Annotated in this window: 47 protein-coding genes (2 of these 47 running past the window's edge); 30 read left to right on the top strand and 17 right to left on the bottom strand. The window is 70.3% G+C overall.

Going from position 1 to position 57,671, the window contains the following annotated elements; all coding sequences use genetic code 11:
* Window positions 1–260, bottom strand: partial view of an IclR family transcriptional regulator gene (locus KFLA_RS24650; protein WP_012922543.1) — the 5' portion only. The gene continues 517 nt to the left of window position 1, outside the view; only the first 260 of its 777 coding nucleotides appear in the window; it begins with the start codon at window positions 258–260; its stop codon lies off the left edge, out of view.
* Window positions 257–1,045 carry an NAD-dependent epimerase/dehydratase family protein gene (locus tag KFLA_RS24645; protein WP_012922542.1) on the bottom strand — a complete coding sequence of 263 codons (789 nt, stop codon included), beginning with the start codon at window positions 1,043–1,045 and terminating at the stop codon, window positions 257–259. Before KFLA_RS24645 ends, KFLA_RS24650 begins: the two co-directional genes overlap by 4 nt.
* 153 nt (window positions 1,046–1,198) lie before the next feature.
* Here KFLA_RS24645 and KFLA_RS24640 point away from each other — a divergent pair, with 153 nt between their 5' ends.
* The 9 genes from KFLA_RS24640 (at window position 1,199) to KFLA_RS24600 (ending at window position 10,784) form a co-directional block, all read left to right on the top strand.
* On the top strand, window positions 1,199–2,515 hold the full coding sequence (locus tag KFLA_RS24640) for an ABC transporter substrate-binding protein (RefSeq protein WP_012922541.1): 1,317 nt from the start codon (window positions 1,199–1,201) through the stop codon (window positions 2,513–2,515).
* Entirely contained in the window at window positions 2,512–3,441 is a 930-nt protein-coding gene (locus KFLA_RS24635) for a carbohydrate ABC transporter permease (protein ID WP_012922540.1), read from the top strand. Before KFLA_RS24640 ends, KFLA_RS24635 begins: the two co-directional genes overlap by 4 nt.
* On the top strand, window positions 3,438–4,307 hold the full coding sequence (locus tag KFLA_RS24630; RefSeq protein WP_012922539.1) for a carbohydrate ABC transporter permease: 870 nt from the start codon (window positions 3,438–3,440) through the stop codon (window positions 4,305–4,307). Before KFLA_RS24635 ends, KFLA_RS24630 begins: the two co-directional genes overlap by 4 nt.
* A gap of 5 nt (window positions 4,308–4,312) precedes the next feature.
* Complete coding sequence (locus tag KFLA_RS24625) at window positions 4,313–5,533, top strand: enolase C-terminal domain-like protein (protein WP_012922538.1); 1,221 nt, start codon at window positions 4,313–4,315, stop codon at window positions 5,531–5,533.
* Window positions 5,533–6,642, top strand: a complete 1,110-nt coding sequence (locus KFLA_RS24620; RefSeq protein WP_012922537.1) for a hypothetical protein — start codon at window positions 5,533–5,535, stop codon at window positions 6,640–6,642. The genes KFLA_RS24625 and KFLA_RS24620 overlap by 1 nt, the downstream gene beginning before the upstream one ends.
* A 213-nt stretch (window positions 6,643–6,855) precedes the next feature.
* Entirely contained in the window at window positions 6,856–7,506 is a 651-nt protein-coding gene (locus KFLA_RS24615) for a bifunctional 4-hydroxy-2-oxoglutarate aldolase/2-dehydro-3-deoxy-phosphogluconate aldolase (protein WP_012922536.1), read from the top strand.
* Window positions 7,503–8,357 (top strand): 2-hydroxy-3-oxopropionate reductase, encoded by an 855-nt coding sequence (locus tag KFLA_RS24610; RefSeq protein WP_012922535.1) that lies wholly within the window; start codon window positions 7,503–7,505, stop codon window positions 8,355–8,357. The genes KFLA_RS24615 and KFLA_RS24610 overlap by 4 nt, the downstream gene beginning before the upstream one ends.
* Before the next feature lie 77 nt (window positions 8,358–8,434).
* Window positions 8,435–9,319, top strand: coding sequence for a MurR/RpiR family transcriptional regulator (locus KFLA_RS24605; RefSeq protein WP_012922534.1), 885 nt, complete (start codon window positions 8,435–8,437; stop codon window positions 9,317–9,319).
* A 49-nt stretch (window positions 9,320–9,368) separates the two neighbouring features.
* Window positions 9,369–10,784: a hypothetical protein gene (locus tag KFLA_RS24600; RefSeq protein WP_012922533.1), complete on the top strand. Its 1,416-nt coding sequence runs from the start codon at window positions 9,369–9,371 to the stop codon at window positions 10,782–10,784.
* An 82-nt stretch (window positions 10,785–10,866) separates the two neighbouring features.
* On the opposite strand, the gene KFLA_RS24595 is transcribed toward KFLA_RS24600, so the two are convergent.
* Window positions 10,867–12,162 carry a citrate/2-methylcitrate synthase gene (locus tag KFLA_RS24595; RefSeq protein WP_012922532.1) on the bottom strand — a complete coding sequence of 432 codons (1,296 nt, stop codon included), beginning with the start codon at window positions 12,160–12,162 and terminating at the stop codon, window positions 10,867–10,869.
* Window positions 12,163–12,236: 74 nt separating this feature from the next.
* Between KFLA_RS24595 and KFLA_RS24590 the strand changes: the two genes are divergently transcribed.
* A complete protein-coding gene (locus tag KFLA_RS24590) occupies window positions 12,237–13,394 on the top strand; it encodes a citrate/2-methylcitrate synthase (RefSeq protein ID WP_012922531.1) in 1,158 nt (385 codons plus the stop codon).
* 27 nt (window positions 13,395–13,421) lie between these two features.
* Here KFLA_RS24590 and KFLA_RS24585 read toward each other — a convergent pair whose 3' ends face one another.
* On the bottom strand, window positions 13,422–14,885 hold the full coding sequence (locus KFLA_RS24585) for a flavin-containing monooxygenase (protein ID WP_012922530.1): 1,464 nt from the start codon (window positions 14,883–14,885) through the stop codon (window positions 13,422–13,424).
* A gap of 188 nt (window positions 14,886–15,073) precedes the next feature.
* Between KFLA_RS24585 and KFLA_RS24580 the strand changes: the two genes are divergently transcribed.
* Window positions 15,074–15,445, top strand: a complete 372-nt coding sequence (locus KFLA_RS24580) for a YciI family protein (protein WP_012922529.1) — start codon at window positions 15,074–15,076, stop codon at window positions 15,443–15,445.
* Between the two features lie 76 nt (window positions 15,446–15,521).
* The gene (locus KFLA_RS24575) at window positions 15,522–16,772 is read left to right on the top strand and encodes an RNA polymerase sigma factor (protein WP_012922528.1); all 1,251 of its coding nucleotides are present in this window, start codon (window positions 15,522–15,524) and stop codon (window positions 16,770–16,772) included.
* A 12-nt stretch (window positions 16,773–16,784) separates the two neighbouring features.
* Here the strand turns inward: KFLA_RS24575 and KFLA_RS24570 are convergent, their stop codons facing one another.
* A complete protein-coding gene (locus KFLA_RS24570; RefSeq protein WP_148256727.1) occupies window positions 16,785–17,810 on the bottom strand; it encodes an NUDIX hydrolase in 1,026 nt (341 codons plus the stop codon).
* Between the two features lie 95 nt (window positions 17,811–17,905).
* Between KFLA_RS24570 and KFLA_RS24565 the strand changes: the two genes are divergently transcribed.
* From KFLA_RS24565 to KFLA_RS24555, 3 genes are all read left to right on the top strand, one after another.
* Window positions 17,906–19,246, top strand: a complete 1,341-nt coding sequence (locus KFLA_RS24565) for a hypothetical protein (RefSeq protein ID WP_012922526.1) — start codon at window positions 17,906–17,908, stop codon at window positions 19,244–19,246.
* A 94-nt stretch (window positions 19,247–19,340) separates the two neighbouring features.
* A complete protein-coding gene (locus tag KFLA_RS24560) occupies window positions 19,341–20,642 on the top strand; it encodes a hypothetical protein (protein WP_012922525.1) in 1,302 nt (433 codons plus the stop codon).
* A gap of 143 nt (window positions 20,643–20,785) precedes the next feature.
* On the top strand, window positions 20,786–22,096 hold the full coding sequence (locus KFLA_RS24555; protein WP_012922524.1) for a hypothetical protein: 1,311 nt from the start codon (window positions 20,786–20,788) through the stop codon (window positions 22,094–22,096).
* 67 nt (window positions 22,097–22,163) lie between these two features.
* Here KFLA_RS24555 and glgB read toward each other — a convergent pair whose 3' ends face one another.
* From glgB to arfA, 5 genes are all read right to left on the bottom strand, one after another.
* A complete protein-coding gene (gene glgB, locus KFLA_RS24550) occupies window positions 22,164–24,458 on the bottom strand; it encodes a 1,4-alpha-glucan branching protein GlgB (RefSeq protein ID WP_012922523.1) in 2,295 nt (764 codons plus the stop codon).
* Between the two features lie 104 nt (window positions 24,459–24,562).
* Window positions 24,563–25,978: a maltokinase N-terminal cap-like domain-containing protein gene (locus tag KFLA_RS24545; protein ID WP_012922522.1), complete on the bottom strand. Its 1,416-nt coding sequence runs from the start codon at window positions 25,976–25,978 to the stop codon at window positions 24,563–24,565.
* Window positions 25,975–27,699 (bottom strand): maltose alpha-D-glucosyltransferase, encoded by a 1,725-nt coding sequence (gene treS / locus KFLA_RS24540; protein WP_049797431.1) that lies wholly within the window; start codon window positions 27,697–27,699, stop codon window positions 25,975–25,977. The genes KFLA_RS24545 and treS overlap by 4 nt, the downstream gene beginning before the upstream one ends.
* A 307-nt stretch (window positions 27,700–28,006) precedes the next feature.
* Window positions 28,007–28,618, bottom strand: coding sequence for a sunset domain-containing protein (locus KFLA_RS24535; protein ID WP_012922520.1), 612 nt, complete (start codon window positions 28,616–28,618; stop codon window positions 28,007–28,009).
* A gap of 118 nt (window positions 28,619–28,736) precedes the next feature.
* Window positions 28,737–29,720, bottom strand: a complete 984-nt coding sequence (gene arfA / locus KFLA_RS24530; RefSeq protein ID WP_012922518.1) for a channel-forming protein ArfA/OmpATb — start codon at window positions 29,718–29,720, stop codon at window positions 28,737–28,739.
* A gap of 244 nt (window positions 29,721–29,964) precedes the next feature.
* On the opposite strand from arfA, the gene KFLA_RS24525 reads away from it, so the two are divergent.
* Both KFLA_RS24525 and KFLA_RS24520 read left to right on the top strand, forming a co-directional pair.
* On the top strand, window positions 29,965–31,239 hold the full coding sequence (locus KFLA_RS24525) for a glycoside hydrolase family 18 protein (RefSeq protein WP_012922517.1): 1,275 nt from the start codon (window positions 29,965–29,967) through the stop codon (window positions 31,237–31,239).
* Between the two features lie 206 nt (window positions 31,240–31,445).
* Complete coding sequence (locus tag KFLA_RS24520; RefSeq protein WP_012922516.1) at window positions 31,446–32,018, top strand: winged helix-turn-helix domain-containing protein; 573 nt, start codon at window positions 31,446–31,448, stop codon at window positions 32,016–32,018.
* A 40-nt stretch (window positions 32,019–32,058) separates the two neighbouring features.
* On the opposite strand, the gene KFLA_RS24515 is transcribed toward KFLA_RS24520, so the two are convergent.
* On the bottom strand, window positions 32,059–32,607 hold the full coding sequence (locus KFLA_RS24515; RefSeq protein WP_012922515.1) for a hypothetical protein: 549 nt from the start codon (window positions 32,605–32,607) through the stop codon (window positions 32,059–32,061).
* A gap of 162 nt (window positions 32,608–32,769) precedes the next feature.
* Between KFLA_RS24515 and KFLA_RS24510 the strand changes: the two genes are divergently transcribed.
* Entirely contained in the window at window positions 32,770–33,381 is a 612-nt protein-coding gene (locus KFLA_RS24510) for a hypothetical protein (protein WP_012922514.1), read from the top strand.
* 129 nt (window positions 33,382–33,510) lie between these two features.
* Here the strand turns inward: KFLA_RS24510 and KFLA_RS24505 are convergent, their stop codons facing one another.
* On the bottom strand, window positions 33,511–37,875 hold the full coding sequence (locus KFLA_RS24505; RefSeq protein WP_202797020.1) for a S8 family serine peptidase: 4,365 nt from the start codon (window positions 37,873–37,875) through the stop codon (window positions 33,511–33,513).
* 325 nt (window positions 37,876–38,200) lie between these two features.
* Here KFLA_RS24505 and KFLA_RS24500 point away from each other — a divergent pair, with 325 nt between their 5' ends.
* The gene (locus KFLA_RS24500; protein ID WP_012922512.1) at window positions 38,201–38,806 is read left to right on the top strand and encodes a winged helix-turn-helix transcriptional regulator; all 606 of its coding nucleotides are present in this window, start codon (window positions 38,201–38,203) and stop codon (window positions 38,804–38,806) included.
* A 75-nt stretch (window positions 38,807–38,881) separates the two neighbouring features.
* Here KFLA_RS24500 and KFLA_RS24495 read toward each other — a convergent pair whose 3' ends face one another.
* Window positions 38,882–40,870: an alpha-1,4-glucan--maltose-1-phosphate maltosyltransferase gene (locus KFLA_RS24495; RefSeq protein ID WP_012922511.1), complete on the bottom strand. Its 1,989-nt coding sequence runs from the start codon at window positions 40,868–40,870 to the stop codon at window positions 38,882–38,884.
* A 255-nt stretch (window positions 40,871–41,125) separates the two neighbouring features.
* Between KFLA_RS24495 and glgP the strand changes: the two genes are divergently transcribed.
* A complete protein-coding gene (glgP, locus tag KFLA_RS24490) occupies window positions 41,126–43,735 on the top strand; it encodes an alpha-glucan family phosphorylase (RefSeq protein WP_012922510.1) in 2,610 nt (869 codons plus the stop codon).
* 97 nt (window positions 43,736–43,832) lie between these two features.
* Here the strand turns inward: glgP and KFLA_RS24485 are convergent, their stop codons facing one another.
* The 3 genes from KFLA_RS24485 to KFLA_RS24475 form a co-directional block, all read right to left on the bottom strand.
* Complete coding sequence (locus tag KFLA_RS24485; RefSeq protein WP_012922509.1) at window positions 43,833–44,366, bottom strand: hypothetical protein; 534 nt, start codon at window positions 44,364–44,366, stop codon at window positions 43,833–43,835.
* Window positions 44,367–44,541: 175 nt separating this feature from the next.
* Entirely contained in the window at window positions 44,542–45,426 is an 885-nt protein-coding gene (locus tag KFLA_RS24480; RefSeq protein ID WP_012922508.1) for a transglutaminase-like domain-containing protein, read from the bottom strand.
* Window positions 45,423–46,289 carry a MerR family transcriptional regulator gene (locus KFLA_RS24475; protein WP_012922507.1) on the bottom strand — a complete coding sequence of 289 codons (867 nt, stop codon included), beginning with the start codon at window positions 46,287–46,289 and terminating at the stop codon, window positions 45,423–45,425. The genes KFLA_RS24480 and KFLA_RS24475 overlap by 4 nt, the downstream gene beginning before the upstream one ends.
* A 95-nt stretch (window positions 46,290–46,384) precedes the next feature.
* Here KFLA_RS24475 and KFLA_RS24470 point away from each other — a divergent pair, with 95 nt between their 5' ends.
* Window positions 46,385–47,455, top strand: a complete 1,071-nt coding sequence (locus KFLA_RS24470; protein WP_012922506.1) for a hypothetical protein — start codon at window positions 46,385–46,387, stop codon at window positions 47,453–47,455.
* Here KFLA_RS24470 and glgX read toward each other — a convergent pair.
* Window positions 47,347–49,446 carry a glycogen debranching protein GlgX gene (gene glgX / locus KFLA_RS24465; protein ID WP_148256725.1) on the bottom strand — a complete coding sequence of 700 codons (2,100 nt, stop codon included), beginning with the start codon at window positions 49,444–49,446 and terminating at the stop codon, window positions 47,347–47,349. The two genes, KFLA_RS24470 and glgX, sit on opposite strands and share 109 nt — an antisense overlap.
* Window positions 49,447–49,601: 155 nt before the next feature.
* On the opposite strand from glgX, the gene KFLA_RS24460 reads away from it, so the two are divergent.
* From KFLA_RS24460 to KFLA_RS24420, 9 genes are all read left to right on the top strand, one after another.
* On the top strand, window positions 49,602–50,891 hold the full coding sequence (locus KFLA_RS24460) for an ABC transporter substrate-binding protein (RefSeq protein WP_012922504.1): 1,290 nt from the start codon (window positions 49,602–49,604) through the stop codon (window positions 50,889–50,891).
* Window positions 50,888–51,772: a carbohydrate ABC transporter permease gene (locus KFLA_RS24455; protein WP_012922503.1), complete on the top strand. Its 885-nt coding sequence runs from the start codon at window positions 50,888–50,890 to the stop codon at window positions 51,770–51,772. Before KFLA_RS24460 ends, KFLA_RS24455 begins: the two co-directional genes overlap by 4 nt.
* Window positions 51,765–52,604 carry a carbohydrate ABC transporter permease gene (locus tag KFLA_RS24450; protein ID WP_012922502.1) on the top strand — a complete coding sequence of 280 codons (840 nt, stop codon included), beginning with the start codon at window positions 51,765–51,767 and terminating at the stop codon, window positions 52,602–52,604. Before KFLA_RS24455 ends, KFLA_RS24450 begins: the two co-directional genes overlap by 8 nt.
* Complete coding sequence (locus KFLA_RS24445; RefSeq protein WP_272941311.1) at window positions 52,601–53,653, top strand: Gfo/Idh/MocA family protein; 1,053 nt, start codon at window positions 52,601–52,603, stop codon at window positions 53,651–53,653. The genes KFLA_RS24450 and KFLA_RS24445 overlap by 4 nt, the downstream gene beginning before the upstream one ends.
* Window positions 53,650–54,693 (top strand): Gfo/Idh/MocA family protein, encoded by a 1,044-nt coding sequence (locus KFLA_RS24440; RefSeq protein WP_012922500.1) that lies wholly within the window; start codon window positions 53,650–53,652, stop codon window positions 54,691–54,693. Before KFLA_RS24445 ends, KFLA_RS24440 begins: the two co-directional genes overlap by 4 nt.
* Before the next feature lie 271 nt (window positions 54,694–54,964).
* Window positions 54,965–55,744 carry an enoyl-CoA hydratase/isomerase family protein gene (locus KFLA_RS24435; protein WP_012922499.1) on the top strand — a complete coding sequence of 260 codons (780 nt, stop codon included), beginning with the start codon at window positions 54,965–54,967 and terminating at the stop codon, window positions 55,742–55,744.
* Between the two features lie 14 nt (window positions 55,745–55,758).
* Window positions 55,759–56,718 carry a class I SAM-dependent methyltransferase gene (locus KFLA_RS24430; RefSeq protein WP_012922498.1) on the top strand — a complete coding sequence of 320 codons (960 nt, stop codon included), beginning with the start codon at window positions 55,759–55,761 and terminating at the stop codon, window positions 56,716–56,718.
* A gap of 20 nt (window positions 56,719–56,738) precedes the next feature.
* A complete protein-coding gene (locus KFLA_RS24425; RefSeq protein WP_012922497.1) occupies window positions 56,739–57,617 on the top strand; it encodes an acyltransferase in 879 nt (292 codons plus the stop codon).
* Window positions 57,610–57,671: the 5' end (the start) of a hypothetical protein gene (locus tag KFLA_RS24420; protein ID WP_012922496.1), read on the top strand. Its footprint extends 925 nt past the window's final position; 62 of the gene's 987 nt are visible here — the first part of the coding sequence; its start codon is at window positions 57,610–57,612; its stop codon lies beyond the right edge, outside the window. The genes KFLA_RS24425 and KFLA_RS24420 overlap by 8 nt, the downstream gene beginning before the upstream one ends.

The raw sequence follows: 57,671 nt of genomic DNA, 5'->3' as shown, positions 1-57,671 counted from the left end.
AGCGCCGGGTCGCGGTCCAGGTAAGCGGTGCCGACCAGGAGGGCGCGCGACCCTATCCCGACCAGGGCGCCCTCGCTGGTGCTCTCGATCCAGCCGGTCGCGATCATCGTGTGCAGCAGTTGGTGCAGGCTGGACCGCGGATAACCGGTGCGCTTGTGCAGCTCGGTCACCGAGATCGGGCCGCGCGCCTCGCCGAGCACCTCCAGGATGCGCAGCGTGCGCTCGGCCGACTTGACCAGCCGGACCTCCTCGGTGGTCACCAGGTGCCTCCCAGTGGATGGTCGTCGTCGACGAATGCCCCGGCCAGGACGGCGTGGGGGTCGTGCGTCTGGTCGGTGCCGGGACCGATGTGGTGCTCGGCGTCGTCCTCGGGGTGGAAGCCGATCGCCCGGCCTGCCGCCAGCGAGAACCAGCCGCGGGTGTTGTCGGAGACGGCCCAGACGAGGTGGTGGCCGGGCTTGTCCAGGATCGCCGTCGCCTCGACCAGCCGGGCCAGGTCGCCGGGGGACACCCAGGTGGACAGCGTCCGGCCGCCGGTACCGATGGTTTCACCGACGGTGCAGATCCGGGCCGACACCACGATCAGGCCGCAGCGGTCGGCGTACAGGCTGCCGAGGGCTTCGAGTGTGACCTTGCCGACGCCGTAGTAGGTGTCGGGGCACGGCTGGAGCACCGGCTCGGCGGCGGCCTCGTCGGCGCGGACGTAACCGGTGGCGTGCAGGGAGCTGCCGAGCAGGACGCGTGGAACGCCGGTGCGGTGCGCCGCCTCCAGCACGACGTACCCGCCCTGGATGTTGGTCTCCAGGATCTGCTGCCACGGCCGCTCGGAGGAGTGACCGCCGAGGTGGACGAGCAGGTCGGCGCCCGTGCACACCCGTTCCATGGCGTCGAGATCGGTCACCGACGCCTGGACGAACTGCTCGCCGTCCGACAGGTCGTCGATCGGCGCGACGTCGACCAGCCGCAGTGTGCGGCCCGGCCGGGCGAGCCGAGGCCGGAGCAGGCCGCCGACCAGCCCGGCGGCTCCGGTGACGACGATCAGCATGCGACCCCCTTCTGGCCGAACCAGCACCGGCCGGATCCGGACGGCCGTTGTTGCGGCACGTTGACAAGTACGTGAACAACCTAATACGTTTCAAACCGTTCCGCCAGTCTGAAGAGCATTCACATATGTAAAACCGAGGGATGGGGACTGACCATGAGGATTTCGCCGAGGCGAGCCGCCGCCGCGCTGTCCGCGATGGCCCTGGTCGGCTCGCTGAGCGCCTGCGGGGGCGACGATTCAGCAGGCGACGCGGGCGCACCGCTGGAGTTCTGGACCCGGAGCGGGCCCGAGGGTGCCACGACCTACAAGGCGATCCTGGCCGCCTTCACCGCGAAGACGGGCATCCAGGTGAACTACCAGGGCGTGCTCGAGTTCGACACCCAACTGCAAACCAAAGCGTCGTCGAAGAAGTTGCCGGACCTGTGGGTCAACGACGCCAGCCTGCTCGGAACGTACCAGGGCCAGGGCTACACGACCCCGGTCGAACCCGGCCAGATCGAGGGCGGCGACGCGATCGACGCCGCCACCTGGCAGCAGAACAAGGGCCTCGACGGTCAGCTGTACGGCGTGCCTTACAGCAGGCAGGCCTTCGGAACCCTGGTGAGGGTGGACTGGCGCAAGAAGCTTGGTCTGCCCCAGCCGAAGACGTGGGACGACCTGACCGCGCTGGCCACCGCGTTCGCGACCAAGGACCCGGACGGCAACGGCAAGAAGGACACCTACGGCATGGTCGTACCGGGCTCCAGCAAGAACGGTTACATCGGCTGGTGGGGGATCAGCTACATCTGGCAGGCCGGTGGCGACATTCTCGCGCCGGCCGGCGAGGGCAAGTACAAGTCGGTGATCAACTCGCCGCAGACCAGAACCGGGCTGGAGTTCATCCGCAGGCAGTTCTGCACCCCGGGCAACGTGGTGCCGGGCTCGCTCAACCTGACCACCAGCGAGGCCCCGTTCTTCCAGGAGGGCAAGGCCGGCATCTACCTGACCGGACCGTACGCCTTCGGCACGTACGACAAGATTCTCGGCAAGGACAAGTACGAGGTGGTCCCGATGCCGAAGGGGCCGGTCAGCACGACCACCCTCGGCGACGGCGAGAACATCTACTTCGGTGCCGGCTCGCAGAAGAGCGACGAGGCGAAGAAGCTGGCCGCGTTCCTGATCAGCCCGGAGGGGCAGGAGATCGGGATGAAGGCGGAGGAGTCGAAGTACCCGACCGTCCGGCTGCCGGTGAACAGAGGCGTCGACGTGCACAAGGTGCTCGGCGACCCGCGCTGGGACCTGATCCAGAAGCAGTACCTGGACGACACCAAGACCTTTGTCTGGTCGATCAAGTTCCAGCCCATCCGCCAGGCGCTCGGCGAGGGTGTGAACGCGATGATGTCCAGCTGCGACAGCGATCTGGACGCCGGCCTGAAGAAGCTCGACCAGGCGATCACCGCCGAGCTCAAGGCACAGGACGTCCTCGGGTGACCACTGTTCCGCTGACTCGTCGGGCCCGGCCTCTGGTCGCGGCCCGGCGGGGCATGCTGTCCGGGCCCGGATGGCTGCCGTGGGTGTTGCTGCTGCCGGCGCTGCTGTTCGCGCTGATGTTCAAGTTCATCCCGATGGTCGAAGGGCTGCGGATGAGCCTGTTCAAGGTGCAGCCGTTCCTGGGCGACCAGTGGGTCGGGCTGGAGAACTACCGGACCGTGCTGACCGACTCGCGGTTCCGCAGCGCGCTGGGGCACACCCTGCTGCTCGGGATCGGGCAGACCGTCGGCGCGCTGGTGCTCGGCTTCCTGCTGGCGTTGCTGCTGGAGGGGCAGACCAGGTCACTGTGGGTGCTGCGAACGGCGATCTTCCTGCCGGTGGTGACCGCGGTCGCGGTGATCGGCGAGGTCTGGCGGATCCTGTACTTCCCGACCGAGACCGGGTTCGTGAACTCGATCGCGGGCTGGTTCGGGCTGGGTCCGTTCGGGTTCCTGAACGATCCGGACCAGGCGTTGGTGTCGGTGATGGTGGTCGGGGTGTGGACCGCCGCGCCGTACAACATGGTGATCATCCTGGCCGGGCTGGCGGGCATCGACCGGACGCTGTACGAGGCGGCCGCTGTCGACGGCGTCAGCCGGTGGCAACGCATCCGGTACATCGTGCTGCCCGGCCTGCGGCCGGCGATCTCGGTGCTGCTCACACTGGCGGCGATCCGCAGCCTGCGGATCTTCACCGAGGTGTTCGTGCTGACCGGCGGTGGTCCCGCGGGCTCGACCGAGGTGTGGATGACGCGGGTCTTCTCGCTCGGCTTCCAGCGCAACGACCTCGGCGTCGCCTCGGCCGCCTCGACCTTGCTGCTGCTGGTCACGGTGGTGCTGACCCTCGGCATGCGCTTGCTCACCCGGCAAAAGGAGTCAGGTTCATGAGCATGTCCTCGCAGTTCGACACCGCCCTCGGGTGGTCGCCGCGCCTGGGCGTGGGCAAGGTGCTGCGGATCCTGCTGTGCGCGGTCGTGCTGTTCGTCTTCGCGGCGCCGTTCCTGACGATCTTCGCCGGTGCCTTCAACAAGACCACCGATTCGACCCAGGTCACGCTCTACCCGCAGGACCCGACGTTGCTCGGGTTCCAGATCGCGGGGGAGAAGGGGATCTGGGGCTACTTCCTCAACTCGCTGGTCATCGTCGGTGGCGGCTTGCTGTTGCAGCTGACCGTGTCGGTGCTGGCGGCGTACGCGCTGGCCCGCCGGAAGTTCCGCGGTCACACGGTCGTGATGCTGCTGTTCCTGCTCACGATGATGCTGCCCGAGGAGGTGATCGCGGTGCCGTTGTCGCAGGTGCTCGCGGAGCTGCCGTTCCTCGGGATCAGCCTGAAGGGGTCAGTGTTCGGCGTGATCCTGCCGGTCGCGCTGTGGGGGTTCACGATCCTGATCATGACCGAATTCATGAAGGAGATCCCGCGCGAGATCGAGGAGGCGGCCCGGCTGGACGGGGTCGGCGAGCTGCGGATGCTGTGGGTGATCGTGCTGCCCCTGTCCAAGCCCGTGCTCGGCGTGGCGACGATCTTCGGCTTCATGATGATCTGGGACCAGTACCTGCTGCCGCTGATCGCCGCCGACGACCCCTCGGACTACACGCTGACGGTCGCCCTGTCGGTACTGCGCTCCGACGGCACCGTCGGCCCGGGCGTGCTGCTCGCGGGCGCGCTGATCGCTCTCGTCCCCAGCCTTGTCGTCTACCTGCTCATGCAACGCTCCCTGATCCGCGGAATCACCGCCGGCGCGACGAAGGGCTGACCCCGTTGAAGATCACCGACCTCGCCATCACCCCGATCGCCTTCGCCGACCCGCCCTTGCTCAACGCCACCGGCGTGCACGAACCCCTCGCCCTCCGTACCGTCGTCCAGCTGCACGTCGCGGACGGCGTCGTCGGCCTGGGGGAGGGGTCCGGGGAGCTGGTGGTGCTGGAGCGGCTGGCCAGGGTGCGGCCGGCCCTGGTCGGACAAAGCGTGTTCGACACCAGCGCGATCGAGGCGATCGTGTTCGCCGAGCTGGGCAACGACGTACCGCCGATTCAGAAGCGCAGCGTGTTCTCGATCATCGAGGTCGCCTGTCTCGACGCCCAGGGCAAGCTGCTCGGCCTGCCGGTGGTCGACTTGCTCGGCGGTGCGGTGCGGCAGACGGTGACGTACAGCGGGTACCTGTTCTACAAGTGGGCCGGTCATCCCGGCCAGGCCGCCGACGAGTGGGGCGAAGCGCTCGACCCCGCCGGCCTGGTCGCGCAAGCCGCGCGGATGATCGACCTGCACGGCTTCGGTTCGCTCAAGCTGAAGGGCGGCGTCTTCCCGCCCGACCAGGAGATCGCCGCGGTGCGCGCCCTGGCCGAGGCCTTTCCAGGTATCCCCCTGCGGATCGACCCGAACGGCGCCTGGTCGGTCGCCACCTCCCAGTACGTCGCCGCCGAGCTGGCCGGCGTCCTGGAGTATCTGGAGGACCCCACCCTGACCACCCCCGCGATGGCTCAGGTCGCCGCCGCCGCCTCGATGCCGCTGGCAACGAACATGTGTGTGGTCAGCCCGGAGACCGTGCCCGAGGCGATCCGCCTCGGCGCGGTCCAGATCGTTCTCTCGGACCACCACTACTGGGGCGGCCTGCGGCACACCCGCGAGCTCGGTGCGCTCTGCGCCACCTTCGGCCTCGGCTTGTCCATGCACTCCAACTCCCACCTCGGCATCTCGCTCGCCGCGATGACCCACGTCGCCGCGGCCACGCCCAACCTGGCCTACGCCTGTGACACCCACTACCCCTGGAACAGCGGCGACGACGTGATCACGGTGCCGTTCGAGTTCGCCGACGGCGCGCTGCGGGTCCCTGCCGGCCCAGGTCTCGGCGTCGAGCTCGACGAGGCGAAGCTGTTCCGGCTGCACCGGCAGTACGTCGCGTCGGGGCGGACCACGCGTGCCGACACGGCGTACCTGCGGCAGGTGGATCCGGCCTACGACCCGAGTCTGCCGAGATTCTGATGACGGCTGTCTACCTTTATCCGTGGGACCTCGACGGTGATCCCGCCGCGCCCGAGCTGATCGAGTCGCTCGGTGCGTCGTCGGTGGTGCTCGCGGCGGCGTACCACTCGGTGCGCGCGGCGACTCCGCGGCATCCGCGGCACCGGATCGTCGAGGCACCGAGCGGCTTGTACGTGCCCGTGCGGCCGGAGGCGTGGGGTTCGCTGAGGCCGCCGAGCGCGTCCGGATGGGCGGGGGAGGACGCGTTCAACCGGGCGGCGGCTCAGGTGTCGCTGCCGGTGCAGGCGTGGGTGGTGCTGACGCACAGCTCGGCGGTTGGGCGGCTCGATCCCTCGGTGTGTGTGCGGAGTGCGTTCGGGGACGTCTACGACTATGCGCTGTGCCCGTCGTCCGAGCAGGTTCGGGCGTATGCGCAGGTGCTGGTCGGGGAGGTCGCGCGCCAGACCGGTGTCTCTGCGATGGTGCTGGAGGCGTGCGGACCGATGGGCGCGGGACATCAGTCGGCGCACGAGAAGACTGCCGGCGCCGACTGGTCCCCGGTCGACCAGGCACTGCTGTCGATCTGCTTCTGCCGGGCCTGCACGGCGGCGTACGCGGCGGCGGGCCTCGACGTACCGGCCGTGGCGGGGGCGATCCGGGCAGGTCTCGGTGCGTCGTCGGTGGAGCATGCGCTCGGGGCATCGGCGAGCGTGGTGCTGGAGGTCCGGCGGCAGGCGATCGTGGAGCTCCGAACGGCGGTGGTCGCCGAGGCGCGCGCGGCCGGTGTGCGGGAGGTCTCGCTGCACGCGTCCACCGACCCGTGGGCGACCGGTCCGGCCGCCTTCCTGGATTCGGTTGCTGGCGGCATCGACTGTCCGATCGCGCCCGCCTGGGAGCTGACCACCGCCGGCGCCCGCCGGGTCCTCGATCTCCACCGCCTGGGTGCGACCCGGATCGGCGCCTACGTCACCGCGCTGCCCCCGGTCCCCGCCCACGCGGAAACCCTGGCCACCCACTGGCAGTCGCTGCTGTCGGCCGGTGCCACCGATCTGCACATCTACCACGCCGGCTTGGCCTCCACCTCCCGCCTGACCGCCATTCGCGAAGCCATCGAGGCGGTGACCGCGTGACCAGACTCACCGACCGGCCGCAATGCCCCGTCCGGGCCGCGCAGGCACCCCTTGCGCCGCCACCCCGTTGCACTCCCGCCTTGCCGGCAGCTTCGGGCTCGGCCGCCGCCGGGTCGGAGGCGGCGCCTTCGCCGGCCTCCAGCGCGGGGCAGCGGACGCCGCGGCGCGTTCCGGCGGTGGTCCACTGATGTTGTCGAGCTTGGAGGAGTACTGATGATCCGGTTGCGGGACGAGTTGGGGCAGCGGCCGGTGGTGGCGGTGTTGCGGGCGCCGGACGCGGGGCGGTTCGTCGAGGTCTCGGCGGTACTGGTGGCACACGGCTTCGGCGCGGTCGAGTTCACGCTCACCTCGGCCGGTGCGGTGGAGGCGATCGCGCGGGCGGCAGCCGAGTTGCCGTCGGTGCTGGTCGGGGCGGGCACGGTCCGAACCGTCGAGCAGGTGCACCAGGCGATCGACGCGGGGGCCGGCTTCCTGGTCAGCCAGGTGACGTCACCGGTGCTGGTCGAGGCTGCTCATGCCCGCGGCGTCCCGTTCGTGCCAGGCGCGCTGACACCCAACGAGATCGTCGCCGCCTGGGAGCTCGGGGTCCAGGCCGTGAAGGTGTCGCCGATCGGACCGGTCGGCGGCGCGCGGTACATCGCCGAGTTGGCCGGGCCACTGCCGGAGATTCCGTTGATGCCGACCGGGGCGGTGCCCGTCGACGCCGCGGGGGAGTATCTCGCCGCCGGCGCCACCGTGGTCGGCCTCAGCCGTGACCTGACCCGGGACGCGCTCGGCCCGGGAGGCGACCTGGACGCGCTCGCCGACCGGGCCGCCCGCGTGATTCGTTCCGTCGACCGTCAACTGATCGGGAGCAACCAGTGATCATCGGATTCATCGGCCTCGGCATCATGGGTTTGCCGATGGCCACCAACTTGGTGACCGCCGGACACGACGTCCGCGCCTACAACCGGAGCCCGCGGGAGTTCTCCGGCACTGTCGCCGACTCGGCTGCGGCCGCGGTGACCGGCGCCGACGTGGTGATCACCATGCTGCCGGACTCGCCCGACGTCGAAGCTGTTGTGCTCGGACCGGACGGCGTGCTCGCGGCCGCCGCGCCCGGCACGCTGCTGATCGACATGAGCACGATCGCGCCGGCCACCGCGCGAACGATCGCCGACGCGGCGACCGAGGCCGGTTTCCGGGCGCTCGACGCACCGGTCAGTGGGGGCGAGCAGGGCGCGATCGACGGGGCACTGTCGATCATGGTCGGCGGCGCGGCCGACGACTTCCAGGCGGCCAAGCCGGTACTCGACGTGCTCGGCTCGACCGTCGTTCACGTCGGTCCGGCCGGGTCGGGCCAGACGGTGAAGGCGGCCAACCAGTTGATCGTCGCCGGCACCATCGGCTTGGTCGCCGAGGCTCTCACCTTCCTGGCTGCCCACTCGGTCGATCTCGAGCCGGCGGTCGCCGTGCTGGCCGGCGGCCTCGCCGGGAACCGGATCCTGGACCGCAAGGCGGCAGGCATGATCGCCCACCACTTCGAGCCCGGCTTCCGGATCGACCTGCACCACAAGGACCTGGGCATCGTCGTCGACTCCGCCCGCGCCGCCGGCGTCACCGTCCCGCTCGGCGCCGTCGCCGCCCAACTGATGGGCGCCGCCCGCGCGCAAGGCCACGGCTCGCTCGACCACTCGGCTCTGCTCCTGGTGATCGAGGCCCTGTCCAAGCGCTGACCACATCCGGACACGACCCAGGGCCATCGATTGTGAACTATTGACACCTCGCCGCGCGCATTCTGAGAATCATTCACATGAGTGTTGCCGAGTCGCCGCCGTCCAGCCTGGAAGCGCGGATCCGTGGGCTGCTGCCGGCGCTCAGCCCGGCGCAGGCGTTGGTGGCCGAGGAGGTGCTGCGCGACCCGGCCGGCGTCGCGTCGTCGACCATCGGGGAGCTCGCGGCTCGCTGCGGTACGTCGCTGCCGAGCGTCACCCGCTTCTGTCTGGCCCTCGGCCTCGCCGGGTACGCCGAGCTCCGGCTCGCCCTCGCGGCGGAGAACGGTCGCAGCAGCACCAGCTGGGAACGCGGGACCGGAGCCGAAGTCAGCCCTGACGACAGCCTGGACGAGGTACTCCGCACCCTGCTCCGCGCCGACACCCGAGCCCTCGAGGACACCGTCGCCGAGCTCGACGTCCAGGCGCTCGGGCAGACCGTGCACGAGGTGGCCCAGGCCCGCCGCATCGACCTGTACGCCGTGGGCGGATCCGCGTCCGTCGCCGAGGACCTCCGGCTGCGGCTGCACCGAATCGGCCGGGGCGCGAACAGTTGGAGCGACGTGCACACCGCGCTGACCAGCGCCGCCCTGCTCGGACCAGGGGACGTCGCGCTCGGCATCTCGCACAGCGGCGAGACCAACGAGGTCCTCGAACCACTGCGCCGGGCCCGGCAGCAGGGCGCGACGGCCGTTGCCGTCACCAACTACCCGCGCTCGCCGCTGGCGCAGGCGGCCGATCTCGTCCTGGTCACCGCCGCGCGCGACATCACCTTCCGTACCGGCGGTCTGGCCGGGCGGCACGCTCAGATGATCGTGCTGGACGCGCTCTACCTCGGGGTCGCCCAGCGCGACTACGAGCGCGCCGCCAAGTCCTTCGACCTGACCGCCGAGGCGGTCTCCACCCACCGGACCCCGCACCGCTGACCAGATCACCCCTGATCGACGTCGCAACTTCCACCGCCCTGGAGGAACCATGCAGAGCCCGCACCACACACTCGGACCGAGCCGTCGAGCGCTGCTGCTCGGCGCGGGAGCAGCAGCCGCCGCCTCCGCCGTGACGGCAGGCCAGGCGAGCGCAGTCGCCGCCGGCCAGAACATCGTCGCCGGCCGCACCGGTACTGCGGACGACGCTGCGGCCCGGCTCGCCGACGTGCCGATCCCGTCGCCGGACACGTTGCCGCTGACCGGCGGTCCGGACTTCCCGATCGGCCTGTTCTGGCCGCCGCACCCGTACGCCAGCACGCCCGAGCGGTTCACCGAGATCGCCGAGGCCGGCTTCGACTTCGTCATCTCCGGCAACTACGCCGGCGACGGCAACATCTTCCAGCACCAGCTCGGGCTGGCCCGCACCGCCGGGCTGAAGATGCTGATCTCCGACGACATCCAGATCCGCAACCTGTCCCGCTGGTTCTCGATCTCCGACCAGCCGGCCGACAACCTCAGCGTCACGCCGGCCGAGGCCCGGCAGCTCTACACCCGCGCCCGCGACGCGTACGGCCCGTACTCCTCGATGGCCGGCTTCAACCTGTACGACGAACCCGGCGCCGGCTGGTTCGGCACGCTGGCGAAGGCGGTCGCGATCTCCCGCGAGCTCGCGCCGCAGCTGCTGCCGTACATCAACCTGTTCCCGTCCGACGACCCGGCGTACTACAACGCGTTCGTCGACGTGGTGAAGCCGTCGCTGGTCTCGTTCGACCGGTACCCGCTGCTGTCCGAGGGCCGGGAGGACGCGAACTACTTCCACAACTGGGCGATCGTCCGCGCCGCCGCGCTGCGGGCGGGCGTTCCCGCGTGGGTGTTCATCCAGACCCTCGCCTACCACGGGCACCGCGAGCCGACCGCCGCGGAAATGCTCTGGCAGATCAACATCAGCCTCGCCTACGGGGCCAAGGGCATCCAGTACTTCACCTACTGGACACCGGAAGCCGCGCGCGGTGAGGGTTTCGGGCCCGCGCTGATCACGGTCGACGGTCGCCGCACCAGCCGGTACGCCGCGGCGAAGAAGATCAACACGACCTGGCTGCACCCGGTCGGCCGCCAGCTCAAGCCGCTGGTGTCGGAGACCGTCGTGCACGCCAACGAGACGCCGCTGCCGAACAGCACCAGTCCGTTCGTGCCCACCGACCTGGTCACTGCGGTCACCGGACAGCCGCTGGTGATCGGCACGTTCCGGTCCCGCGATCCCGAGGTCACCGACCGCTGGCTGCTGGTGGCGAACCGCTCGCACTCCACGTCGGCCCGGGGTGCGCTCACCTTCAACCCGGCCAAGGTCACCGGCGTCGACGTGTTCCACCCGATCTCGACCGCGTACGCCGCCAACCGGTCCGCCACGTTCCCCGTCAGCCTGCCGCCGGGTGGCGCCCAGCTGCTCCACGTCCACACCCGCTGAGGCACTGGCGGACGGCGTTTCCGCATCCACATCCGGCCGAGGCGCAGGCGAACGGTCGATTCCGCCTGGAGCTGCTCAGTGGTCAGGTGGTGATGGCGGCGGGGCCGGTGTAGACGCCGAGAGCGCGGAAGCGCAGCGTCGGTTGCCCGTACTCCTCGAGCGCGTGCGCGGTCCAGCCGATGGTGCGGGCGAGGGCGAAGATCGCCTCGCCCGCGTCGGGGCGGAAGTCGTAGGCGTGCATGAGCGCCGCGACGGCGAGGTCGCTGTTGGGGAAGTGGGGCAGTTGGTCGGCCAGGGCCCGGACCGTCCGGGTGATCGGAGCATCTCCGAGCAGGTCGAGCAGGACGTCGGCCCTCGGGTCCCGGCGCTGGTACACCTTGTGGCCGAACCCGGGGGCCGGCTGCCCCGACCGCAGCTGGTTGGACACCGCGGCGACCGGGTCGTCGATCGCGCGGGCCAGGAACTCGTACGCGAGGGTGGTCGCGGCGCCGTGCAGCTGCCCGTCGAGCGCGCCGAGCCCGGCCGACACGACGGCGTACAGGTTGGCGCGGGCGCTGGCGGCGACCCGGGCGGCCAAGGTCGAGACTGCGAGTCCGTGGTCGGCGAGCAGGATGATCACCGCCTCCAGCAGCTCGGGGCACGGTGGTCGGTCCGCTCCGGGCAGCACCAGCTTCGGCCACAGCCGAGCACCGAAGGAGCCGTCCGTGCCGGACGAGCCGGAGAGGGCAGCAGGGTCGGACAGGCCGGGAGGGCCGGAAGGGGCGGATGCACCGGAGAGGCCGGACGGGGAGGTCGAGTCAGGCAGGGCGGCGGTGAGAACACCGAGGATGCGCGCGGCGGCCGACTGGACTGCCTGTGGGGTGAGGTCGAAACGGAGGGGATCCCCGGCGCCCAGGGCTGCGACGGCGATCCGGAGCTGGTCCGTCAGACGGGCTCCGGGCGGAGCCACCGCCATCGCCGCGCGAGCAAGCGCAACCTCCTGCGGAGGCGCCGGAAAGGCCGAGGGGCCGAGCCCACCGCGCGGCCGGTTCGGTGCCCCGGACGACAACAGCTCACCGGTCCACAGCAAGTGGGCGACTGACTCGACGGTGCCACTGGTCGCCAGGTCCGCGGCGCGGTGCCCTCGGTAGTAGAGCTCGTCGTCGGTCAGCAGGGTGAGCGCTGACTCGATGCGTTCGATCGCGCCGGGGTGGTCGACGCTGCGGCTGGCCAGGCGTTCGACGTCCGTGGCGGCGAAGAGGCTGCCGCGGCTGCCGCGGGCCCGAACGCTGGTCAGCAGTCCGCGGCTGACGTACGCGTAGACGGTCTCCGGCTTCACCTTCAACCGGGCGGCGACCTCGGCCGTCGTCAGGTAATTCTCGTCACTCGGCTCCGGCACGCCACGCTCCCGCAGACATCCAGGTTGACTTGATCAACATTGACAATACTGTACTGACGCTCGACCGTGAATCCATGTCAATCAATGGAGATCACCTTGTCGACGTGCCGGCGGGACTGCGGAACGTCGTGGTGACGGAGACCGAGCTGGGCGACGTCCGAGGAGACGAAGGCTTCTACCACTACCGCCAGTACTCGGCGATCGAACTGGCGATGTCGAAGACGCTGGAGGACGTCTGGTTCCTGATGATCGAGGGGCGCTTGCCGGACGCGGACGACCGCGAGCGGTTCGTGGCCGAGGTCGCGCCGCTGCGGGTGCTGCCGGACGAAGTACGCGAGATCCTTCCGGCCGTCGCCGCGGCCGGACCGGTGGCCAACCCGTTGGCCGGTCTGCGGACCGCGCTGTCGGTGCTGGCAGCGGCTCGGCAGTTGCCGCCGTTGTGGGACGCGGACCGCGCGCGGCGCAAGGCGGACGCGATGCTGGTGTGCGCGGTGACGCCGACGATCCTGGCGGAGCTGCACCGGCTGCGGCAGGGCGAGCAACCGCTGGAGCCGCGGGACGACCTGGGGGCGGCGGCCAACTGGTTGTACCTGGTGAGTGGGCGCGAGCCGACGGCGGGGCACGTGCGGGCGATCGAGCACTACCTGATCTCGACGGTGGACCACGGGTTCAACGCGTCGACGTTCACGGCCCGGGTGATCGCTTCGACGGGGGCCGACGTGGTGTCGGCGGTGGCGGGCGCGCTGGGGGCGTTCTCGGGTCCGCTGCACGGAGGAGCGCCGGACCGGGCGCTGGCGAGCCTGGACGAGATCGGGACGCCGGACCGGATCGACGCCTGGGTCCGGCAGAAGGTCGCGTCGGGGGACCGGATCATGGGGTTCGGTCATGCGGTGTACCGGACGGCGGATCCCCGGTCGGAGATGCTGCGCGGGGTGGCGGTGGGCTTGGGTGGGGACCTGGTCGAGTTCGCGACGACGGTGGAGCGCCGCGTGGTGGAGGTGCTCGCGGAGGTGAAGCCGGGGCGGAACCTGTACGCGAACGTGGAGTTCTACGCGGGCGTGGTGATGGAGTTGTGCGGGCTGCCGCGGTCGCTGTTCACGCCGACGTTCGCGGTCAGCCGGGTGATCGGCTGGACGGCGAACATCCTCGAGCAGGCGGCGGACGCGAAGATCATCCGCCCGGCGGCCCGGTACGTCGGTCCGCCGCCGCCCGTGGCCGTTCCCGTTGCCTAGGACGTGTTGATCAACTCGCCCTGGATGTCAGGCGGTGCGGCGTTCCGGCTGTGGCGGGTTCGTGAAGTGCAGGTCGGGGTGGGTCAGCGGTGCGAGGCGGAGTCTGAGCAGGTCCTTGGCGTAGTTCTGCTGCAGGCGCCAGGGGCCGGTGGTGCCTTGGCGGGGGAGGAGATGCGCGGCTCGGCGGATGTAGCCGGAGGTGAGGTCGACGACGGGCCGGGCAGGGGCGCCGTACGCCGCTGCGTCGATCCGGGGGACGCAGATGGTGGTGCGCGTGCGGCTGAGGTGGTTGAGCAGGCGGCAGACGTACTGCGAGGTGAGGTCCGAGCGGAGTGTCCACGAGTTGTTGGTGTAGCCGATGCACCAGGCCAGGTTGGGCACGCCGCTAAGCATCATGCCCTGGTAGACGAACGTGTCGTGCACGTCGACGGGCCGGCCGTCCACCGTCAGCTTGATCTTGCCTAGAGCAACCATCTGGAGGCCGGTGGCGGTCACCACCACGTCGGCCGGCAGGTGATCGCCGGAGCGCACCCGGATGCCGTCGGCGGTGAACGTGTCGATCTCGTCGGTGACGACCGAGGCCGAGCCCTCGGTCAGGGCGCGGAAGAGATCGGCGTCGGGCACCAGGCAGAGCCGCTGGTCCCACGGCTTGTAGCGCGGCACGAAGTGCGGGTCGGCCGGGATCGAGTCGGGCAGCTGCCTGGCCACCGCCTTGTTGAGCAACCAGGCGGCCTGCGCCGGCCAGCGACGGAAGGCGCCGTACGTGAGCGAGCTGAAGGCGACGTTCTTGCCGCGGATCACCCGGTGCGCGAGCCCTTCCGGCAGCACCGCCCGGATCCGGTCCGAGAGCGCGTCGCGCGCCGGGCGGGAGGCGATGTAGCTGGGCGAGCGCTGCAGCATCGTGACGTGCTCGGCCCGGTCGGCCATCGCCGGGACCAGCGTGACGGCGGTCGCGCCGCTGCCGATCACCACCACCCGCCGGCCGGTGTAGTCCAGGTCCTCGGGCCAGTGCTGCGGGTGCACGACCCTGCCCTCGAACTCCGCCAGGCCGGGGAAGTCCACGACGTACCCGCTGTCGTAGTCGTAGTAGCCGCTGCAGACGTAGAGGAACGAGCACGTGTACGACTCCTGCTCGGTCTGCACCGTCCAGCGCGCGTCGCCGGTCGACCAGGACGCGGCCAGCACCCGCCGGTTGAACCGGATGTGCCGGTCGATCCCGTACTTGGTGGCCGTCTCGTGCAGGTAGTCGAGAATCGACGGCCCGTCCGCGATCGCCTTGGCTGCCTTCCACGGGTGGAACGGGAACCCGAGCGTGAACATGTCGGAGTCCGACCGGATCCCGGGGTAACGGAACAGGTCCCACGTGCCGCCGAGGTCCTCCCGCGCCTCCAGTACGGCGTACGTGCGGTCGGGGCTCTGGGTCTGCAGCCGGTAGGCGGCACCGATCCCGGACAGGCCGGCACCGACCACGAGGACGTCCAGGTGCTGCACGAGTACCTCCCTGCCGCGGCCCGCCGGCCACTTGTTGAGTACCCGGTCAACACTAAGCGAGCCGGCGAAACGTCGGTGTACGCCAGGTCACGTGACGGGCACGCAAAGTTGTCGTGCTGCGTTGTCGATTCCCTCCCGGAGCGTTCGTCAGCAAGATGTCAGAAGAACCCGAGACGAGGGAGCCAGAGATGGCGCAGTACATGTTCCTGCTGTACGACTCCGAGGACTGGTACGACCAGGTCACCACGCCGGAGGAGTGGCAGCGGCAGATGGACCTGCACAACGAGTTCTCCGCGGCGGTGATCGCGGCCGGAGCACAGATCACCGGTGGGGCGGCGCTGGAGCGGTCGTCCACCGCGAGCACGGTGAAGCAGGGCGACGGCGAGCCGCTGGTCACCGACGGCCCGTTCATCGAGACCAAGGAGGCGCTCGGCGGCTTCTACCTGATCGACGCCAAGGACCTCGACCAGGCGCTGGCGCTGGCCAAGCTCTGCCCGTCGGGCAACGTGGAGGTCCGTCCGGTGATGGACACCTCCGAGGACTCCGGACCGCCGGCCTGATCCGCTGATGGTGGGACCTCGCCGCGGTCCGTGGGGTCCCACCAGCCGTCGTCGGGCACAGGAGAGAAGGTGACGAGTGGGAGCGAGCGCGCGGGAGGTCGCCGAACTGGTCGGCCGGGCGCACCGGGAGTGCTGGTCGGTCGTGCTGGCGTCGACGGTGCGGCTGACCCGGGACCTCGACCTGGCCGAGGACTGCGCGCAGGAGGCGTTCGTGCGGGCGCTGCGGACCTGGCCGGACGGCATCCCGGACAACCCCGCGGGCTGGTTGACGACCGTCGCCCGCCGGCTGGCGCTGGACGGGTTGCGCCGGGAGACCACCCTGCGGCGCAAGCTGCCGTTGCTGATCGAGGAGCCGGCCGGCGCGGACGACGAAGACCAGCCGACGGATCCGCTGCGGCTCGTCTTCACCTGTTGTCACCCGGCCCTGGCCCGGGACTCGCAGGTGGCGTTGACCCTGCGGCTGATCTGCGGGCTCACCACCCGGGAGGTCGCCGCCGGTCTGCTGATCAGCGAGCCGACCGCCGCGGCGCGCATCACCCGGGCGAAGAAGAAGATCGCGACCGCCGGCATCCCGTACCGGATCCCTGCCGACGACGAACTGGCCGCCCGGCTGGACGTCGTCCTGACCGTGGTCCAGCTGGTCTACACCGCCGGGCACGTCGCCGCCGGACCGGAGCTGACCCGCGCGGACCTGACCGGACGGGCGATCGAGCTGGCGCGGATGCTCGTCCGTCTGATTCCCACCGAACCGGAACCGCTGGCCCTGCTGGGACTGCTGCTGATGACGCAGGCCAGAGGCGACGCGCGGCTGAGCGACGACGGCGAGCTCGTGCTGCTGGCCGATCAGGACCGGTCGCGCTGGGACGCGCGCCTGCTGGGAGAGGGAGTCAAGCGGGCGACGGTCGCACTCCGCCGAGCCGAGACTCCCGGCCGGTTCGCCCTTCAGGCCGCGGTCGCCGGACTGCACGTGACCGCGCCTTCGTGGGAGCGGACCGACTGGGTCCAGGTCGTCAGGATGTACGACGCGATGCTGCTCAGCTGGCCGTCGCCGATCGTCGCGTTGAACCGGGCGGCGGCGCAGAGCCTGGTCCCCGGCGCCGACCTCCCCGCGGTACTGGCCGAGCTCGACGCCCTCGGCAAGGAACCGGCCCTACGGTCGTACGCCTACCTGCCGGCCACCCGGGCCGACGTGCTCGCGCGGCTGGGGCGCGCCCGCGAGGCAGCCGCGGCGTACGACGAGGCGGTCGCGCTCACCGCCAACGGCGCCGAGCAGCGGTTCCTGGCGCGGCGGCGAGCGGCGCTGCCGGTCGCGGCGCCCGGACGGTGAACCGGCCCAGAATCAGTACGTCGCGCCGTCGCGAAGATTGTGCAGGACGGTCGGGTCGGCCAGCACCGTCGGCAGCCGACGGGCGTTGAGCGGGGAGACCAGCCCGGCCAGTTCCTCGGGCCCGTACCAGCCCAGCCCCAGGATCTCGAAGCCGTCGGGCCGCAGCGTGTCGATCAGGGACGGATCGTGCACGCCGCCGTCGTACAGGATCTCGATCGCGTCGCCCCAGCCTTCCCAGCGCGGCAGCCAGTCGATCGCGAGCACGCCGTGGATCGGCAGCGCGACGCCCAGCTCCTCCTCCATCTCGCGCAGCGCGCCGGTCGCCGGGTCCTCGTCGGGCTCCACCACGCCACCGGGCAGCTCGAGGTCCAACTTGTAGCTGACCTTGCACAGCAGCACCCGGCCGGCGCGGTCCCGGACGACGACGTGCGCGATCACCCGCTTCTTGGGCAGCACCGAGTCCATCAGCGCGGTCCAGCCGGACAGGGTGTCGGCCCGCGGGTCGTCGCGGCGCAGGCCGTACACGGCGACGTCGCGGCGTTCGCCCTGCAGGACGGCGCCGCCGCGCAGCAGCCCTTCCCGCCGGAAGCCGGAGCGGATCGCGACCCGGGCCGCCGCCCGGTTCTCCGGATCCACCTCGACCTGGAGCCGGTCCAGGTCGAGCTCGCCGAAGGCGTAGACCACGAGCAGCCGGACGGCCCGCTGCGCCACCCGCCGGCCGCGGTACGGCTTGTACGTCGACCAGGTGACCGTGCCGACGCCGGGGGACAGCCGTCGGACCGCGACCGTGCCGACCGGACCGGTCTCCCCGGACAGCTCGACGACGAAGTGCACCGCGGACCGGTCGTCGGCGTACCCCTGCCGCCAGCTCGCGACCGCGTCGGCGAGCTCGGACCGGGGCGGCGTACCGGCCAGCCCGAACCAGCGGACCATCTGGTCGTCGGCCAGGCCGTGCGCGACGTCGATGTCCTCGTCCCGCCACGGGCGCAGCGTCAGTTCCCCGTCGATCAACGTCGGTTGCGGCGGCACACCAGTCACGCCCGAAACGCTACCGCACAGCCGTTCGCCGGCCCTGGGTGCGCAACTTTCCGGCCGGAACCCGCATCATGGCGGGTAAGCCGAGAGGAGCACGCATGCTGAAGGGGACGGCCGCGCGAGTGGGCGGGGCACTGGTCGCAGTGGGGGCGCTACTGACCGCAACCGGTACGGCGGCCGCGGGGCCACCGGTCAGTACCGGGACACAACGGACCGCGGCGTTGAGCGGGGTCCAGGTCGAGTGGGTGGACGTCGAGCACACCAACATCCGGATCACCTGGTCCGAGAGCAGCCCGGTCGCCAACACGCTGACCGTGCTCTCGAGCGCCGCAGGGGGCGCCCCGGCCGAGTTCGGTACGACGCCGGCGGACGCGCCCAACGAGTACGTGATCGACTCGGCCAGTCTCGGCACCACCGCTGACCCGGCGGTGAAGCGCTGGATCGTCGTCGCCGCGCCGGACGGCACGAGCGCTCGGTCGGTCGACTTCGACACCTTCGGCTACGTGCCGTCCAGCATCGCGCTCTCCCACACGACCGACGGCCAGGTTCGCTGGACGGTGCCGGGCGACACCACCACCGACGGGACGCCCGGCGATCCGCTGGACGTGGCGAAGGAGTACCGGTACCTGGTCCAGCGGTCCGTCGATCCCGATCCGGCCGCCGCGAACATCGAGTGCGACGTCGTCGACTACCCCGAGACCACGACCCCGACCGGCGTGCTGCCGAACATCGGCCGCCCCTACAGCCTGCGGGTCAACGTGGACAACGAGTGGGGTGCCCGCCCGGGCCGGTCGGCCGAGGTGACCACCACCCCGAGTGTGACGCTCACCGGGCCGGCGAGTACGGCGTACGGGACGAGTACGACGCTCACCGGGCAGGTCAGCCGGCGCAGTCTCTACATCAGCGGCTCGCCGCCTGCGTGCGACGAGGCCAACGGACCGGCCGCCGGCCAGAGCGTGGTCCTGCAGCAGCGGACCTCGAGCACCGCCGCGTGGACCGTGGTCGGCACGGTCAAGACCGACAGCACCGGCAAGTACACCGCCGTGATCACGAACCCGGGCTACCGCGAGTACCGCGTCGTCCAGGCGAACACGGCCAGCGGTCCGCTGGCGGTGTACGGGGCGACCAGCGCGACCAAGGTGGTCCGGTCGACGACGCGGGTGATGTCGGCGAAGTTCATCAGCCCGGTGATCACCTACGGCACCACTCCGCAGGCCTACCTGTGGGTCGAACCGGCCGGCTCGCAGCAGGCGGCGCTGCAGTTCAAGAACGCGAGCGGTGTCTGGCAGGGCGTCACCACCAAGACCCTGTCCGCCGGCCGCGGCACTGCCACCTTCCCCTGGAACCGCCGTGGCTCGGCGCAGTTCCGCTGGTGGGTGCCGGCCAGCGGCGGCGCGGACGCCGTCTACAGCCCGGTCTTCACGTTGACCGTGAACTGACCCGAACGGTGCGGCGGCGTCCTGACCTCCGGACGCCGCCGCAACTTTTTCGGCCGTGCCCTCATCGATCAGGTAACGACACCTGGGGGCTCCGATGACGCTCACGACGACACTGACCACCGGCCTCGCGCTGCTGCTCGCCGCGCAGGCCCTTCCCGCTCCGGCCTCGGCGGCGCCGGCCGCCGTCGGCAGCGTGACGATCGGCTGGGCCGACGCCACGCACGAGCTGATCAAGATCACGTGGACCGAAACCACCGCCGCGGCGAACACGCTGACCCTGCACACCGACGATCCGGAGACCGCCGCGGTCCGCTTCGGTACGACGACCGCCGATCAGCCGAACGAGTACCTGGTCGACCCGACCCAGCTCGGGTACACGGCAGATCCGCGCCACACGAGCTGGATCCTCGTTTCCGACGGCACCGCGACCACCGCCCGGTCGGTCGACTTCGACCGGTTCCACCACGCCCAGCGTGGCGCGGCGCTGTCCTTCGCCGGCGACCGGGTCCGGTGGACCGCGCCGGCCGACACCTCCGTCGACGGCACCCCCGGCGACCCCCTCGACCTGCCGAAGGCGTACACGTACCAGCCGATGCAGCGGGTGGACGACGACCCGGTCGGCAACTACGAGTGCAAGGACACCGAGCTGCCTGCCACCACCGAGCGGACCGGCCTGGTGCCGAACCCCGGCACGGCGTACGACCTGTTCCTGACCATGACGAACGAGTGGGGGACCGCCGACGTCGGCTACCTCCAGGTCGGCACGACACAAACCGTCACCGCCGACGGGCCGGCCGCCACGGCGTACGGCGCGACGACCACGATCAAGGGTCACGCCGAAGGCACGGTGATGTTCGAGCAGGGCCGGCCGCCGGTCTGCGACGAGGTGCGCGTCGACCTCTCGAACCAGCCGCTGACCGTCCAGCAGCGGACGTCGAGCACGGCGCCGTGGACCGTCGTCGGCACGGTCCGGACCACCGTGAACGGCGACTACACCGCCGTGGTCAAGAATCCCGGGCACCGTCAGTACCGGGTGGTCCGGCCGAACACGGCCGCCTTCGAGTCAGCCTGGTACGGCGGGACGAGCGGCGTGATCACGGTCCGCTCGCTGACCCGGGTGGTGTCGGCGAAGTTCATCCAGCCGGTGGTCCGCCTCGGCACCCGGCCGCAGGCCTACCTCTGGGTCGACCCGGCCGGCACCCAGAAGGCGGCGCTGCAGTTCCGCAATGCCGCGGGCGCCTGGCAGGGCGTGACCTACAAAACCCTGTACGCCGGACGCGGGCTGGTCAGTTTCCCGTGGAACCGGCGCGGCACCACCCGGTTCCGCTGGTGGGTCCCGGCGAGCGGGGGAGCCGAATCGGTGGTCAGCCCGGTTTTCACCGTGACGGTCACCTGAGCCCACAGCCCGCGGTCAATGCTTAAGCCCCACGCGGTAGTCGCCGGAAAGTTTCTTTCGAACCCGCTCAACCTTTTCCCGGGTGAGGTCATCTCAACAGTGCCTCCGGACGACGAGGCACTGAGACGATCGAGCAGGGGGACATGAACATGTTGAAGAAGTCACTGACGGCGCTGGTTCTGCTGGGTGGGTTGGGAGCTCCGGTGGTCGCTCACGCGACGCCGGCCGCGGCCGAGGCGGCCTCGGAGGTCCAGGTCGCCTGGGTGGACGGCAAGGTCCGGATCAGCTGGACCGAGGCCGCCGGCATTCCGAACACGGTCTCGCTCGAGCTGCCGGGCAAGCCGCGTAAGACGCTCGGCACCACCACGGCGGCCGGCGACAACCAGCTGGTGGTCGAGCCGTCGGCGCTGGAGCCGACGAACGATCCGGCGAGCGTCGCGAAGATCGTGGTCTCGGACCCGAGCACCGCCGAGGCCCGCTCGGCCGGTTTCGACCGGTACGTGCGGGGTGCGACGCCGTTGGCACCGGTGATGACCGGCACCGGCGTGCTGAACTGGCAGTTCCCGGCCGACACGGCCGTCGACAGCACGCCGAACGACCCGCTCGACGTGGACGCACCGGTGCAGTTCGTGCCGAAGCTCACGCTGGGCGTCACGCCGGGCACCACCGACGAGTGCAAGACGGTGGTGCTGCCGGCAACCACCGCGCCGTACGGCAGCGTGCCGAAGCAGATCTCGCCGTACGCGCTGGAGCTGCTGAACGTCAGCGAGTGGGGTCAGAGCAAGTTGGCCGGCGTCCGGGTACGCTCCTCGAGCACCGCTTTCAGCACCCCGGCCTCGACCGGCTACGGTACGCGCATCACCATGACCGGCTCGATCCTCCTGCAGACGCTGCAGAACCCGGCGGCCGGGAACTGCGAGGACGTGACCGACACCGCGGCGCTGGGTGGCCACGAGCTGGCGCTGCAGGCCCGTGAGGACGGCGGCGCCTGGTACGCCGTCGGCGTCAGCAAGACCGATGCCCAGGGCAAGTATCAGTTCGTGGTCAGCAACCCCGGCGCCCGGCAGTACCGGGCGGTGCTGAAGACGGCCGCGGCATCGGGTGCGGCGCACTACCAGAGCATCAGCGCGGAACGATCGGTCCGGGCGACCCCGCAGGTCATCGACGCGAGCTTCGCCGACGACACGATCACGCTCGGGCAGCAGCCGAACGCCCGAGTCACCGTCGCGCCGTACGGGTCGCACCAGGTCGCGCTGCAGTTCAAGAACGCGAGCGGTCAGTGGCAGGGCCTGATGTACCGGACGCTGTCGGCCGGCCGGGCGGAGAGCGGCCCGTTCGCCTTCAGCCGGCTCGGTGACACCCAGTTCCGCTGGTGGGTCGCGTCGTCGACCAGCACCACCGGACTGCCGGTGGACGCCGGCTACACCTACCCGTTCACCCTGCACGTGAGCTGAACCAGCCGAACGGAAACGCCCTGGGTGCCGACGAGGCACTCAGGGCGTTTCGCTGTCCGTGCGGGGATCAGCCGTCGTGGCGGAACCAGACCGCGCCGAGCGGCGGCACCGAGATGTCCGCGCTGGTCGCCATCCCGTGCCAGCCCGGGCCGTCCGCGGTCACGCCGCCCAGGTTGCCGACGCCGGACCCGCCGTACACGTCGGCGTCGGTGTTGACGACCTCGTGCCAGTGGCCCTCGTACGGCAGGCCGAGCCGGTACCCGTGGTGCGGGACGGCGGAGAAGTTCACCACGCAGGCGAGCGTCGGCTCACCCTGCTCGCCGTAGCGGACGAAGGAGAAGGTGTTGTTGGCGGCGTCGTTGGCGTCGATCCAGGAGAACCGCTCCGGCAGGTGGTCGCTGCCCCACAGGGCCCTGGTGTCCTTGTAGACGCTGTTGAGGTCCTTCACCAGCCGGTGCAGGCCCTGGTGGTCGGTGTGGTTCAGCAGCCACCAGTCGAGCTCGCCCTTCTCGGACCACTCCGACTCCTGGCCGAACTCGCTGCCCATGAACAGCAGCTGCTTGCCCGGGTGTGCCCACATCATCGCCAGGTACGCGCGCAGGTTCGCCAGCTGCTGCCACCGGTCGCCCGGCATCTTGCGCAGCAGCGAGCCCTTGCCGTGCACCACCTCGTCGTGCGACAGCGGCAGCACGAAGTTCTCGGAGTAGGCGTACATCATCGAGAACGTCAGCTCGCTGTGGTGGTACTGCCGGTAGATCGGCTCGTGCTCCAGGTAGCGCAGCGAGTCGTTCATCCAGCCCATGTTCCACTTGAAGCCGAAGCCGAGCCCGCCCAGGTGGGTCGGCCGGGTGACACCCGGCCACGAGGTGGACTCCTCGGCGACCGTGATCACGCCCGGCACCCGCTTGTAGAGGGTGGCGTTCATCTCCTGCAGGAACGACACCGCCTCGAGGTTCTCCCGGCCGCCGTACTGGTTCGGCACCCACTGACCTTCCTGGCGCGAGTAGTCCAGGTAGAGCATCGAGGCCACCGCGTCGACCCGCAGGCCGTCGATGTGGAACTCCTCGGCCCAGTACAGCGCGTTCGCGACCAGGAAGTTGCGCACCTGCGGCCGGCCGAAGTCGAAGACCAGCGTGCCCCAGTCGGGCTGCTCGCCGCGCCGCGGGTCGGGGTGCTCGTACAGCGGGGTGCCGTCGAACCGGGCCAGCGCCCAGGCGTCCTTCGGGAAGTGCGCCGGCACCCAGTCGACCAGCACGCCGATGCCGGCCTGGTGCAGCCGGTCGACCAGGAAGCGGAAGTCGTCGGGATCGCCGAACCGCGAGGTCGGGGCGAAGTACGAGGTGACCTGGTAGCCCCAGGAGCCGCCGAACGGGTGCTCCATCACCGGCATGAGCTCGACGTGGGTGAAGCCCATCTCGTTGACGTAGGCAACGAGCTCGTCGGCCAGTTCGCGGTACGAGCGGCCCTTGCGCCACGAGCCGAGATGCACCTCGTAGACGCTCATCGGCTCGGCGTGCGCCTGCGCCGCGGCCCGCCGCTCCAGCCAGGCCTCGTCCTTCCACTCGTACGTCGACTCGTGCACGACCGACGCGTTCGCCGGCGGGGTCTCGGCGAAGTTGGCCATCGGGTCGGCCTTCTGCCGCCAGACACCGTCCCGGCCGCAGATGTCGAACTTGTACCGGGTGCCCGGCCCGACGCCGGGCACGAACAGCTCCCAGACGCCGCTCGACCCCATCGTGCGCAGCGGGTGCGCGCGACCGTCCCAGAAGTTGAAGTCGGCGGTCAGCCGGATGCCCTGCGCGTTCGGCGCCCAGACCGCGAACGACGTCCCGGTGACGACGCCGCCCGGCCCCTCGTAGCGCCGCACGTGCGCACCGAGCACGGTCCACAGCTGCTCGTGCCGGCCCTCGCCGATCAGGTGCAGGTCCATCTCACCGAGCGAGGGCAGGTAGCGGTACGGGTCGTCGAGCTCGACCGCGGGCCCGTCGGTGTAGGTCACCTCGAGCCGGTAGTCGGGCACCTTGTCGACCTCGAGCACGCCGACCCAGATGCCCTCGAACTCGTGCTCCAGCTCGACCCGCCGGCCGTCGAACAGCGCGGTCACCGTGCTCGCGAACGGCCGCAGCACCCGCAGTGTCACCGAACCCTCGCCCAGGTGCGGACCGAGCACCTGGTGCGGATCGTGATAGGTCCCGGCCACCAGCCGTTCGAGCACCGCCCGGTCGACCGGAACCGGCCGTCGCGCATCGCCCACGGCCTGTCCCACTTGGCGGTTCGGCTCGTCGGCCGGCCTGTTCACCGGCTCGGTCATCGCCTCCGACAAGGGCGTCCGCACCTCACCACCACGCTCGCTCGATCCCATGCACCCAATCCTGCCCGATGGACTACTCGATTCCCGCATCCCGTACCCGTCCGTCACGGCCGTACACAAACCCGGTCAGGGGTGGCGCAGGGCGTCGCGGCCGGCTATTCCGTGGTGCTGAGCTGGGCCGCCGCGGCCAGCGGGATCGGGAGCCAGCTCGGCCGGTTGCGGGCCTCGTACATGGTCTCGTAGATCACCTTGTCGGCCAGGAACGCGCTGAGCAGCACGCCCTGGTCGCGCGGGTCGGTGCCGGCCACCTCGGCGTAGCCGTCGCAGAAGGCCCGGCGGTTGCGGTTGGCCCACTCCGCCGCGCGATACGCGATCTGCTGGTCGCCCTGGTGGTCGGCCAGCAACGACCGGGCCGCGTAGTCGAACGAGCGCAGCATCCCGGCGATGTCCTTGATCGGGGTGTCCAGCGCCCGCCGCTCGACCAGCGACTTGGCCGGCTCACCCTCGAAGTCGATCAGCTTCCAGCCCTCGATCGTGCGCAGCACCTGACCCAGGTGGAAGTCACCGTGGATCCGCTGCACCGGCACCGGCTGCCCGTACGCCGCCAGCGCGGCGAACGCCCGGCCGAGACCCTCGGCGTACGGGCGCAGCTCCGGGATCGCCGCGGCGGCCTTGTCCAGCCGGCGCTGCATCGCGGCCGCGTGCTCGACCATCTGGGCCGGCTCCCACACGTCGGTGCCGAGCGCCTTGGCCAGCTCCGAGTGCACCTCGGCGGTGGCGGCACCGAGCCGGTGCGACTCCCCGGCGAAGTCCCCGCCCACCTCCTCGGCGTGCAGGTCGGCCTCGGCGTAGAGGTCGCGGACCGACGTGGTCGCGTACGACCAGCCGTCGGTCGAGTTCTTCGCGAACGCCGTCATCATCGCCAGGTCGCCGGAGTCGGTGCCACCGCCGGCGCGCGGCCACGAGCCCCGCGCCCAGCCCAGGACCTCGGGCACCAGCTCCGAGCCGGCCTCGGTGAGCGCCGACTCGATCTCGACCCCGGGGTTGCTCCCGGGTTCGAGCCGGCGGAACACCTTCAGCAGCGCGGTGTCGCCGAAGACCAGCGACGTGTTGCTCTGCTCGACGGTGAGCACCAGCGACTGGGCGTCGTCCGGCACCACCAGCGTGCGCTCCGGCGCGTGCACCGGGTGGAACTCCAGCCCGGTCAGCGTCCGGCCGTGGGTGAGCGCGTCCAGCCAGTACGGCGTCGCTTCCTTGTCGTGCAGCGCGTCGTACACCCAGACGTGGGTGTCACCCAGGTCCGGCTCCTCCCAGTCACCGACCAGCGCGTGGCCGAGGTTGTCGACCGGCGCGGTGTGGTAGCTGAGCGGCAGCTGGTAGACCCGGATCGCGTTCTCGGCGCCGGGCGGCCCCGAGCAGTAGACGAACCCGATCCGGACCGCGGGCCAGACGCCCTCGTCCGACAGCCACACCGAGGTGGCCATCGCTTCGACGTCGACGTCATGTCCTTTCTCACCGAACCATCGCTGGTTGGCGCAGAAGGACTGGACCTGGCCCAGATGGGAAGTCACGAAGAGCTCTCCTCACGATCGGCCGACTTGTTCACCGGCAGCCGGAACCAGTAGAAGCCGTGCGCGCCCAGCGTCAGCAGGTAGGGCAGCTCCCCGATGGTCGGGAAGTGCACCCCGCCGAGCAGCTCCACCGGCTCGACGCCCTGCCACTGCCGCAGGTCCAGCTCGATCGGCTGCGGGAACCGCGACAGGTTGTTGACGCAGAGCACCACGTCGTCACCGAACTCGCGGACGTACGACAGCACGCTCGGGTTGGACCCGCCTAGGTCAGTGAAGGTACCCATCCCGAAACACGGGTGCTGCTTGCGGGTCTGGATCATCCGCCGGGTCCAGTGCAGCAGCGACGAGGCGTTCTCCATCTCGGCCTCGACGTTCACCGCCTGGTAGCCGTAGACCGGGTCCATGATGACCGGCAGGCCGAGTTTGCCCGGCGTCGCGGTCGAGAACGACGCGTTGCGGTCCGGCGACCACTGCATCGGGGTCCGGACGCCGTCGCGGTCACCGAGCCAGATGTTGTCGCCCATGCCGATCTCGTCGCCGTAGTACAGGATCGGCGAGCCGGGCAGCGACAGCAGCATCGCGGTGAACAGCTCCATCCGGTTCACGTCGTTGTCGAGCAACGGCGCGAGCCGGCGGCGGATGCCGATGTTTGCCTTCATCCGCGGGTCCTGGGCGTACTCGCCCCACATGTAGTCGCGCTCTTCGTCGGTCACCATCTCGAGCGTCAGCTCGTCGTGGTTGCGCAGGAAGATGCCCCACTGGCAGGTGTCGGGGATCTGCGGGGTCTGGGCCAGGATCTCCGAGATCGGGAACCGCGACTCGCGCCGCACGCCCATGAAGATCCGCGGCATCACCGGGAAGTGGAAGGCCATCTGGCACTCGTCGCCGCCGGACTCGCGGTCGCCGAAGTACTCGACCACGTCGGCCGGCCACTGGTTCGCCTCACACAGCAGAACGCGGTCGCTGTAGTTCGCGTCGACCTCCTTGCGGACCCGCTTCAGGAACTCGTGCGTCCTGGGCAGGTTCTCGCAGTTGGTGCCCTCCTCCTCGAACAGGTACGGCACCGCGTCCAGCCGGAAGCCGTCCACGCCGAGGTCGAGCCAGAACTTCAGCGCCTCGATCATCGCGTCGCCGACGGCCGGGTTCTCGAAGTTCAGGTCGGGCTGGTTGGAGTAGAACCGGTGCCAGAAGTACTGCTGGCGGACCGGGTCCCAGGTCCAGTTCGAGGTCTCGGAGTCGACGAAGATGATCCGCGCGTCCGAGTAGGCCTCGTCGTGGTCGGACCAGACGTAGAAGTCGCCGTACGGCCCCTCGGGGTCGTTGCGCGACGCCTGGAACCAGGGGTGCTGGTCCGAGGTGTGGTTCATCACGAAGTCGACGATGATCCGGATGCCGCGGGTGTGCGCGGCCTCCATGAACGCGGCGAAGTCGGCGATCGTGCCGACCTCGGGCATCACGTTGGTGTAGTCGGAGATGTCGTAACCGCCGTCACGCAGCGGTGAGGGGTAGAACGGCGGTAACCAGAGACAGTCCACGCCGAGCCACTCGAGATAGTCGAGTTTCTCGGTCAAGCCTTGCAGGTCGCCGATTCCGTCGGCGTTCGAGTCCTTGAATGACCGCACGAGGACCTCGTAGAAGACGGCCCGCTTGAACCACAGCGGGTCACTCTTCGTCAGTCCGTGGTGCTGCTCCGGCAGCATGTCGGTCACGCTCACCTCCATCGGGTGTATCCCCTCGGTCCAAACCTAGCGGTAGTACGGGCTGCCGCCGCCGGACGATTCCGGCGACGCGCGGGTGGACACCGTGGCCGGCAGCAGTTCCCGTACCCGGTGGTGGGCATCTCAAAAGGGAACAGCGTCCGGCAGTGTCCGGGGGTGCAGTGGATTGACGCCGTGGGATGGGCGGTCCGGAGCGGCGTTCTGCTCAGTGTGACGGTGCTTTGCCAGTACAAGCAAATAGGGGCCGGATCGCCCTATCCGGAAGCCGATTCGTGACCCGGAACGCGTTGCTTTCGTGGCGGCTCGGCCGTTAGTTCTGGTCGTCGCGGCGCGGTACCGGCGTACGGCGTGGGCGGCGTACGGCGTGGGCGAAACCGGCGCGGACGGCATCCGCCTCGGTGCGGAACCAGACGTCCGGCCGGGTCCGTCCGTAGTCCGGGGATTGCGGGGTGTGGAACAGCATCGAGCCGACGACGCCCTTGATCCTGAACCCGTCCGGCGGCCCTTGATGAGGCACCGCGTCCGCCGACCCCGGCCCGTACTTGCCTTCCGCGACCTCACCGTCGCCCGCCCGGACCCCGAACGCCGCAGGCCCCGCAACCCCCACCTGCTCCATTTGCTGCGAGAACCCGGTCTCCGCCACCCCGGGTTCCGGATCCGCCCCGCGGAACTCCCACCGAGGTTGTCCCGGCCCAGGCGCCGGCTCCGGCGTGCTGAACGCTCGTCGGGGTTGTGTCGGCTCGGACGCCGGCTCCGGCGGCGCGCCCGCGGTGACGAGGACTCTCTCCTCTTCTTCTTTCTCCTCGGCCGGAGGCCGGGGGAGCGCGGGTTCCCGCTGAGGGAGCAGGACCCAAGTGATCAGCGCGCCGAAGAGGAAGGCGGCCAGTTCCCACGCCCAGTGGTCGCGGAGCAGGTCGCCCATCAGCGCGAGCTCCGGGTCGGCAGCAGCCGGTGCAGCAACCAGGCCGCTGCGCTGCCGAGCACGAACGCGACCAGCAGCAGGAACCAGACCTGCGCGTACAGCCAATTCATCGGATCCCCTACGGCACTCGGATCTCGACCCGGCGGTTCGCGATCCGCCCGGCGGAGGTTCGGTTGGACGCCACCGGCTCGAACTCGCCGTAGCCGCGGCTGATGATCCGCCCGGCCGGCACGCCGAGGCGGACCAGCGTCGCCTTGACGGCGTCCGCGCGTCGCTGGGACAGCGGCAGGCTGGTACTGGGGTCGCCGAGATTGTCGGTGTGACCGGCCAGCTCCACCCGGGCGGTGCCGCAGGTGCGCAGCAACGCGGCCACCCGGACGACCGAGCCGCGCGACTTCTCGTTCACGATCGCCGTGCCGGACAGGAAGATGATCTTGTGCTGACTGGTCAGCTGCGCCAGCCGGCTCTCGAAGGTCTGGCACGCCTCGCTCAGCGGCGGCTTCTCCGCTGACGGCACCCGCAGCTGGTTCGCGACCACCGCGCCCGGCGCCGCCTTCGCGGCCGCGCGCGCCGCCGTCGCCTTCGTCGCCTGGTCGGCGACCGCCCCGGTCAGCGTCACCGACGTCCCGTCGAAGCTGACCGTGGTCCCGGTCGTCGCCGTCGCCACCGTCCGCAGCACGCCGACCAGGGCGGCGGGGTTCAACGGGCCGACGGACGGGTCGACCGACAGGTGGTCGGCGAAGGTCTCGCCGGCCTCCAGCAGGGCCTGCGCCTCGCTGGTGATCGTGTCGCGGGCGGCCTGGCTCTGCACCACCGCGGTCACCGAGAGCCCGCCATCGGTCCGGACGACGGCGAACGGCGCGACGGCCGGCTCGGACGCCGGCGGCGTACTCGGCAGGCCCGTGGGTGTCGGCGCCGCGGTGGATCTCGAGGACGCCGTGGCGCTCGGAGACGGTTGGGCCGTCTCGGCGCCGCCGTCGTCCGCAGTGGCCGAGCGCAGTCCCTCACCTTTGACCGCGACCAGCAGCGCGGCGAGAACCAGCGGCACGACCACCAGTGCAAGCAGCCAGAGGCGACCGGGCCGCCGTGCTGAACCAGGCACTGTTCCTCCGTCGATCCGGCCGACTGACCGTGCGCGAGGAGATTACTCCGTGAAGCAGGGCCGACGCACCCCGGATCAGCCTGTGGTCGGCACTTGTTTCCGGGCCGGGTCCGGGCAGCTCGGCAAGCGCTCGCCCAGCGCGCCGGTGATCGCATGTCCATTTTTATTTCGGTTTCTTCTTTTGTTAACCGGCTGTGCTGAGTAGGGTGCGCTCAGTGCCTCTACCGCCCCCAGGAGGAACAGCATGAGAATCCGCCCCTTGCCCACTGTCGTCGCCGCGCTCGCACTGCTCGGCACCGGTGTGGTTCCGGCCGCTGTCGCGGCCGCTCCGTCCGACGACGCCGCCTCGCCGGCCCTGCCGACCCGCGTGGTCGAGCAGCAGGACGGTACGAACGCGGTCGCCGCCGGCAAACGCGTCGTCGGCTACTTCACCGAGTGGGGTGTCTACGACCGCAACTACCACGTGAAGAACATCAAGACCAGCGGCTCGGCCGCGAAGCTGACCAACATCGTCTACGCCTTCGGCAACACCACCGGCGGCCGCTGCGCGATGGGCGACTCCTACGCCGCCTACGACAAGGCGTACGACGCGGCCGGGTCGGTCGACGGTGTCGCGGACACCTGGGACACCGGCGCGCTGCGCGGCAACTTCAATCAGCTGCGCAAGCTGAAGCGCGAGTACCCGAACATCAAGGTGGTCTGGTCGTTCGGCGGCTGGACCTGGTCCGGCGGCTTCACCGAGGCGGCCAAGAACCCGGCCGCGTTCGCCGACTCCTGCTACCGGCTGGTCGAGGACCCGCGCTGGGCCGACGTGTTCGACGGCATCGACATCGACTGGGAGTACCCGAACGCCTGCGGCCTGAGCTGCGACGCTTCCGGCCCGAACGCGTTCAACGCCGTGATCAGCGCGCTGCGGACCCGCTTCGGCTCGTCCGCGCTGGTCACCGCCGCGATCACCGCCGACGGCACCAACGGCGGCAAGATCGACGCCACCGACTACGCGACGGCGGCGCAGAAGCTCGACTGGATCATGCCGATGACCTACGACTACTTCGGTGCCTTCAACCCCCAGGGCCCGACCGCGCCGCACTCGCCGCTCACGGCGTACGCCGGGATCCCGCAGGCCGGCTTCCACAGCGACGCGGCGATCCAGAAGCTGAAGTCCAAGGGCATCCCGGCCTCGAAGATCCTGCTCGGCATCGGCTTCTACGGCCGCGGCTGGACCGGGGTCACCCAGGCCGCGCCGGGTGGCCGCGCGACCGGGGCCGCGCCCGGCAAGTACGAGGCCGGCATCGAGGACTACAAGCTGATCTCGACCCGCTGCCCGTCCACCGGAACCGTCGGCGGTACGGCGTACGCGTTCTGCAACGGCCAGTGGTGGGGCTACGACACGCCTGCGACGATCCGCAGCAAGATGACGTACGCGAACCAGCAAGGACTCGGCGGTGCCTTCTTCTGGGAGCTGTCCGGCGACACCAGCAACGGTGCGCTGATCACCGCCGTGAAGACCATCGGCTGATTCCGGCAGCCGGTTCCCGCGTCCGGTCCTTCTGCCCCGTCCCGGCAGGAGGGCCGGACGCCCTTGCCGTCGTACCGCTTGTCCGGTCTACGACAGGTCGCAGATGTGCCAGCTGTGGACGCAGGGTTTCCCTTGACTTAACCCTCGCGGTTGCGCGTACTTGTCCCTGCGCCTGTCCCGGCCAAGAGTCGAGCGGAGGGGGCTCCATGGCAGAACTGCCGGACTCGTCGTTGATCATCGGTGTCGCCACCAGCAGGGCCGAGCGGGTTCAGCTCGCCCGGCTGCTGAGCGGTGCCGACGCGTTGCTGCTGGTCTCCAGCCCGGACCAGGCCCGCGCTTTCCTCGAGCTGACCGCCGGCGCCGCGTCCACGCCTGTCGTGCTCACGCGAGGAGTCCTGCCGCCGGAGCCAGCGGTTGAGACTTCTGCTCACCTCCGGGCGGCCACGCCCACCCCGGCCGGCGACGTGGTCGGCAACGTGGTGGAGCTCCCGGCCGCCCTCCGCCTCGACGAGGACCGCCGGGTCGTCCGCTGGAAGGATCGCGAGATCCCGCTCACCCGCCTCGAGCACGACTTCCTGCACTGCCTGGTGGAACACCCCGGCCAGGTCTGGACCTACCAACGCCTGCACCACGCCGTCTGGGGCAACGAGCATCTCGGCCACGGCTCCCACATCCACTCGGTCGTCAAACGACTCCGCCAGAAGCTGGCCCAGCTCGGCGCCTCCGTCACCATCCAGGCAGTCCGCGGCGTGGGCTTCCACCTCCTGCCGGCTGCCTGAATCCGGGGGTGGCTGGAACCGTGGCCGGAGCGCAGTCGGATCAGCACAGGGTGGCGTGGTCGGCTTCGTCGTTCGGGTACACGAGGTTGGAATAGCCGTAGGCCGCCGAGCTCCACATCTGGCGCGTGCCGTACTCGGGGTTGGTGTCGGCGTGGTAGTGGTGCAGGGCCGCCCGGGTGCCCGGGGTCTGGTTGTTCACCACCGAGCTGGTCTGGTCGCGGACCCCGTAGTCCCCGAGGTTGTGCCAGCCACAGGTCCAGAGGGTCAGTTTCCAGGGTGTCCGGTCCGGACCGTCGTTGTAGTCCGAGTCCCCGTAGAGGCAGAAGTACTCGTACTGGCAGTTGAACCGGCTCATCGTGCCGAACTCCAGCGAGGCACCGCGGTGCTCCCAGACGATCTTGTTCGGCCCGACCTGCCGGCCGCCCGGAAGCTTCCGCAGCTTCTCGTCGATCAGTTGCTGGACGGCGACCTGGCCGGCAGCCGACGGCGTGGGAGGGGTGCCCGCGGCCGCCGGCGCGCCGAGTCCGGCCATCCCGGCCACGGCCGCACCGACGACGGCCAGCACGGCGAAAAGTCTGGTACGAGACATGCAACTGCTCCTCGAGTTCCTCGGGATTCGTCCTCACTGGTGGCATCGACGCCGCCCGCAACTCTGCAAGATCTGCCCTGCCCCGCGCCGCAGTCACGATCCTGATCGAAACGATTGCCAACCCCGGCCTGGCTGGTCCCCGGGCTGTCCTAGGCTCCCGGCATGACGACTTTGATGATGTACGCGGGGCGGGTCGACGACGGTGCGCCCGGGACGCGGACCGGCGGGGTGCCGCTGGTGCCGGAGGGCTTCGAGTGGCCGACGTGCTCCTCGTGCGGCGGGTCGATGCAGTTCCTCGCCCAACTGTTCGTGGACGGCGCGGAGCCGGAGGCGCACGTCGTGTCGGTCTTCATGTGCCAGAACGACCCCGGCCTGTGCGAAGAGTGGGACCCGGCCTTCGGCGGTAACCGGGCGCTGGTCTTCCCGGCCGCGGGGCTGGTTCCTGCCCAGGTTCCGGCGACGGGGGAGACCCTGCTGCCGGAGGCGTCCGGCGTCAACCCCACGGTGGTCGACCTGCCCTACGAGAAAGCTCGCGAGCAGTGGGCGGATACGCAGGGCATCTCCCGGCGCGAGATCCTCGGCCAGCTGGCCGGCGAGCCGTCCTGGCTGCAGGGCGACGAGACGCCGACGTGCTCCTCCTGCGCCCAGCCGATGGCCTTCGTCGCCCAACTCGAGCAGGGCACCAGTCGCGCGGAGATCAACCTCGGCGGAGGCTCGGGCTACACCTTCGCCTGCTTCCCGTGCGGCCAGGCCGCCTTCCTCTGGCAGTCCTGACGCCGCACCGTGCGGCAAGGGCCGGAGCACAGCCTTCTGCTCTTGTTCTGTTGCCGGTTGCGTGGTGCAACGCACCCCGGCCCCCGCCCCGAGGTGCGGGCGAGGGCCGGGTGCGTTGCTGAGTGGTGACTACCTGATGGACTTCAGGGCGAAGTCCTCCACGGCGGGCTGGCCGGCGACCAGGCGCGTGGTGCGCGTCTGGGGGCGGTAGCCGTCCTTGGCCGCGATCAGGGTGAGCGGGTTGTTGCGGCGGTCGAGCCAGTAGGCGTACTTGCCCTGGGCATCGGTCGTGAAGGTGTACGACGAGGCCCAGGAGTCGACCTGGACGATCGCACCCGGCAGCGGGGCGGTCGCGCCGGAGGTGGCGACCCCGGTGACCGTGCCCAGCAGCTTGCTCCAGGTGGTCGGCGGAGTGACGTTCATCGTCACGGCCACCGGCTCCACGGAGTACGGGGTGTTCTCGGCGATGGTCACCGAACCGGAGTACTTGCCCGGCTGGTCGACGCTCGCGGTGAGCGTCACCTTGACCGTCGTGCTGGCGCCCGGGGCCAAGGTGGCCTCGGTCTTGTCGATGCTCAGCCAGCTGACGTCGGCCGACGACTCGGCACAGTCCTCGAGGCCCGGCAGGACCTCACTGTCCGCGGTCGCGGTGAAGCCGCCGGACGAGCCGCCGACCTTGTAGAAGCCGCACGCCGCCGCGCCGCGGTAGCGCGGGTTGTTCGCGTTCGGCAGCGCCGCCCAGGTGCCGGCGGCCGGGTCGAACGCGAAGCCCGCGTTCGTCACGGCACCGGTCTGGACCCCGCCGACGACCAGCAGCTTGCCACCGGCAACGGCGAACGACGCCGCCCAGTGGTCGGCCGGGGAGTCGGCGATCGCGGACCACGCGTTGGTGGCCGGGTCGTAGACGTAACCGGCCTTCTGCGCGGCCGTGCCGTCGTTGCCGCCGGAGCAGTACACCTTGCCGTCGATCGCGCCGCAGGAGGCGAACGCCACCGACTTCGGGTAGTTGGCCAGCGTCTGCCAGGTGTTGGCGGCCGCGTCGTAGGCGACGACGGTGTTCGACATCGGCGTGCAGCTGGCCGTGGTGCAGCCACCGACGGCGTACAGCTTGCCGTCGAGCACGGCCTGGCCGGCGGCCGCGCGCGGCGCCGGGTTGTTCGCCACCGGGGACCAGGCGTTGGCGGCCGGGTCGTACGACCAGGTCGCCGCGTCCGGACCGGCGCTGCCCCAGCCGGAGCTGGCGATGATCTTGCCGCCGACGGCGCCGACGGTGATCGCGTTGCGAGCGCCCGGCAACGGGGCGATCGCGGTCCAGGCCAGCGAGGCCGGGTCGTACACGTGGGCGGCTGCGCTGGCGGCGCTGCCGTTCCCGCCGGCGATCGAGTAGATCTTGCCGTCGAGGTGAACCACCCGGTTGTCCATCACGGTCGCGGGGTAGTCGGCGATGTCGGCCCACGGAGCCGCCAGCGGCTTCGGCACGGCGGGCGCGCCGGCCACCTTGGCGGACAGCTTGCTGGCGAACGAGGTCGGAACCTCGAGCCGCTGCAGCGGAGCACCGGCACCGGTCAGCACCTGGGTCTTGGTGGTGGTGCCGCCGCCGGCGTTGGCGATCTCGAAGCCGCCGTCGCGCTCACCGAACTTCAGCTCCACCGGTGCGCCACCGGTGTTCTTGACCGTGAACGACTTGGTGATTTTGCCGGTGGGCATCTTCAAGGTGCCCTCGATCGTGGTCGGCGTGACCGACAGCCGGCCGGCCGCGAGCGAGAAGTTCGCCGCCGTGACCCAGTCGGCCTCGACGTCGACGTTCTGCGTGCCGCTGACGTAGCCACCGGCCTTGGCGGTGAAGCCGTGCACGCCGGACTCCGACGAGTACAGCCAGTAGAAGCCGTCGGCCAGACCGGTGTCCTCCGGCGTGGCGACGGTGACCGCGGACTGGGTCGGCTCGTCGTCACGGGTGACGACGGCGCCGTTGACGAAGCCGTTGGTGTTGGCGTCCTTGACGTTGCCGACGACGATGCCGCCGCCGACCGGCTCACAGGTGATCTGGGTGCCGATCAGCACGCTGTCGACCTGCCACCACCACTCGTACGAGGCGTCGTAGTAGTGGAAACGGACCTGCACGGCCGACTGGCCGGCCGCCTGCGGGATCGCGATCTCCTTCACGCCGCGGACGTCCGCGGTGGTCTGGCTGAGCACGTTGGTCCAGGTCGAACCACCGTCGATCGACAGGTCGACGTCGGCCTTCTCGCCGCCCAGCCGGTTGAAGTCCTGGTTGAAGCGGATCACCGGCGCCGCGACGTCGGTCAGGTCGACGACCGGGCTGACCAGCGAGGTGTCCTGCTGCTGGCCCGAACCGTACTCGTCGCTGTCGACGATGGCGAAGCCGCCGCCACCGCCGGTCAGGTTGCCCCGCTTGCCGAGGTCCTCGAACTTCCAGACCTGGCCGTTGCCCTTGTTGTCCACGACGGTCCAGCCGTTCGGCGCGGCGGTGGTGTCGAAGGTCTCGTACACCCCGTCCGAGCCGTTGCGGTACCCCGGCGCGGTGGCGCAGGCGTCACTGCGGACCGGGACCTCGATGTTCTTGGTCAAGTTGCCCGCGCCGACGGTGACCGCCTGGGTGACGGTCTGGTAGCCCGGGTACTGCGCCTCGACCTTCAGCGTGTACGCGGTGCCGGACGGCACGGTGAAGCTGTACCGGCCGTTGGTCGGGTTGGTGTAGTCGAAGACGCCACCCGGACCCTCGACGCTGACCTTCGCGTACAGCGGCCAGCCGTGGCCGGACCCGTCGGTGACGGAGCCGCCGATGGTGACCGACGGCGCGGACTCCAGCACGAAGTCCTTGGTGGTGGTCGTGTTGAGGGTCACCGTCGCGGTGGTCGTCTGGCTCTTGTAGCCGAACGACGCGGCGGTCAGCGTGTAGTCGCCGGCCGGCAGCACGGACGAGTAGCGACCGTCCGCGCCGGTGGTCAGCGTGCGCTCGGGCTGGCCGGCCGCGGTCACCTTGACCGAGGCGCCGGCGAGCACGCCGGTGGCCGAGCTGACCTTGCCGGTCAGCGTGCCGGTGTCACCGATCGGCGCCGCGTTCAGCAGCGCGAGCGCGTCGAGCCGGCCCTCGCCGTACACGTTGTTGTCGTCGGTGGTGCCGCCGCACTGGCTGTCGGCCTTGTCGACCGCGGCGTTGTCCAGCAGCGCGCGGGTGGCCGGCACGTCGCCCTTGAGCGCCGGTGCGGCCGACCACAGCAGCGCGATGGTGCCCGCGAGGTGCGGCGAGGCCATCGAGGTGCCGTTGAAGCTGGCGTAGCCGCTGCCGGGAATGCTGGAGCGGACGTTCACGCCGGGGGCCGCGAGGTTCGGCTTGATCTCGCCGTTCTGGCCGACACCGCGGCCGGAGAACGAGGCGATGGTGTTGTTGATGTCGTACGCGCCGGCCGAGTAGTTGCTCTGCAGGCTGCCCGGCGAACCGCTGGTCTGGCAGGCCGAGCCGCTGTTGCCGTTGGAGAACGCGCCGAAGATGCCGGACGCCGTCCAGGCCAGCGTGATGTCCTCCATGAACGGGTCGTTGGAGGGCAGGGTCGAGCCCCACGAGTTGTTGATGATGTTCGGCCGCTTGCTCGCGTCCGGGTTCTGCCCGGCGAGGTTGGTCGGCTCGAGCATCCACTGACCGGAGGTGATCAGGGCCGCGTCGCTGGGGCAGCAGCCGTTCGCGGCGATCCACTTGACCGCCGGGGCGACGCCGATCTGGTTGCCCGCGCCGTCGTCACCGACCATCGTGCCCATCGTGTGGGTGCCGTGGCCGTTGCCGTCGGCGGGCGCCGCGGGCGACGTACCGGCCGCGTCGAACCAGTTGTAGTTGTGGTCGAACTGGCCGTTGCCCAGGTTGCCGCGGTACTGCTTCACCAGCGCCGGGTGGTCGTACTGGACCCCGGTGTCGATGTTGGCGATCACGATGCCGGCGCCCTTGTCGCCGTACTGCGACCAGACGTCGTCGGCGTTGATGTTCGCCAGGCCCCACTCGAGCGCGTTGATCTGGCGCTCGTCCTTGCCCTGGGTGACCTTCGGCACCTCGAGCACGGTCGGGGTGTAGAGGCCCTCGACCTCGGCATGGGTGGCCAGGCTCTGCGCCAGCGCGAGCGAGCCGCTGGAGACGCGGATGGCGTTGGTGCCCCAGAACGCCTGGTACTTCACCTTCTGCGCGTCCAGTTCGGCCTTGACGCCGGCCTGGCTTTCCGCGGCGGTCTTGCGCAGCGCGGCGGCGACGGCGGTGCCGCGCTGGTTCCAGTCGGTGATCGTGCCGGCCTTGCTCAGGTCGGCCTTGGCGGAGAACCGGACCCAGTAGTCGGTCGCCTCTTTGGCGTCCTTGCCCTCCAGCTTGCTCAGCAGGTCGGGCTTGATCTTCGACGCCGGGTCAGCGGCCGGAGCTGTCGGCGCGGCCTGGGCGGTGCCTGCGCCCGCCAGCCCGGTGGCGACCACGGCCGCCGCCGCCAGAGCACTCACCAGTGATCTGGCGAGGCCCTTTCGTCTCGTGTGTGACATCTGTGCCCCTCACTTGTACATCCCCGAGTCGGCCCCCGAGCCAACGTGCGGGGGTGCAGGGCGGACCGCCGCCGGCCAGCTGAACCGGTTCTGCGAACGCACCGTTCCCCCCAGGTCGCGGCGTGTGACGCCGCAAGCCTGACGTGGACCTTATGTGTCAGAAGACAACGTGAACAAGCACACTTCGTGAGCAAGATGTCACCAGCGGTAGAGCCGTTCTGGGCAAGTTCGGACAGATTTTGTCAGTTCGTTGACGATTAAAGGCAGAGGTTGACATCGTGATCGGATGGTCACCGCCCGTGTCTCCGCCCCCAGCGACGACGGCGCCATCGATCTGTCGTCCGAGCCGTTTCCCCTGCTGATCGCCGTTGCGGCCTCCGTCGAGGACCGCGTGCGCCTGGCCGAACTGGTCGACGACGTCGCGCCGCTGCTGCTCGTCTCGAACCTGGACGAGCTGCGCAAACTGCTCATTCCCGCTCAGGACCCGCCACCCGTGCCGGCCGAGCAGCCGGATTCTGCTCCGAAGCAGGGGGCAGTCGCCGCGTACCTGGTCGCGGGGGAGCAGGGCGACGGGGAGGTGCTGACGCTGGACTCGGCCCGCTCGGCCGCCCAATGGCGCGGCCGGGAGGTCCCGCTGACCGATCTCGAGCACGATCTGCTCGCCCGCTTGATGAGCGAGCCGGTTCGGGTCTGGACCTATGAGGCGCTGCACCAGGCGGTCTGGCGGAACCGGCACCTGCGCGGTACGGCGGACGTGCACTCGCTGGTCAAGCGGCTCCGCCGGAAGCTGGACGAACTCGGCACCACGGTCACCATCGACGCCGTCCGTGGCACCGGCTTCCGGCTGGCCGACCACCAACGCCCAGCCGTCACCGGCCTCCGCGCGGGCTGAACCCGCGGGCCGGACCGGCGGTGTCCGAAGAACCCGGGCTGTCGGCCCAGGTTCTCCGGACGCTGCGAACGGGGGTCAGGCCTGGCCGCGGCGGACGGCGAGCACGTGGGCGGGTTCGCCGTTCGGGTCGAGCTTGACGTAGTTGCTCTGACCCCAGCGCCAGGTCGCGCCGGTGATCTCGTCGTACACGGTGAAGGTGTCGTCCGGGCGCATGCCGAGCGCGGTCATGTCCAGGTGCACCATCGACTCGCGGACCGCGTGCGGGTCGGTGTTCACCACCACGATCACCGTGTCGGTGTGGCCGTCCACACCGGTGGTGCGCTTGGAGTAGCACAGGATCGCGTCGTCCTCGACCGAGTGCAGGCTGAGGTTGCGCAGCTGCTGCAGGGCCGGGTGCCGGCGGCGGATGTTGTTCAGCAGCGTCAGGTACGGCGCGAGCGTGCGTCCCTCCGCGGCGGCCGCTTCCCAGTCGCGCGGCCGGAGCTGGAACTTCTCGGTGTCCAGGTACTCCTCGGAGCCGGGCCGCAGGGCGACGTGCTCGAACAGCTCGTAACCGGCGTACACGCCCCACGCCGGGGACGAGGTGGCGGCGATCGCGGCGCGGATCTTGAACGCGCCCGGCCCGCCGTACTGCAGGTACGCGGTCAGGATGTCCGGCGTGTTGACGAAGAAGTTCGGCCGCAGGTAGTGGCCGGTCTCCTGGGTCAGCTCCTGCAGGTACTCTTCCAGCTCCCACTTCTCGTTGCGCCAGGTGAAGTACGTGTACGACTGGTGGAAACCGACCTTGGCCAGCTCCCGCATCATCGGCCGCCGGGTGAAGGCCTCGGACAGGAAGACCACGTCCGGGTCGGTCTGCCGGACCTCGCCGAGCAGCCACTGCCAGAAGTTCACCGGCTTGGTGTGCGGGTTGTCGACCCGGAACACGGTGACGCCGTGGGAGATCCACAGCTTCACGATCCGCAGCACCTCGGCGTAGATGCCCTCGGGGTCGTTGTCGAAGTTGATCGGGTAGATGTCCTGGTACTTCTTCGGCGGGTTCTCCGCGTAGGCGATCGAGCCGTCGGCGCGGACCGAGAACCACTTCGGGTGCTCCTTGACCCACGGGTGGTCCGGCGAGGCCTGCAGGGCCAGGTCGATCGCGACCTCGAGGCCCAGCTCGCGGGCCCGCCCGACGAAGTAGTCGAAGTCCTCGAAGGTGCCGAGCTCGGGGTGGATCGCGTCGTGCCCGCCGTCCTCGGAACCGATCGCCCACGGCGAACCGGGGTCGCCCGGCTTCGGGTCGAGGGTGTTGTTCGGGCCCTTGCGGTACGACGTGCCGATCGGGTGGATCGGCGGCACGTAGAGCACGTCGAAGCCCATCGCCGCGACCGCGTCGAGGCGTTCGGCCGCGGTCCGGAACGTGCCGGACTTCCACTCGCCGGACTGCTCGTCGTACCGGGCGCCCTCGGAGCGGGGGAAGAACTCGTACCAGCTGCCGTACAGCGCGAGCTGGCGGTCGACCCAGATCGGGTAGGTCTCCGAGGAGGTGATCAGCTCGCGGACCGGGTAGCGGCCGAGCGCCGAGCGCACCTGCGGCGAGATGCCCGCGGCCAGCCGCGCCTCCGGCGGCAGCGCGCCGTTGGCCAGCGCCTGCGCGGCGTCGCTCAGCGTGCTGCGGTCCAGCCGGACGGCCGGCGGCACTCCGGCGGCGGCCCGGTCGAAGAACGCGGCGCCCTCGGCGAACATCAGGTCGACGTCGATGCCGGCCGGCACCTTGATCTCGGCGTTGTGCCGCCAGGTGCCGTACGGGTCGCTCCAGCCCTCGATCGCGAACGTCCAGGCGCCCTGCTCCTGCAGCGTGACGTCGACGGTCCACCGGTCCGTGCCCTGACCGACCGGCGTCATCAGCATCCGTCTGGTCTGGCCCGACGGCGACGTCAGCACGACGTTCGCGTTCACCGCGTCGTGGCCTTCACGGAACACCGTGGCCGCGATGGTGAACGTCTCGCCGACGGAGGCCTTGGCCGGATACGCTCCGGCGTCGACGGTCGGGGTGACCTCGGTGATCGGGATGCGCCCAGTCATGGTGGTCGAAGAACCTTCGCTTTCCGGCTCGGTTGCCGCGGGCAAGTCATGGACAAGTGAATGACAGGTCTGACGTTATCGGTTCCCGGGCCCGCCTCGTCGCATGCACACGTCACGGTTCGGTCCACGAAACGGACTCTTCTGTCCGAACATCGGTCGCCCGCCCGCCTGAAGGTTCTGCAAGATCTTGCTCGCGTTGCAAAATCGATGCACGCCGAAGGTGCCAGCGCCGGTCTCGGCGAGTACGGTGTCCCGGTGCGAGCGATACGACGATTCTCCGTCCGCCCTGTCCTGCCCGAGCCGCTGACCGGCCTCGGCACCCTGGTGAACAACCTGCGCTGGGCCTGGCATCCCGAGACACAGGACGTCTTCGAGGCTGTCGACCCCCAGTTGTGGCGCAGCACCGGCGGTGACCCGGTCCGCCTGCTCGGCGAGGTCCCGGCGGCCCGGCTCGACGAGCTGGCGAACGACCAAGCCTTCCTGCGCCGGCTCGAACTGGCCGTGACCGACCTGCACGGTTACGTGTCCGACGACCGCTGGTTCCAGGCCGCGGCCGGTTCCCCGGTCGCCTCGGTGGCCTACTTCTCGCCGGAGTTCGGCATCACCCACGTGCTGCCGCAGTACTCCGGTGGCCTGGGCATCCTGGCCGGTGACCACCTGAAGGCCGCGAGCGACCTCGGTGTGCCGCTGATCGGCGTCGGGCTGCTCTACCGGCACGGCTACTTCGGCCAGTCGCTGAACCGCGAGGGCTGGCAGCAGGAGCGGTACCCGCTGGTCGACCCCGACGGGCTGCCGATCAGCCTGCTCCGCGACGGCCCCGACCCGGGCGCTGCGCCGGCCACCGTGTCGGTCACGCTGCCCGAGGGCCGCCAGCTGCATGCCCAGATCTGGGTCGCCCAGGTCGGCCGGGTGCCGCTGCTGATGCTCGACTCCGACATGGAGGAGAACGAGCCCGCCGAGCGCGAGGTCACCGACCGGCTGTACGGCGGCAACACCGAGCACCGGCTGCTCCAGGAGCTGCTGCTGGGTGTCGGCGGCGTCCGCGCCGTCCGCACCTTCTGCCGGGTCACCGGCCATCCGAGCCCCGAGGTGTTCCACACCAACGAGGGGCACGCCGGCTTCCTCGGCATCGAGCGGATCCGCGAGCTGGCCACCGAGCAGCAGCTGGACTTCGACACCGCGCTCGAGGTCGCCCGCGGCGGCACCGTCTTCACCACCCACACCCCGGTGCCGGCCGGCATCGACCGGTTCCCGGTCGAGCTGATCCAGCAGCACTTCTCGCCGGACGCGTTCGGCGACGGCGTGCCGGTGGACCGGATCCTCGCGCTCGGCGCCGAGGACTTCGAGGGCGGCGACCCGGGCGTGTTCAACATGGCGATCATGGGCCTGCGGCTGGCCCAGCGCGCCAACGGCGTGTCCAAGCTGCACGGCGTGGTCAGCCGGGGCATGTTCGCCGGGCTCTGGCCGAGCTTCGACGCCACCGACGTGCCGATCACGTCGATCACCAACGGCGTGCACGCGCCGACCTGGGTGGCCCGGGAGATCTCGGCGCTGACCTACGCGAACGCCGACCAGGGCGACTCCGAGGACATGTTCGAGGGTCTGGACAAGACCACCGACGCGCAGCTGTGGGAGACCAAGCGGATCCTGCGCCAGCGCTTCATCGACGACACCCGCTCCCGGGTCCGGGCGTCCTGGATCAACCGGGGCGCCAGCGACGCCGAGCTGGGCTGGGTCGACTCGATCCTGGACCCGGACGTGCTGACGATGGGCTTCGCCCGCCGCGTCCCGTCGTACAAGCGGCTGACGCTGATGCTGCGCGACACCGACCGGCTGAAGCGGCTGCTGCTGCACCCGACCCGGCCGGTCCAGATCGTGATCGCCGGCAAGGCGCACCCGGCCGACGAGGGCGGCAAGAAGCTGATCCAGGAGATGGTCCGGTTCGCCGACGACCCGGAGCTGCGGCACCGGATCGTGTTCGTGCCCGACTACGACATCGCGCTGGCGCAGCCGATGTACCCGGGCTGCGACGTCTGGCTGAACAACCCGCTGCGCCCGTACGAGGCGTGCGGCACGTCCGGCATGAAGGCCGCGCTGAACGGCGCGCTCAACCTGTCCATCCGCGACGGCTGGTGGGACGAGTGGTACGACGACGAGTTCGGCTGGGCGATCCCGTCCGCGGAGGGCATCGAGGACACCGACCGGCGGGACGACCTCGAGGCGCACGCGCTGTACGACCTGATCGAGAAGCAGGTCGCGCCGCGGTTCTACGACGGCGAGGTGCCCGGCCGCTGGATCGAGATGCTGCGGCACACGATCAAGGAGCTCGGCCCGAAGGTGCTGGCCACCCGGATGGTCCGCGACTACGTCGAGCAGCTGTACGTGCCGGCCGCGCAGTCGTCGCGGCACCTGAACAGCACGTACGACGGCGCCCGCGCGCTGGCCGCCTGGAAGAAGAAGGTGCGGGCGGCCTGGCCGCAGATCCGGGTCGACCACGTGGAGCTGCAGGGCCTCGGCGACGTGCCGCAGCTCGGCACCACGGTCGGCATCCGCGCGTTCGTCAGCCTGGGTGACCTGACCCCGAGCGACATCGACGTCGAGGCGCTGCACGGCCGGGTGGACTCGACCGACGAGATCACCGACGCCGTCCGGGTCTCGCTGTCGCTGGCCGAGACCTACGAGGGCAACCGGCACCGTTTCGAGGGCGAGCTGAAGCTGGACCGCACCGGCGCCTTCGGCTACACCGTCCGGGTGCTGCCGAAGAACGCGATGCTGGCCAGCCCGGCCGAGCTCGGCCTGGCCGCCGGCCCGTCCGACCCCGACGACCCGGACACCCCGGACCTGCCGGCCGGCTCGGAGTTCTGAGTGCGGCGGAGGTTCTGAGGCCGGCCGACATCTGAGTCCGGCCGAACCGGTCGCAGGCGCCGGGCACCCCTTCGCGGGTGCCCGGCGCCTGGCCTTTTCACCGGTTGCGCCGCAGCCGTCCCCAGGGCTTGAAGACCGACAGGACGACCGCGACCATCAGCAGCGTCGGCGAGACGATCGGTGGGAAGATCAGGTCGCTGGCCGGAGCCATCGCCGGGCCACCGGCTTCCTGGATCCGGGCCTGCTCGGCCATGTCGTTCACGCCCGGCCGCAGTGCGATCAGGACCAACGTGGTCAGTAGCAGGTTCAGCACCAGCTTCACGACCACCCACCAGTACTTCGTCAGGCCGTACTTGCTGCCGTAGGCCAGGATCACGCCGGTGACCAGACAGGTCAGTCCGGAGATCGTCATCGGCCAGACCGCGACCAGCTCCAGCGCCCGGAAGCACAACGACCGGGTGCCCGGGTCGTCGGCGCCCAGGGCGGTGAACACCAGGACTGCCATGGTCACGTCGATACCGAGCCAGGAGCCGACCGACGCCAGGTGCAGGACCAGCAGCAGCTTGCGAGGGCGTCCGGCCAGCCGCCACGGCGTCGTGGCGCGAGGTCGGATTTGCAGCGCTGTACTCATACCTCGATCCTCGGCGCCCGGCGCCTCCGCGGCATCGGCCCGGCGAAGGCTCTCCAGCTACCTCCTGCGCGGTATGCCCTGGATCGCTGTGCGGTGGCAGGACGCAGGAGTGGTTTCGCCGGTCCTCAGATCAAAACAAGAAGGTGACGCCTGCTGGGCCAGTGACGCGGGCCGGTCAGCCGGCGGGCCAGGGCAGCTTCTGCCGGGTGGCGAGGTCGACCAGGTACGGCGGCGTGCCGCTGGGGGAGCGGACCTCGATCCGTTCGCCCGGGTGCAGGTCCGGGTCCTCGCGGTAGCGGTCGCGGAGCTTGGTGGCGGCGGCCTCGTCGCCGGCATCGGCCGCGAGCAGCAGCGCGGCCAGCTCGTCGGTCGGGGTGAGGTCCATCGACAGGTCGTCGGCCATCGCGCCCCAGCCGTCCCACAGCAGCAGCTCGTCGCCCTGCAGGTGGGCCAGCTGAAGGAAGACGTAGTCACGGATGAACCAGCCGCCGCGGAACGGCAGCGTCGGGTCCACGCCGCAGGTCTCGCCGTCGATCTCGCCGGCCCGGAACCCGCGCCACACCTCGGCCGCCGACCGGAAGTGCCCGGCAGGCAGGTCCTGCACGTCGAAGCCCCAGTGCTCGCCGGGCTCGAGCTGCCCGTCCACCTGCACCCACCGATCGCCGTTCCAGTACTCCGTGATCACGTGGTCGGCGTTCCACCCCGGCTGGAAGTACGTCGCGAAGCCGATCCTTGTCCGGGCCGGGACGCCCTGGTGGCGCAGGGCGGAGACCAGCAGCAGCGCGTAGTCCCGGCAGCAGCCGGCGACTCGGTCCTCGGGCGCCCGCGGTGTGGTCAGCGGAGTTCCGTTGCGGCGCTGGTCGGTGGCGAGCAGGGCGTCGATCCAGCGGTGGTTGATCTCCTCCAGGCGCTCCCCGGTGAACTGGATCCCGCCGCCCCGGTAGTGGATCAGCAGGTTCCGGATCACCGCGGTCAGCTCGGGGATGTTCGTCGGCAGCGGGTCGAGCAGGACGGCGTACTCGCCCGGGTCGCTGTAGGCGGTCTGCTGGGTGTAGTTCATCGGGCGGTTCCTTCCGGGAAGCGGATCGTGGTGGCTGAGGGTCTGATCGGCTGCGCGATGTCCACCGCGGGATCGGAGCTGTTCAGGTCGCGGAAGCCGGGGTGGTAGATCTCGCGGGCCGGGCCGGTGGTCGGGTGGCCGGTGTGCCGGACCCAGTCGTCCACCAGGTCGTAGGCGAGCATGATCCGCGGGTAGACGCAGTCGTCCCTGCTGATCGTGCAGTAGGCCTCGGTGTGGGCCGGCTCCAGCCGGATCCCGATCGGGCCGGCCGGGTCGACCAGCCCGGTGAACGGGACGCAGATCTCGACCGCCGCCTCGTTCTCCGGGGTGACGGCGCCGTGGTAGATCACCCACGAACCGCCCGGCAGTTCGGCCGCGACCGCGGTGAGGTGGGCCCGGATCTCGATCGTCGCCGCCACGATCTCGCCCATCAGGCCCTGCTGGTCGGTGTCCACCCGGATCGAGGCGACCTTGGTCTCCGGCACGTCGCGGACCAGCACCGGGCGCGGCGCCAGTCCCGGCGAGCCGGAGCGGATCAGCCGGTCCCGCAGGTACTCCAGCGTCGCTTGCCGGGCCTCGGTGGTCGCCAGTTCGGCGGCCCACCAGCGGTCCAGCCGGATCAGCGCCTCCTCGTCGGTCCCGGCCAGGACCTCCGCGATCGTGCTCAGCGGCATGTCGATCTGCCGCAGCATGCTGATCCGCCGGGCCCGCTCCAGCTGCGCCTCGTCGTACAGCCGGTAGCCGGTGACCGGGTCGACCCGGGCCGGCGGCAGCAACCCCGACACGTCGTACAAGCGCAGCGCCTTGTGGGACAGACCTGCCCGTCGCCCGAACTCGCTGATCGTCAGCTCGACCTGCTCCATGCCCCTACCCAACACCCTGCCCCAGGGGCAAAGTGAAGTGAGGACTACCCCCTAATTGCGTGGCGGGATGTCCTGGCGCCGTCGATCATGGGGTGATGTCCGTGCAGCCCGTCGGGTCGGGGCTCGTCGAGATCGCCTGCGACGAGTCCGGCTTCTCGGGCAGCAACCTGCTGGATCCGGACACCCGGGTCTTCACCCACGCGAGCGTGCGGGTCGGGGCGGCGGAGGCGCGGCGCTGGGTCGAGGACCTGCGGGAGCAGTCCCGGTACGGCGCGGGGGAGTACAAGTCTGCGCGGCTGTTCAAGCAGCGCCCGGTGCTCACCTGGCTGCTCGGACCGGAGGGCCCGCTGCTCGGCCGCTCGGCGGTCCAGCTCACCGACAAGTACTTCCTGCTCGCCGGCCGGCTGAGCGCGTTGTTCTCGGACGGCCTCGACTACCGCACCGGGACCAGCCTCGACGCCGACGAGCCGGCCCGCCGCGCGGCCCTCGCCCTGCACCTGTACGGCCCCCGGTACGGCGAACGCTGGTGGACGCTGCTGCAGAGCTTCATCGACCTGCTCCGGTCCAAGAACAAGACGACGTACGACGAACGCGTCGACGACTTCCTGGCCGTCGCAGCGCGGTTCGACCCGGTCGAGCCGGCCCTGGCCGAGCCGGCCGGGCGGATCGGCCGGCCGCAGCTCGACGCCTTACGGGACAGGCTGTTCGACGACCGCACCCTGCTGCCCCCGCTCGAGGTGCTGATCCCCGCACTGGTCGAGACCACCCTGCACTGGTCCGCGGACGGCAACGCGGTGGCGATGGTCCATGACGAGCAGAGCGCCTTGACAGTGCACCGGATCGCCCAGGTCAACCTGCTGATGGACGACGCGCCTCTCGCCCTGCGGCAGACCGACTCGCGCACCGACCCCCGCGTCCAGCTCGCGGATCTGCTGGCCGGCTCGGCCCGGCAGATCGCGACCGCGGAGCTCAACGGCCACGGCGATCCCGTCCTGACCGCTTTGCTCCGCCCCTACCTGACCCCGCACCCGATCTGGGCCGACACCGCCAGCTGGTATCAGCTGAGCGCGCGCAGCAGGACCACGCACCGCGGCGCGAGCGGAACGATCGCGCCGGCCTCCACCTCGGTCACCCCGGAGCCGGACGTGTCCAGCACGACCTCGTAGCCGGGCGCCCAGGAGGCGTCCGGCACCACCACCTCGCGCGCGTCGGCGGTCGCGTTCAGCACCAGCAGGAACGAGTTGTCGGTCAGCACGTTGCCTTCGGCATCGGTACCGCGCAGCGCGTCGCCGGCCAGGAACATGCCGATCGTGCGCAGGTTCCCGTCGTGCCAGTCCGCCTCGGTCATCTCGCCACCGTGCGGCGCGATCCAGGACAGATCCTTGCGGCCGCCCGGCACCACCGGCTGGCCGGAGAAGTAGTGCCACTGCCGCAGCGCCGGGTGCGCCGCCCGCAGCGCCAGCAGCTTCTTCGTCAGCGCGAGATGGTCCGACCACAGCGACGGCAGCGTCCAGTCGAACCAGGAGATCTCGCTGTCCTGGCAGTATGCGTTGTTGTTCCCGTACTGCGTCCGGCCGCACTCGTCGCCGGCGGTGAGCATCGGCACCCCGGTGGACAGCACCAGCGTCGCCATCAGGTTTGCCATCTGCCGTTTGCGCAGCGCGACCACGCCCCGGTCGTCGGTCTCGCCCTCGATGCCGCAGTTCCAGGACCGGTTGTCGTCGGTGCCGTCGCGGTTGTCCTCGCGGTTGGCCTCGTTGTGCTTGTGGTTGTACGACACCAGGTCGCGCAGCGTGAAGCCGTCGTGCGCGGTGACGAAGTTGATCGACGCGTACGGGTAGCGCCCGTCGTCGCCGTACAGGTCGCTGGAGCCGGACAGCCGGTAGGCCAGGTCCTGGACGCCGTACGACGAGGTCCGCCAGACGTCGCGGACGGAGTCGCGGAACTTGCCGTTCCACTCCGACCACGGGGTGCCGAAGTTGCCGACCTGGTAGCCGAACGGGCCGACGTCCCAGGGCTCGGAGATCAGCTTGACCCGGCCGAGCACCGGGTCGGCGGCCACCTCGGCCAGGAACGGGTGGTTGACGGTGTCGACCTCGTGCCGCTCGTTGCGGATCAGCGTCACCGCCAGGTCGAACCGGAACCCGTCCACGCCCATCTCCTCGACCCAGTAGCGCAGCGAGTCCATCACCAGCCGGCGGACCTGCGGGTGCGCGGTGTTCAGCGAGTTGCCGGTGCCGGTGACGTCGTAGGTGACGCCGCCGTGGGTGAGCCGGTAGTAGGCCCGGTTGTCGATCCCGCGGAAGCTCAGCGTCGGCCCGTCGAAGCCGCCCTCGGCGGTGTGGTTGTAGACCACGTCGAGTATCACCTCGATGCCCGCGGCGTGGAAGGCCGCGACCATCGCCTTGAACTCGGCCACCTGCTCACCGGTCGACCCGGCCGACGAGTACGGAGCGTGCGGGGCGAAGAAGTTCAGCGTGTTGTAGCCCCAGTAGTTCGGCAGGCCGCGGGCGGCGATGGCCGGCTCGGTGAGGAAGTGGTGGATCGGCAGCAGTTCGACCGAGGTGATGCCCAGGCCGGTCAGGTAGCCGATCACGGCCGGGTGCGCGAGACCGGCGTACGTGCCGCGCTGGTGCTCGGGGATGTCCGGGTGCAGCTTGGTGAAGCCCTTGGTGTGCAGCTCGTAGATCACTGTCTCGCTCCACGGCACCGGCCGGCTGATCGGCGGTGGCGGCGCGCCGTCGGCGACCACCACGCCGACCGGGACGTGTCCGGCCGAGTCGCCGTCGGAGGAGTCGTAGATCAGCGGGCTGGTGAAGTCCAGCGTTCCGTCGACCGCGCGGGCGTACGGGTCGAGCAGCAGCTTGGCGGGGTGGAACCGCAGTCCGTTCGCGGGGTCGAACGGGCCGTGCACCCGGTAGCCGTACCGCTGGCCGTGACCGACGCCGGGCACGAAACCGGTCCAGTACTCACCGGTGTGGGTCAGGTCGAGGTTGTGCTGGCGGCGGTCGGCGTCGATCAGCGCCAGCTCGACCCGCTCGGCGGCCGGGGCCCAGAGCGTGAAGGTGGTGCCGTCGGAGCGGACCTCCGCACCGAGCCGGGGTTCCGGTGCGGTGGCGGGGCCGAGCGCGTTCGGGGCGGCGGTGGCTTCGGTCACCGGCACATTCTGCCCATGACCTGTCAAACACGCTCGCAATGGGCAGGAGTTGTCGCTAGCGGTGTTGCTAGTGTTCGTGAAAGGCTGTTATGAACAGACACGCGCATCAACGGAAAGTTAGTGCCACTCGAGCCTGGAGCCGAGGAGAAAAAACCATGCGAATCACAGCTCTGCTGGCCGGCGTCGTGCTGGCCGCGACCGCACTGACCGCCTGCGGCGGGGGCTCGGACAGCTCTGCCGGCGACGCGAAGGTGCCCGACGACCCGGCGCAGGTGAAGGGCGACCTCACCTACGCGATCTGGGACGTCAACCAGCAGCCCGCGATGCAGCAGGTGGTCAAGGCCTTCAACGCCAAGTACCCGAACGTCAAGGTGTCGATCTCGCTGGCCACCTTCGACCAGTACTTCACCAAGCTGAAGACCCAGGGCTCGTCGGACAACCTGCCCGACGTGTTCTGGATGAACGGCCCGAACCTGCAGCTGTTCGCTGCCAACAAGCAGCTCGCCCCGCTGGACACCCTGCTGGAGGCCAAGCAGGTCGACCCGGCGAACTACCCACAGGCGCTCAACGAGCTCTACTCCTGGGACGGCAAGCAGTACGGCGTACCGAAGGACTTCGACACGATTGCACTGTGGTACAACAAAAAGTTGTTCGCCGAGGCCAAGGTCGCGCCGCCGACGGCGGAGTGGACCTGGGACGACTACAAGGCCGCGGCGGCGAAGCTGAAGGCCGCGCTCGGGGCCAAGGGCATCTACGCCAGCGGCGACGAGCTGGGCAACCAGGGCAACTACTACCCGGCGATCATGAGCAACGGCGGCTACGTGCTCAAGGACGGCAAGTCCGGGTACGGCGACCCGAAGTCGATCGAGGGGCTGCAGTTCTGGTCCGACATGGTCAAGGCCGGCTACACCCCGACCGCCGCGCAGAACGCCGAGACCCCGGGCCGGGAGCGGTTCTTCAGCGGCAAGGCCGCGATGATGTGGAACGGCAACTGGCTGGTCTCGATGGCGCTGAAGTCGCCGGTCAAGAACGACCTGGCCATCGTGCCGTTGCCGAAGGCGCCCAGCGGCGAGCGCAAGACCCCGATCCACGGGCTGGCCAACGTGATGAGCGCGAAGTCGAAGAACCCGCAGGCCGCGGCCGCGTTCCTGGCCTTTCTCGGCGGCAAGGACGCCGCGCTGATCCAGGCCAAGGCCGGCGCCGCGAACCCGGCGTTCAACGGCACCCAGACCGACTTCGTCAACTCCGCGCCGTACGCGCTGACGACGTTCATCGACGCGGCCTCGTCGTACTCCGAGCCGTACCCGGTGAGCAAGGACACCGCGGTGTGGAACAAGCTCGAGACCGACCTGATCGCCCCCGCGTTCGGCGGTGACAAGCCGATGTCCGAGGTGGGCCCGGACGTCGCCGCCAAGATGGACGAGGCACTGGGCAAGGAGAAGTGAGCCGCCGCCGGTCGGCGGACGGCCGGTGGCCGTGGCTGTTCGTCCTGCCGACCTTTCTCGGGGTGCTGGTCTTCTACCTGTGGCCGTTGGTGAAGACGCTGTACGACAGCTTCACCGAGACCGGCCCGTTCGGTGGCAGCACCTGGGTCGGCGGGGCGAACTACAGCCAGCTGTTCGCCGACTCCGAGGTCTACCGGGCGGTGGTCAACACGGTCGTCTACACGGCGATCGTGCTGCTCGGCATCCCGCTGGCGGTGCTGTTCGCCAGCCTGCTGAACCGCCCGGGCCTGCGCGGCGTGATGATCTACCGGACCCTGTTCTTCCTGCCGTACGTCGCGATGCCGACTGCGATCTCGCTGGTCTGGCGGATCATCTACAACGGCGAGTACGGCGTACTGAACCAGGCGCTCGGCGTGGTCGGGGTCGACGGTCCGTCCTGGATCACCACACCGTGGTTCGCGCTGGTCGCGGTCGCGCTGCTCGGGCTGTGGATGTCGATCGGCTTCAACATGATCGTGCTCTCGGCCGGGCTGAAAGGCATTCCCGGCGAGCTGTACGAGGCGGCGTCGCTGGACGGCGCGAGCCAGGTGCAGCAGTTCCGGTCGATCACCGTGCCGCTGCTGACGCCGTCGATCTTCTTCCTCTCGGTGGTCACCACGATCGCCGGGTTCCAGCTGTTCGACCAGCTGTTCGCGCTGCTCGGCCCGACCAACCCGGTGATGCCGAAAACGCAGTCGCTGGTGTTCCTGTTCTACGACGCGGCCTTCGTCGGCAACGAGCGTGGCTACGCCGCCGCGGTCGCGGTGCTGATCCTCGCGGTCGTCGGCCTGCTGACCCTGTTCCAGTTCCGCTTCCAGCGCAGGTGGGTGAACTATGACTAGTCGGTCCGACCGGCAGCGGCTCGGCAGCAACCGGCTCGCGCACGCCGTGCTGATGCTCGGCAGCCTGGTGATGATGTTCCCGTTCCTGTGGCAGCTGAAGATGGCGTTCTCCAGCCAGGCCGAGATCCAGTCGGTGCCGCCTGACCTGCTGCCGGCGCAGCTGCGCTGGAGCAACTTCTCGGAGGTGTTCCAGCGACTGCCGTTCCTGGACCAGTTCTGGGTGTCGATCGCGGTCACCGTCGGCCGGACGGTCGGCCAGCTGGTGCTGTGCTCGATGGCCGGTTACGCCTTCGCCCGGATGTCGTTCCGGCTCAAGGGCGTGATGCTGGCGCTGATCCTGTCCATCCTGATGGTGCCGAGCCAGGTGTACCTGATCCCGCAGTACCAGATCATCCAGCAGCTCGGCTGGCTCGACTCGATCCAGGGCATCGTCGCGCCCGGTGTCTTCAGCGCCTTCGGTACGTTCCTGATGATGCAGTTCTTCAAGTCGATCCCGGCGGAGCTGGAGGAGGCGGCCCGGCTGGACGGCTGCAACCCGTGGCAGACGTTCTGGAAGGTCGTGCTGCCGGTCGCCAAACCCGGACTGATCTCACTGGCGATCATCACCGTGCTCGCCTCCTGGGCCGATCTGCTCTGGCCGCTCGTGGTCACGTCGTCGCCCGAGCGGATGCCGCTGGCCGTCGGCCTGGCCACCCTCAGCGGCTACCAGGGCACCATCTCGCCCGGGGTGCTGATGGCCGCGGCGCTGATGGCGATGGCGCCGGTCCTGATCCTCTTCGTCGTGCTGCAGCGTCGCGTCGTGGAAGGCATCGCCTTCTCTGGACTCAAATAGCACTGTTCCGGACTCACGTTAGGAATCCCATGACAGACCTCACCGGCCTCACGGTCGGACTGGTGGGCGCGGGCAACATCGCGCACGTCCACGTCGCGGCCTGGAAAGCGCTCGGCATCCGCGTCCTGGTCCACTCCCACGCCGGCGCCGCCGAGTTGGCCGAGGGCTACGGCCTCGAGGTCGCGGACTCGCTCGACGACCTGCTGGCCGCCGCGGACGTCGTCGACGTCGTGACGCCGTCTGCGACCCACCGGGAGATCACCCTGGCGGCGATCGCGGCCGGCCGGGACGTGATCTGCGAGAAGCCGCTGACGCTGACCGCCGCGGCCTCGCACGAGCTCGCCGAAGCGGCGGCCGCGGCCGGCGTCCGGCTGTACCCGGCCCACGTGGTGCGGTTCTTCCCGGCGTACAAGGCGGCGTACGACGCGGTGCGGGCCGGCCGGATCGGCGAGGTCGCGGTGGCCCGGTTCTTCCGGCAGGCCAGCTCGCCCGCCGGCGCCGGCTGGTACCGCGACGTGGCCCGCTCCGGCGGCGTGATCATGGACCTGATGGTGCACGACCTCGACCAGGCGCGCTGGATCTGCGGCGAGGTGACCAGCGTGTACGCCGTGCAGAGCCCGCCGACCGTCGACGGGATCTCCCCGGTCAACGTCGCCGCGCACGTGACCTTGACCCACGCCGGCGGCGCGCTCAGCCAGCTCAGGGCCACCTGGGGTGCGACCGGCACGCAGTTCAAGTCCGGCTTCTCGATCGCCGGATCGACTGGGCAGCTGGAGTACTCGTCCGCCGAGGACACCGGGTACGCCGAGGAGCTGCAGGACGGCGCGAGCGACGGCGACCTGCTGATCCCGGCCTCCACGCTCGGCGAGAGCCCGTACCTGACCCAGCTCCGCGAGCTGGCGATCGGCCTGCGCGGTGGTCCCGAGCCGCGCGTGGTCGCCGCCGACGGAGCGGCCGCGGTCTACCTGGCCGAGGCGGCCCGCGCGTCGATGGAGACCGGCCGCACGATCGACATGAACAGCTTCGACCCGGCAGGAGTGCCCGCATGAGCCTGAAGGTCGCGATCGCCTCGTTCGCGCACACCCACGCGGCGTCGTACGCGTCGCTGCTCGCCCGGACCCCCGACGTGCAGGTGCTGACGGCCGATCCGGACGGCGCGTCGGCTCCGGACGCCGGTCCGCGCGGGGCCGACTTCGCCGCCGCCTTCGGGGTGGACCACGTCGACTCGTACGACGAACTGTTCGCCTGGGGCCCGGACGCGGTCGTGGTGACGAGCGAGAACGCGCTGCACCGGCCGCTGGTCGAGCGCGCGGCCGCCGCCGGCGCGCACGTGCTCTGCGAGAAGCCGCTGGCCACCGAGGTCGCCGACGGGGAGGCGATGCTGGCCGCGTGCGAGGCCGCCGGGGTGATCCTGATGATCGCCTACCCAGTCCGCTTCGCGCCGTCGTACGGGCGGTTGCGGGCGTCGGTCGAGGCCGGTCGGCTGGGTGAGGTGTTCGCGGTACTGGGCACGAACAACGGGAAGATCCCGTACGCCCAGCGGCAGTGGTTCACCGACGCCAAGCTGGCGGGCGGGGGAGCGCTGGTGGACCACACCGTGCACTGCGCCGACCTGATCGACGGGCTGACCGGTGGATCGGAGGCGGTCCGGGTGCACGCCGCGGCGAACCGCGTGCTGCACCAGGACAAGGACGTCGAGGTGGAGACCGGTGGGTTGGTCACGATCACCTACGCGAACGGCCTGCTCGCCACGATCGACTGCTCCTGGAGCGTGCCGGACAACGGCCCGACCTGGGGTGGCGTGACGCTGCAGGTCACCGGCACCAACGGCTCGGTGGAGATCGCCCCGTTCCTCCCGCACGTCGGCGGCACCGACGCGTCCGGTGAGGTCTACCTGCCCGTCGCCGGCGACCTGGACGCCGCCATGCTCGGCGAGTTCCTCGCCGCGGTCCGCACCTCCGGCCCCGCAGTCCCCGGCCAGCCCCCGTCCGTCGTCCCCCAACCCGACGGCGACGTAGGCCTGCGCACCCTCCGCATAGTCGACGCCGCCCGCCGCTCCGCCCACTCCGGCCAACCAGTCGACCTGTAAGCCGCCCCCGGCGGGGCGCCACCGTGTCCCCGCCGGCCGGTCACTACCTCGACCCGGCCCCGCCGCTACCTCAAACTCACGGCCTCTCGACCAACTGCTGCCGAAGGCAGCTACCCCGGGTGGCGCCCACCCGCACCAGCCCGCCGACGCCCAGGGGCACCTCCGGCCGCAGTACCGGAGGCAGTGCCCTCCCGGTAGTACAACCCGACCGCCTGGTCCGGTACGGTGCCGGGGATGTGACCCGCGGGTAGGACCGACTGGAGGAGTGGGGATGGGCGAGTTCGTCAACCTGACGGTGGCCGACGGCGTCGGCACGATCCGGCTGGACCGGCCGAAGATGAACGCGCTGAACGTCCAGGTCCAGGAGGAGATCCGCGCCGCGGCCGTCGAGGCGAGCACGAACGACGAGGTCCGCGCGGTGGTGATCTACGGCGGCGAGAAGGTGTTCGCGGCCGGTGCGGACATCAAGGAGATGGCCGAGATGTCCTACCCGGACATGGTGAAGCGCTCCGGTCCGCTGCAGTCGTCGCTGTCCGCGGTCGCCGCGATCCCGAAGCCGACGGTCGCGGCGATCACCGGCTACGCGCTCGGCGGCGGGTGCGAGCTCGCGCTGTGCGCCGACTACCGGATCGCCGCCGAGGACGCGAAGCTCGGTCAGCCCGAGATTCTGCTCGGCATCATTCCCGGCGCCGGCGGCACGCAGCGGCTGTCCCGGCTGATCGGCCCGTCCAAGGCCAAGGACCTGATCTACACCGGCCGGTTCGTCGACACCGCGGAGTCGCTGCGGATCGGCCTGGTCGACCAGGTCGTGCCCGCCGCCGAGGTGTACGACGCGGCGGTGGCCTGGGCCGGGCAGTTCTCCGGTGCCGCCGCGCTCGCGCTGCGGGCGGCCAAGCAGGCGATCGACGCCGGGCTCGGGGTCGACCTGCACACCGGGCTGGAGATCGAGCGGCAGCAGTTCGCCGCGCTGTTCGCCACCGAGGACCGCGCGACCGGGATGAAGTCCTTCGTCGAGAACGGCCCCGGCAAGGCCCGGTTCTCCGGCAACTAGTTCAAGGGAAGCTGATGACCACGACATCTCAGGGCTCCGCCGACAAGCCCGCCGCCACCGCCGAAGAGGTCGAGGCGGCCTGGAACGACAACAAGCTGGCCCAGGTTCTCTACCACGACTGGGAAGCCTCGACGTACGACGAGAAGTGGTCGATCTCGTACGACGAGCGCTGCGTCAGCTACGCCCGCGACCGGTTCACCGCGATCGCCGGCACCGACGGCTGGCCGTACGGCAGGTCGCTGGAGATCGGCGCCGGCACCGGCTTCTTCACGCTGAACCTGAAGCTGGCCGGGGTGCTGAACGAGGCCCACGTCACCGACCTGTCGCCGGGCATGGTGGCGGCCGCCAAGCGCAACGCCGACACGCTCGGCTTCGCGGTCGAGGGCAAGGTCGCCGACGCCGAGAAGCTGCCGTACGACGACAACACCTTCGACCTGGTGATCGGCCACGCGGTGATCCACCACATTCCCGACGTCGAGCTGGCGTTCCGGGAGATGCTGCGGGTGCTCAAGCCCGGCGGCCGGTTCGTGATCTGCGGCGAACCCACCCGGTACGGCGACTTCGTGGCGCGGCGGCTGTCGCGGTTCACCTGGTGGGCGACGACCAACCTGACCAGGCTGCCGGCACTGACCGACTGGCGCCGTCCGCAGGCGGAGCTGGACGAGTCGTCCCGCGCGGCCGCCCTGGAGGCCGTCGTCGACCTGCACACCTTCGACCCGGACACGCTGGCCCGGATGGCGGAGCGGGCCGGCGCGTCCGAGGTACGGACGGTGACCGAGGAGCTGCTGGCCGCCTGGGTGGGCTGGCCGATCCGCACCTTCGAGGCCGCCGTGCCGGAGCAGAAGCTCGGGTTCGGCTGGCGGATGTTCGCCTACAAGTCGTGGCTGCAGCTGTCGAAGGTCGACAAGGTGCTGTCCCAGGTGGTTCCGGACGAGCTGTACTACAACGTGTCGATCACGGGCGTCGCCCGCTGACCGGTGTACATACTGGTCTGATGCGGTTGTTGTCGGTCGAGAACCTGCGCTGGGTGGTGCGCCACCGGGCGTGGACGCCGTACTACCTGAAGCGCTACTGGCGGTTCGCCTGGTTCAAGCTGCGGCACCCGCAGGTGATCACCGAGGGATTTGTTTTTCTCGGCAAGAAGCTGGAGATCGTCGCCCGGCCCGGGCACGGCCGGATCGTGCTCGGCAAGTGGGTGCACCTGGGCGACGAGACCCGGCTGCGCGCGCACGAGGGCACGCTGCGGATCGGCGACAAGGTGGTGTTCGCCCGCGACGTGACGGTGAACTGCTACCTGGACATCGAGATCGGCGCCTCCACCCTGATCGCGGACTGGACCTACATCTGCGACTTCGACCACAAGACCGAGGACCTGGACCTGCCGATCAAGGACCAGGGGCTGGTGAAGTCCCCGGTCCGGATCGGCCCGGACTGCTGGCTGGCCACCAAGGTCACCGTCACCCGCGGCGCCGACATCGGCCGCGGCGCGGTGATCGGCGCGAACAGCGTTGCCCGTGGCAACATTCCGGAGTACGCCGTGGCGGTCGGGGTGCCGGCCGTCGTGGTGCGGGACCGGGTCAGCCGGTACGCCGCGGACGCGGAGCGCCGGGCCTACCTGGCCGGACTCGCCCGCGAGAACGAGCAGACGGCGGCCCGGCTGCGCGCGGGACAGCCCGTGCGGCCGGCCGGCCAGGACGGAACGGGTGGTGGCGAGGTGGGTGCTGAGGCGGCCGGTGGTTCCGGCGACACGTCGAGGGGTAACGGGGGACCGGCTGTCGGCGACGCGCCGGACGCGCGCCAGGGGTTCTCAAGTTACTCGCCAGTCGGGCAGTATGTCCCGGACACCGGCGGAGAGGAGCACCAGCGTGGCTGACCAGGCGGGCGGGTCGCGGCTGCCGGCCGGTACGCCGGCTGCCGCCGAGCTCCG

Source organism: Kribbella flavida DSM 17836 (assembly GCF_000024345.1).
Taxonomy (GTDB): domain Bacteria; phylum Actinomycetota; class Actinomycetes; order Propionibacteriales; family Kribbellaceae; genus Kribbella; species Kribbella flavida.
This window is presented reverse-complemented; position numbering and strand designations above follow the sequence as displayed.

Coding starts and splice junctions, on each gene's coding strand:
- KFLA_RS24645 (WP_012922542.1), bottom strand. CDS start 1,045: ATGCTGATCGTCGTCACCGGAGCCGCCGGGCTGGTCGGCGGCCTGCTC.
- KFLA_RS24640 (WP_012922541.1), top strand. CDS start 1,199: ATGAGGATTTCGCCGAGGCGAGCCGCCGCCGCGCTGTCCGCGATGGCC.
- KFLA_RS24630 (WP_012922539.1), top strand. CDS start 3,438: ATGAGCATGTCCTCGCAGTTCGACACCGCCCTCGGGTGGTCGCCGCGC.
- KFLA_RS24620 (WP_012922537.1), top strand. CDS start 5,533: ATGACGGCTGTCTACCTTTATCCGTGGGACCTCGACGGTGATCCCGCC.
- KFLA_RS24615 (WP_012922536.1), top strand. CDS start 6,856: ATGATCCGGTTGCGGGACGAGTTGGGGCAGCGGCCGGTGGTGGCGGTG.
- KFLA_RS24605 (WP_012922534.1), top strand. CDS start 8,435: ATGAGTGTTGCCGAGTCGCCGCCGTCCAGCCTGGAAGCGCGGATCCGT.
- KFLA_RS24600 (WP_012922533.1), top strand. CDS start 9,369: ATGCAGAGCCCGCACCACACACTCGGACCGAGCCGTCGAGCGCTGCTG.
- KFLA_RS24590 (WP_012922531.1), top strand. CDS start 12,237: ATGTCAATCAATGGAGATCACCTTGTCGACGTGCCGGCGGGACTGCGG.
- KFLA_RS24580 (WP_012922529.1), top strand. CDS start 15,074: ATGGCGCAGTACATGTTCCTGCTGTACGACTCCGAGGACTGGTACGAC.
- KFLA_RS24565 (WP_012922526.1), top strand. CDS start 17,906: ATGCTGAAGGGGACGGCCGCGCGAGTGGGCGGGGCACTGGTCGCAGTG.
- KFLA_RS24560 (WP_012922525.1), top strand. CDS start 19,341: ATGACGCTCACGACGACACTGACCACCGGCCTCGCGCTGCTGCTCGCC.
- KFLA_RS24555 (WP_012922524.1), top strand. CDS start 20,786: ATGAACATGTTGAAGAAGTCACTGACGGCGCTGGTTCTGCTGGGTGGG.
- glgB (WP_012922523.1), bottom strand. CDS start 24,458: ATGGGATCGAGCGAGCGTGGTGGTGAGGTGCGGACGCCCTTGTCGGAG.
- treS (WP_049797431.1), bottom strand. CDS start 27,699: ATGGAGGTGAGCGTGACCGACATGCTGCCGGAGCAGCACCACGGACTG.
- KFLA_RS24535 (WP_012922520.1), bottom strand. CDS start 28,618: ATGGGCGACCTGCTCCGCGACCACTGGGCGTGGGAACTGGCCGCCTTC.
- KFLA_RS24525 (WP_012922517.1), top strand. CDS start 29,965: ATGAGAATCCGCCCCTTGCCCACTGTCGTCGCCGCGCTCGCACTGCTC.
- KFLA_RS24520 (WP_012922516.1), top strand. CDS start 31,446: ATGGCAGAACTGCCGGACTCGTCGTTGATCATCGGTGTCGCCACCAGC.
- KFLA_RS24515 (WP_012922515.1), bottom strand. CDS start 32,607: ATGTCTCGTACCAGACTTTTCGCCGTGCTGGCCGTCGTCGGTGCGGCC.
- KFLA_RS24510 (WP_012922514.1), top strand. CDS start 32,770: ATGACGACTTTGATGATGTACGCGGGGCGGGTCGACGACGGTGCGCCC.
- KFLA_RS24500 (WP_012922512.1), top strand. CDS start 38,201: ATGGTCACCGCCCGTGTCTCCGCCCCCAGCGACGACGGCGCCATCGAT.
- KFLA_RS24495 (WP_012922511.1), bottom strand. CDS start 40,870: ATGACTGGGCGCATCCCGATCACCGAGGTCACCCCGACCGTCGACGCC.
- KFLA_RS24485 (WP_012922509.1), bottom strand. CDS start 44,366: ATGAGTACAGCGCTGCAAATCCGACCTCGCGCCACGACGCCGTGGCGG.
- KFLA_RS24480 (WP_012922508.1), bottom strand. CDS start 45,426: ATGAACTACACCCAGCAGACCGCCTACAGCGACCCGGGCGAGTACGCC.
- KFLA_RS24475 (WP_012922507.1), bottom strand. CDS start 46,289: ATGGAGCAGGTCGAGCTGACGATCAGCGAGTTCGGGCGACGGGCAGGT.
- KFLA_RS24470 (WP_012922506.1), top strand. CDS start 46,385: ATGTCCGTGCAGCCCGTCGGGTCGGGGCTCGTCGAGATCGCCTGCGAC.
- KFLA_RS24460 (WP_012922504.1), top strand. CDS start 49,602: ATGCGAATCACAGCTCTGCTGGCCGGCGTCGTGCTGGCCGCGACCGCA.
- KFLA_RS24450 (WP_012922502.1), top strand. CDS start 51,765: ATGACTAGTCGGTCCGACCGGCAGCGGCTCGGCAGCAACCGGCTCGCG.
- KFLA_RS24440 (WP_012922500.1), top strand. CDS start 53,650: ATGAGCCTGAAGGTCGCGATCGCCTCGTTCGCGCACACCCACGCGGCG.
- KFLA_RS24435 (WP_012922499.1), top strand. CDS start 54,965: ATGGGCGAGTTCGTCAACCTGACGGTGGCCGACGGCGTCGGCACGATC.
- KFLA_RS24430 (WP_012922498.1), top strand. CDS start 55,759: ATGACCACGACATCTCAGGGCTCCGCCGACAAGCCCGCCGCCACCGCC.
- KFLA_RS24425 (WP_012922497.1), top strand. CDS start 56,739: ATGCGGTTGTTGTCGGTCGAGAACCTGCGCTGGGTGGTGCGCCACCGG.